Here is a 56,017-nt window from a genome sequence, read left to right on the forward strand (position 1 = left end):
GTGAAACTCCGGTACTCACGCGGTTTCTTCCAGTTCAACGACCCCACGTCGTATCCTTTCGCTTTGAGCTTCCCGAGGTTCTGGATGTTGTCTCGGATACGCTCGACAGCTTTCTGGAGAACGGTCGAGTAGACCAGTTTGAGGGCGGTCCACCAGCCTTTGAGCGCCGGGAGCGTGTCTCGGACCATCCAGACGCGCTGGCGGAGCGTGCCCGCGTCTTCGGGTATCTGGTCAAACTCGTTGAGAGCGTGGTTGTACAGTTGTCGCACGGTGTTTCGTTGCCAGTCCATCGCTTCGCGTTGCTCCGTGGTGGGGAACAAACGGAAGNGTGTCTGTAAGGCGTGCGGGCGCTGTATCCCCTCCCTACTCGCTCCCTTCGGTCGCTCCTTGAGGAAGGGGGCTTAGCGCCCTCTCTTTCAGCTAAAATCGCGGCACTGGATCCGACCGAGCGGGGGCGTTGTTATAGTTGGCTTGTTCTACCAGCAGTCCACGAGGAACTCACTCCCCGTAGAACAGATACGAAAACGCCAGAAACGCCAGCACCGACCCGACGAAGAACGCCAACAGCCCCATCGTTCCGCCTGTCTGAGACCCGACGAACTCGACCACACTCTTTTCAGCCATACAACATTTCTCCCGGCGGCGGACAAAAATCTCGTGGTGACTCCGAGCTTGATATGGTGTGACTGTTCGTCACCCCCTGCAACAACCACCAAAAAACGGCCGGGAACCGCTACTCAGGTCGAGACGGCATCGCAGGTCCAGCCGGGGTCGCTCCCCGTGCGCCGGATGAGGTCCGCGCGGCACGCCGGACAGTAGTCGGGGACCGTCGTTTCGCCCCGCGGGACATAGACGCCACCGCCGCATTCCACGCACGCATCGGCGACGACTGTCGTGCAGTCAGCACAGAGGTTGAAGTCGTCAACCGTGAGGTCGCGCAGCACTTCGAGCTTTTTGTCCAGGATGTACTCGTCGATAACCGCCTGACAGCTGTGGCACGGCTTCATAGCGATACAGCGTGACAATTGAGACCATGGAACATATACTTGTCGTCGTAGGTGTCTCTTGTCGCGGAATGTCAGTCGGGGCGGAGGCTCACCGATGCCGGATATGCCACGGTTGCACGCGAGCGACCCTAGCGCGGCCGGTGTGAACGTGTTTCACAGAAATCATAAGTTGGATGGTGACGAATTTCGTTTGCTGCTGTCAGAGGCACATCAGGGCGACGAGCGGAATCATTCGCCCTCTATCCATCTATTCTCTCGGCTATCGATTCGAGCCGGCGGTACCGAGAATCGACCGTCTGAGCGGCTTCCGAGGTCCGGACAAGACCTCAACTCCGCGTTCCCGCGTCGGTTGGACTGTCCCCGTACATCTCAGCGAGCAGCGCGTCCGTCGCCCGGTGGGCCCCCACGAGAACGACCACGCTCGCGACGATAGTCGCGACCGACTGCGGCGTCGAGAGCAGGCCGAGCGAGACGATGAGCGTCGTCGCGCAGGCCGGCGGGTGGACCGCGTCGAGTTCGACCATCCCCCAGCCCGTCGCGGCGACCGAGACCGCCCCGCTCGTGACGAGGCGCAGCGTGTCCGTCGACGCGGCCGAGAGCGACGGGTCGAGCGTCACGCCGGGGGCGATGAGCGCGTAGGCCGCGAAGCCGACGACGGCACCGACGGCGTGGCCGCCGACGATGCGAGACGAGCGGGAGCGCCCGCCGCGACGGCGGAAGGCGAGGACGAACGCCGTGGGGCCGAGGCTCGGAAAGACGAACGGCTCGCCGGTCGCCCACGCGATGCCGCCGAGTGCGGCGACGAGCAGGCCGGCGGAGAGTCCCGTTTCGAGACCGCGTCGAGACATGTGACACGCTCTGTCGACGCGGCGTGAAAACGGTGTCTAACTCTGGACGAATCGAACCGGTACCGTGAGACTCGCCGACAGATACCGCGTGCTCCGCACGCCCACGTTGAAGTGCGGCCGCGACGACGGACGAGATATGTGCGGAGCCGCGTTTCTCGAAGGCGACCGCGTCGAACTCAGAACCGTCGAGTCGGAGCACGTCGAGTTCCTCCACGAGACGGTCAACGACCCGCGGGTTCGGCGGGGAATCGCCGCCACCGACCCGGTGACGCGGGCGACAGAGCGCGAGTGGGTCGAGTCGCGCGGCGACGGCGACGACATCAACTTCGTCGTCGCGGTCGACGGCGACCCAGTCGGGACTATCGGACTCAAGCCGCCGAACGTCGTCACCGGCGCGGCCGAGGTCGGCTATCTCGTCGCGCCCGACCACTGGGGCAACGGCTACGCGACAGACGCGCTGCGGACGCTCTGCGGCTACGCCTTCGGCGAGCGCCGACTCAACAAACTGTACGCGAACGCCTACGAGACGAACCCGGCGTCGACCCGCGTGCTGGAGAAAGCCGGCTTCGAACGCGAGGGCGTCCACCGGGAACAGGGATTCGTCGACGGCGACCACGTCGACGTGCTTCGATACGGTCGGCTCGCCGACGAGTGGCGAGACGAAGAGAACGTCGGCGACGCCGAACGCGAGTCCGGGAGCGACGCCGACGGGTGGATATAGCCTAAATCCAGCCCTCTTGGGCGAGGAGTTCGCCGTTGAGGACGGACGCACCGGCCGCGCCGCGAATCGTGTTGTGCGCGAGGCAGTTGTACTTCACGCCGCGCTCGGTGGCCTGGATGCCGCCCGCGGAAATCTGCATGCCGTCGCCGCGCTCGCGGTCGAGGCGGGGCTGCGGGCGGAAGTTGTCCTCGAAGACGTGGATGAGCTGTTCGGGCGCGCTCGGGAGGTCGACGCCGGGGTACTCGCGCATCGCGGCCGCGACGTCCTCGGGGGAGGCGTCGTCGGCGAGGTCGGCGAAGACGCTCTCGAGGTGGCCGTCGAGCGTCGGGATGCGGTTACACGAGGCGTTGACCTCCGCGCCGTGGAGCGCGACTTCCGCGCCGTCGAACGAGCCCAGAAGCTTGCGGGACTCCGTCTCCATCTTCTCTTCTTCGCCGCCGATGTGCGGGATGGCGTTGTCGATTATCTCCATCGAGGTGACGCCGTCGTAGCCCGCGCCGGAGACCGCCTGCAGGGTCGTGACGTCGACGCGTTCGAGGCCGAACTGGTCGAGCGCGGCGAGCGTCGGGACCATCGTGATGGTCGAGCAGTTCGGGTTCTTCACGAGCGCGCCGTCCCAGCCGCGCTCGTCGCGCTGGACCTCGATGAGGTCGAGGTGCTCCGGATTGATCTCCGGAATCGTGAGCGGCACGTCGGGTGCCATGCGGTCGTTCGAGGAGTTCGAAGAGACGACGTAGCCCGCCTCGAGGAACTCGGGTTCGACCTCGGCGGCGACCGACGACGGGAGCGACGAAAACAGGAGGTCGATGTCGTCGGGCACGTCCGCGGGGTCGGTGCTGCCGACTTCCATCGCGGCCACGTCGTCCGGGATGGGAGTGTTGACGCGCCACTTCGCGGCCTCGTCGTATCGCTTGCCCGCGCTCGACTCGCTCGCGGTCAGCGCCGCGAGTTCGAACGTCGGGTGGTCTTCGAGGAGTTGGATGAATCGCTGTCCGACTGCGCCGGTTGCACCGAGGATGCCGACTCGTACTGCCATTACCCGTGTCGTAGTGTGGCACACGCATAAGGCCGTTTGGATTTGAACCAGTATTCGCGGCGTATAGTGCCAGAGAAGTGTAATCTCGGCCGTTCCTTCATGGTCGAACACGTAAATCGTCGTCTGTCGAAGCGGGCACCGACGTGCGTTGGTAAAACCGATAGAATAACGTGCGGTTCCCTGAAAGACTACCGCAAATGTTCAGCAAGGTTCTCGTCGCCAACCGAGGCGAGATCGCGGTGCGCGTCATGCGCGCCTGCGAGGAGTTAGGAGTCCGGACCGTCGCCGTCTACAGCGAGGCGGACAAACACGGCGGGCACGTGCGGTACGCCGACGAGGCGTACAACATCGGTCCCGCCCGCGCGGCCGATTCCTACCTCGACCACGAGTCGGTCATCGAGGCCGCACGGAAGGCCGACGCCGACGCCATCCACCCCGGCTACGGCTTCCTCGCGGAGAACGCCGCGTTCGCCCGGAAGGTCGAGGAGTCCGAGTTCAAGTGGGTCGGCCCGTCGGCCGACGCGATGGAGCGCCTCGGCGAGAAGACGAAGGCCCGCGCGCTCATGCAGGACGCCGACGTGCCGGTCGTCCCCGGCACGACCGAGCCCGCCGACTCCGCCGACGACGTCAAGGCCGTCGCCGACGAGTTCGGCTACCCGGTCGCCATCAAGGCCGAAGGCGGCGGCGGCGGCCGCGGCCTGAAGGTCGTCCACTCCGCGGACGAGGTCGACGAGCAGTTCGAGACGGCAAAGCGCGAGGGCGAGGCGTACTTCGACAACGCCTCCGTCTACGTCGAGAAGTACCTCGAAGCGCCGCGCCACATCGAGGTGCAAATTCTCGCCGACGAGCACGGCAACGTCCGCCACCTCGGCGAGCGCGACTGCTCGCTCCAGCGCCGCCACCAGAAGGTCATCGAGGAGGCCCCGTCGCCCGCGCTCTCCGACGACCTGCGCGAGCGCATCGGCGAGGCCGCCCGCCGCGGCGTTCGCGCCGCCGACTACACCAACGCCGGCACCGTGGAGTTCCTCGTCGAGGATAGCGAGTTCTACTTCATGGAGGTCAACACGCGCATCCAGGTCGAACACACCGTCACCGAGGAAGTGACTGGCCTCGACGTGGTGAAGTGGCAACTGCGCGTCGCCGCCGGCGAGGAACTCGACTTCTCGCAGGACGACGTGGAAATCGAGGGTCACTCGATGGAGTTCCGCATCAACGCGGAGGCCCCCGAAAAGGAGTTCGCGCCCGCGACGGGCACGCTCGCGACCTACGACCCGCCGGGCGGTATCGGCGTCCGCATGGACGACGCCGTCCGTCAGGGCGACGAAATCGGCGGCGACTACGACTCGATGATCGCCAAGCTCATCGTCACCGCCTCGGACCGCGAGGAGGTCCTCGCCCGCGCCGAGCGCGCGCTCGCCGAGTTCGACATCGAGGGACTCCGCACGGTCATCCCGTTCCACCGCCTCATGCTCACCGACGAGGCGTTCCGCGAGGGGAGCCACACGACGAAGTACCTCGACGAGGTGCTCGACCCCGACCGCATCCAGGCCGCCGTCGAGCGCTGGTCGCCCGAGGCCGTCGCCGACGATGACGACGACGACGAGGTCACGGAACGCACCTTCACCGTCGAGGTAAACGGCAAGCGCTTCGAGGTCAGCCTCGAAGAGCGCGGCGCGCCCGCCATCCCGGTCGGTAACGCGTCCGCGGGCAAATCCAACTCCTCCGGCCCGCGCAAGCGCCGCGACGACGGCGGAAGCGACGACTCCCAGCAGATTATCGAGGGCGACGGCGAGTCCGTCACCGCCGAGATGCAGGGGACCATCCTCTCTGTCGAAGTCGAGGAGGGCGACGAGGTCGAACCCGGCGACACCGTCTGCATCCTCGAAGCCATGAAGATGGAAAACGACGTGGTCGCCGAGCGCGGCGGCACCGTCTCGCAGGTCCTCGTCTCCGAGGGCGACAGCGTCGACATGGGCGACGTGCTGCTCGTCCTCGAATAGTCCCGAGACCTCGGGACCGACGTCCGAACCGCGAACCTCTTTTCCCGTGCGCCGGTATCCACCCGCATGAGCGACACGCGACGCGCCCTCCTCGACGCACTCGCCGAGGGTCCCGTCTCCGGGCCCGACCTCGCCGACCGACTGGGCGTCTCCCGCGCCGCCGTCTGGAAGCACGTCGAGTCACTCCGCGACGAGGGGTTCGGCGTCGAGAGCGCCGGCGACGGCTACGTCGTCACCGACGTGCCGGAGTACGGCGGCCCGGCAATCGAGTACGGCCTCGGCGTCGACTACGACGTTGAGTTCCACGAGACGCTCGACTCCTCGAACGTCCGTGCCCGCGAGCTCGCCGCCGAGGGCGCGAGCGACGTGGTCGTCGTCGCCCGCAAGCAGACCGCCAGCCGGGGAAGAAAGAACCGCGAGTGGTCCGCGCCCGACGGCGGCGTCTGGATGAGCCTGCTCGTGCGTCCCGACGAACCGCCGGCATACGCCCCGCTGTACACGCTGGCGATGGCCGTCGCCGTCTGCGACGCGGCGCGCGAGGCCGGGGTGGGCGCGAGCATCAAGTGGCCGAACGACGTTATCGTGAGCGAAGCGAACGGTAACTCATCTGACTCTGACGAGTCAGATGTAGTTGCCACGAGCGAAGCGAGTGGCAGTTCGTCTGCGAATGCAGACGGTGTTTCCGCGAACGAAGTGAGCGGTAGCTCACCGAGTCACGTCGGTGGCGTTTCCGCGAGCGAAGCGAGTGGTGGTTCGAAGGACTCCGACACGCCCGCCGACCGCGGCTACCGAAAGCTCTGCGGCATCCTCACCGAGATGGAAGGCGAGGCCGACCGCGTCTCGTGGCTCGTCATCGGCCCCGGAATCAACGTCAACCTCGACCCCGCGGACCTCCCCGAAGGCGCGACGAGCGTCGCCGCCGAGGCCGGCCCCGTCGAGCGCCGCGTGTTCGTCCAGCGGGTGCTCGAACGATTCGACGAACTACGCGGCGACCTCGACGCCGTCCTGCCGGCGTGGCGCGAGCGGGCGGACACGCTCGGCAGGCGGGTCCGCGTCCACACCGCGAACGGCGTCATCAAGGGGGAGGCGGTCGATATCGAACACCCCGGCACGCTCGTCGTTCGAACCGACGAGGGCGAAAAACGAGTCCACGCCGGTGACTGCGAACACCTGCGCCCGGCCGACGGCGGGCGCTGAAACCGCGACCGAACCCGCGCACCGCCGGTCGGCTAGTTCACTAGCCCGCTATTCTCCGCCGTCCGCCGTCGCCGTCGAGTCGGCGACCGCGTCCGCCTCGGCGGGCGACTCGGGCGCGGCGTCGTCCGGTACCTCGACGGCGAACTCGTCCGCGTCGTCGCCACCGCCTTCGATGCGGACGGTCAGGACGGGGACTTTCGACGCCCGGACGACCTTTTCCGCGACCGACCCGAGGAGGAGGCGGTCGATACCGCCGCGCCCGTGGGTCCCCATCACGATGAGGTCGCACCCGCCGCGCTCGGCGAACTCGACGATTTCCCGGCTCGGCGTCCCTTCGAGGACGTGCGTCTCGACGGGGACGCCCTGCGACTCGGCCGCGCGCTCGACCTGGTCGAGCGCCGACTCGGCGTCGGCGCGCAGCATGTCGTCGAGCCCCTCCCACGACGATTCCATCGGGAGCCCCGCGAAGCTCCCGGCGTTCACCACGTACACCCCGTGGAGTTCCGCATCGTGGACGGCCGCTAACGCCGCCGCGTGGACCGCGACGCGCTCGGAGCCGGCGGAGCCGTCGATGGGAACGATGATTCGGTCGTACAACACCATGACACTTGATAACATTTTCTCGGGGTCGGTAATAACCCTTTGCTACGGGAGGAGTACTGCGAGAATAGGTCGGCTCCACGGGAGTTCTGGGCCGCTTCGGTCGGAAGCCGAAGGCGGGGGCGTCGCCCGAACTCAGAGGTACACGTCTTTCACGTCCGCCTGCCCGGCGCGGCGGACGACGGCGCGGACCACATCCTCGACGCCCGCGAGGTTGTCCGTGTCGCCGTCGAGGACCAGCAGCTTGGCGTCGCGGCCCTCCTCGACGAGACCGTAGTTCAGCCCGGCGATGTCGGCCCCGTTGACGGTCGCCATGCGGAGGACCTCGGCGGCAGAAACGTCCGCCAGCTTGGAGGTGAACTCCATCTCGCGGAACATCGAGGGGCTGTTGAGCATCACGTTGTCCGTGCCGAGCGCGACGGTGGTGCGGTCGACCAGTTCGCGAATCGGCGCGACGCCCGCGTCGGTGACGAGGTTCGACCGCGGGCAGATGACGACCGGAATCTCGCTGTCCTCGACGCGTTCGAGGTGGAGCGCCTCGGGGTGGACCATGTGGACGAGGAAGTCCGGTTCGAGGTCCAACGCGGCGTTGATGTCGTGGGCGTCGCGCTCGCCCGCGTGGATGCCGAACAGCTTTCCGGCGGCCGCGGTCGCGTTCCGGAGCGCGCCGAACTCGCCGTCCCGCGCGCCCGACGCGCCGAAGCCGTCGGCGACTGCCATCGCGTCGGCCGTCTCGCGCCCGAAGACGACCGCCTCGATGTCGCGGCCGTCGAGCGCCCGCCGGATGACGTCGACGCCCTCGACGCCGCCCTCGCGGAACTCCAGACAGGCCGCGGTGCCGCCGGCCTCCATCATCCGGAGCGACCGGTGCATCGCGGCGGCTTTCTCCTCGGTGCTCGCGGCCCGGAGGAGTCGGTGTTTCAGGCCGTCCGGCGGTGCGACGAGGTCGTCGAGCGACAGTCCCTCGCCGGCCTCCTTGGCGATGGAGTCGCCGAGGTGGGTGTGGGCGTTGACGAACGCGGGCAAGATGATGTCCGTCGAATCCGTCGCCGTCTCCTCGATTGCGGTTATCGTGCCGTCTTCGACGACGACCCGCCCCTCGACCGGGTCGAAGTCGCGGCCGCGGAGTATCGTACCCTCGAGTTGCATCGCTCTCGAATGCGTCTCGGCGGTGCTTGAACCTCCCGTCTCGGGACGGCGGCTACTCGAACTCGTCGAGCGTCGCGTTGAGGCCGCTTCTGACCTCGGCGACGAGCGCGCCGTCGACGTCGAGGCCGAGCACGTCCGCGGCAGCGCGGCCGACGCGCTCCGTCTCCTCGCGCGGGGCGTAGACGCCGAGTCGCCACTGCTGTTCCTGTGCGGTCCGAAGCGCCTGCACGAGCGGCGATTCGCGCTCTAACTGCCGAATCTCGCCGTTGACCATCACCCGCGACGACGACTCGGTCATCGACGGGCGCGAGGGCACGTCGAGGATGACCGACTCGGGCGACACGTCGGCGGCGTCGGCGATGTCCCGCTCGAACGTCGCGAGCGCGTCGTGCCCGGCGTCGATAATCGAGTCGGGGACGTTCGGTAACTCCGCCCAGACGGCCCGCTTGTAGAGGTCGCGGGTGGCCAGTCGCTCGGCGAAGGCGCTCGTCGAGTCGGTGAGTTTGAGCGCGACGAGCAGGTCGGGGTCGTCCATCCGCCGAAGCTCCTCGGCGTCGATGTCCGGCTCGGCGAGCAGTCGCTCCGACGCGCGCCGGAGCATCGCCTTCGAGATGCGCGCGACGTGGTGCTGGTAGACGGTCGGGTTCATGAGCGCCCGAGCGAGGAGGAGCGACTCGGCGGTCTGGACGTTCCCCTCCGCGAGGACCAACTCGCCGTCGACGAACGTCAGTTCCCGAATCAGGCGCTCGTGGTCGATGGTGCCGTAGGGAACGCCGGTGTGGTGGGCGTCGCGGACGAGGTAATCCATCCGGTCGACGTCCAACTCACCGGAGACCAACTGGCCGAACTCGCCGTCGCCCTCGACTAAGGCGGCGACGCGCTCGGGGTCCAGTCCCTCGTCCTCAAGCGTCTCGCCGACGGTCCCGCGGGCGACGAGCTCCTCCACGTCGTCGTGGTACTTGCCGGTGTGGCGGTGGGTCACGTCCTCGATGTTGTGGCTGTAGGGCCCGTGGCCCACGTCGTGGAGGAGCGCCGCGGCCTCGACGTGGGCGGCGGCGTCGCCCTCGATGCCGAGGTGCGAGAGGGCGCGGGAGGCGAGGTGGTAGACGCCGAGGCTGTGTTCGAACCGCGTGTGGTTCGCGGAGGGGTAGACCAGTTGGACGGTTCCCAACTGCTTGATGCGCCGGAGCCGCTGCATCTCCGGCGTATCGAGGAGGGCTTCGGCCGCGCCCTCGACCTCGATGTGGTCGTGGACGCTGTCCTTGATGGTCGTCATTGTGGGTGAATCGGCCGCCATCGGTGAAAAAGGGTCGGACGACCGTGTGTCTCCGGCTTTCCCCGCGCCTCAGACCGGGGTCGTCACGCGAACCGGAAGTCCGAGCACGTCCACGGCGGCCGCGGCCACTTCGTCGCGGACCGCCTCGGGCGCGTAGACGCCGAGTCGCCACTGCGTCCGCTCGGCCGACCGGAGCGCGCCCACGAGTTCCGAGGCGTCTTCGAGCCGCCGGACGACGCCGTTGACGACGACGCGCGACCGGGACTCCTTGATTCGCGGCCGCGACGGGGCGTCCACGATAACCGACTCGGGCGACACGTCGGCGGCGTCGGCGATGTCCCGCTCGGCCGCCCGCGTCGCCTCGAAGTCGAGTTCGACCACGTCGGTCGGCACGGCGTCGATGGGGGCCCAGACGGCCCGCTTGTAGAGGTCGCGGCGCTCGATTCGGCGGCCGAGGTCGGGCACGCGCTCGCCGAGGGCGACGAGCAGGTCGTGGTCGGCCATCCGGACGAACGCCTCGATTGGCACGCCGTCGTCGACGAGGCGCTCGGAGGCGCGTTCGAGCATCGCGCCCGCGATGCGGGAGACGTGGTGGCGGTAGACGGTCGCGTTCATCAGCGCCCGGGCGAGAAGCAGGGATTCGGCGGTCTGGACGTTCCCCTCGGCCAACACGAGTTCGCCGTCCCGGTACCGGAGTTCGCGGACGAGGCGGCCGTGGTCGATGGTACCGTAGGGGACGCCCGTGTGGTGGGCGTCGCGCACGAGGTAGTCCATCCGGTCCACGTCCAACTCGCCGGAGACCAACTGTCCGAGACCGCCCGCGCCGTCGACCATGTCGGCGACGCGCTCGGGGTCGAGGCCGTGGTCGGTCAGGACCTCGCCGACCTCGGTCCCGTCGAGCAAGTGGTGAATCTCGTCGTGGTCGCGCCCGGTGCGCCGGCGGATGAGGTCCTCGGTCTGGTGCCCGTAGGGGCCGTGGCCCACGTCGTGGAGGAGGGCGGCGGCGCGGACGTGGGCGGCGCGGTCGCCGTCGACGCCGAGATGCGAGAGGGCGCGGGAGGCGAGGTGATAGACGCCGAGGCTGTGTTCGAACCGCGTGTGGCTCGCGGAGGGGTAGACGAGCCGGACCGTCGAGAGCTGTTTGATGTGTCGAAGCCGCTGGAAGGCGGGCGTATCGACGAGTTCGGCGGCCACGGGGTCGAGCGAGATGTAGTCGTGGACGCTGTCCTTGACGGCGGTCATAACGGGTGTTGCACGAGAGGAGTCAAATAGCCGAGCATTCGGGTCGTCGCGAGGAGGTTGTGGTCGCCCGTCCGACCGCCGGTGCCGCCCGTCTCACCGCTCGGGGAACTGCCCGACGACCTGTTCCGCGGTCGCGTCGGCGACGACGCCGACGAGGTGGGCGCGATAGGCGGGTCGGCTGACGACCCCGGTCCCGGCGCTCTCGACCGACGCTTCGACCGACCCCGCGAGGTCGGGGCCGTCTGTCGACTCGAAGACGAGCGCGTCGCCCGACAGCGCCGCGTCGACGTGTCTCTCGTGACCGCCCGCGTCGAACGCCGCGCGCCACGCCACCGACCCCGAAGGAGCGACCGGGTTCCAGCGCGAGTCCCACTCGTCCACGACGACGACCACGACCGGACCCTCAGCGTCTTCGTCGCGGATGTCGGTCGGTTCGAGCGTCACGCCCCGCTCCGCGAACGACTCGACGAGTGCCGCCGTCAGGTCGTCGCGAACGGCCTCCGGCGCGTCGACCACGAGGGTCCCGTCGGTAATCGGCGGGAGCGAATCGAGGTTCGTCCCGCCTGACGCGGCGGTCGCGGCGGCCGTCGTCTCGTAGTTCGCCGCCTCGAAATCGAGCGCGAGCAGGCCGCCGGAGACGACCGCGACGACGAGAATGAGCGCGACCACAACCGCGGTTCGAGGGGACAATTCCATGGGGTGTATTCGTCTCGCGGCGGCGATAGCCGTTCTGTGACGCGTGTTGTCTGTAGTCCGTCCCGTCGAACGGTGATGGCGGTGGTTCGACCGCCCACAAACCGTTTCACTCGGGGGCGACGAGACACCGATATGAGCCTCCGCTCGGCCCTCGGAAGCGCCATCGGCTACGCCCTCCTCGGCCTCGCGTGTCTCTTCGTGGCCTTCGCGGGCTACTGGGCTGCCATGAGCGCACTGACCGGCGTGACCGCCGGGCGCGTGATGTTCGTCATGTCCGGCCTCGGGGCGGCGCTGATAACCGGCTTCTCGGGCTACTTCGTCAGGAAGGCGGTCGCCGGACAGGTGATGCCGTCGGAGTTCGACGTGTCGGTGGCCTATCGCGGCAGTCGCTGAGGAGGACTTCGTCGGTCTGCGCGACTTATCGACATCCACCGGCGACCGGCCGGCGTCTCCGGTGAAGGAACTTTCAAACGGACACTCGCCCTACGGCGCATCATGGTTACCTTCCTCGCCGGGGGTACGGGCACCCCCAAACTCCTCGACGGGGCCGCCGGGGTGTTCGACCCCGCCGAGACGACCGTCGTCGCCAACACCGGCGACGACGTGGAACTCGGCGGTCACCTCGTCTGTCCCGACGTGGACACCGTCCTCTTCGCCGGCGGCGGCGTCCTCGACACCGACCGCTGGTGGGGCGTCGCCGGCGACACCACCGCGACCGACGACGAACTCCACCGGCTCGCCGACGCGGCCGGCCTCGAACCCGGCCCGCGCTATCTCCCCGAATCGGCCCAGACCGCCGGCCGCGACATCGCCCGCTGGCGGCGCTTCTCCGGCGTCGCAGAGTTCATGGAAATTGGCGACCGCGACCGCGCGGTCCACATCACCCGAACCTCGCTTCTCGACGAAGGAGACACGCTGACCGAGGTCACAGAAACCCTCGCCGAGGCGTTCGACCTCGACGTGTCGCTCCTCCCGATGAGCGACGACCCCGTGGCGACGCTGATTCACACCGACGAGGGGACGATGCACTTCCAGGAGTACTGGGTCCACCGCCGGGCCGACCCCGCCGTCCGCGACGTGGAGTTCCGCGGCGCTGCCGACGCGACCGTCACCGACGACGTCGCCGACGCCCTCGCGGACCCCGTCGTCGTCGGTCCCTCGAACCCAATCACGAGCATCGGACCGATGCTCGCCATCGACGGCTTCGCGGACGCCCTCGCCGACACGCCCGTCGTCGCCGTCTCGCCGTTCGTCGAGGACACCGTGTTCTCCGGCCCCGCCGCCGACCTCATGGAGGGCGTCGGCTACGACCCCTCGACCGCGGGCGTCGCCGAGGCCTACCCCTTCGCCGACGCGTTCGTCCTCGACGCGGACGACGGCACCGACCTCGACCGCCCGGTGGGTAGAACCGACACCCGAATCGACGGCCCGGAAGACGCCGAGCGCGTCGCCCGCGCCGTCGCCGAGGCGCTCGCGGAGGTGTCGTGATGTTCGAACCGCGGGTCGCCGTCGCGAGCCTCAGCGGCGAGTCAGACGCCTCGTGGGCGGACGCTGCGGCACCCCACGTCGGCGCGGCGTTCCTCGGCGGCGTCGCGCTCGACGACGCCTCGCAGGCGGCGGCTCGCGAACTCGTCGCCCGCGGGCGCTCGGAGTTCCTCGCCGACGACCCGGTCGCCTTCGTCTCCGACCAACTCGCTTCCCTCGCCGGATTCGACGGCGAGGACCGCTTCGCCGCGGTCAACGTCAGAGCGACCTCGTCGGCCCCGATTCGGGAGGTTGCGGCCGTCTGCGCCGACCGCAGTGCGGGCGTGGAGATAAACGCCCACTGCCGACAGGACGAACTCTGCGCCGTCGGCTGCGGCGAGACGCTCCTGCGCGACACCGACCGACTGGCCGCGTACGTCGCCGCGGCCGCCGAGTCGGGCGCGCCGGTCGGCGCGAAAGTCCGCGCCGAAATCGACGGCGTTGACCTCCCGAGCCTCGCGGTCGCGCTCGCCGACGCCGGGGCCGACTGGCTCCACGTCGACGCGATGGACTCCGAGGCCGCGGTTGCCGACGTGGCCGCCGCCGCGCCCGAACTCTTCCTCGTCGCCAACAACGGCGTCCGCGACCGCGAGACGGCGACCGAGTACCTCGATTACGGGGCCGACGCGGTGAGCGTCGGGCGGCCGAGCGACAACCCGGCAGTCCTCCGCCGGGTCCGAACCGCCGTGGACGACTGGTTCGGTGGCCGCGAGGACGCGGCCGAGTCGGGCGACGAGAGCGGGGTGTCCGCCTGATGGCCGCGCCCGTCTCCGACCGCGGGTTCGGCCCCGCGCGACACGCCGAACTCGCGCTCCTGCTCGAAGTCGCCGGCACGCCCAAACCGGGGAACGTCGACCGCCGCCGCGACCTCTCGGACCTGCACTTCGAGCACTTCCTGACGGGCGCGGTCGGCTCCGCGGCCGGCCTCGAACTCGCCGCGTCGGGCGCGCCCGTCGGCGAGGCGTTCGAGGAGGCGGTCGCCGGCATGAGCCGACAGGGCGGCGGGAACACGCAGTTCGGCTGTCTCCTGCTTCTCGCCCCGCTCGTCCGGGCCGCGGCCGACGACGACCGAGACCTCTCGCCCGCCGGGGCGGCCGACGTGGTCGAGTCGACCACCGTCGCCGACGCGGTCGACTTCTACCGGGCTTTCGAACACGTCGACGTGGCCGTCGGCGACGTGCCCGAGGACGCCCCCGACCTCGACGTTCGGCGCGGCGGCCACGCGGCTGCCGCGCTCCGGGACCGCGATTTCACGCTCTACGACGTGATGGACCTCAGCGCCGAGCGCGACGCCAACGCCCGCGAGTGGACCGGCGGCTTCGCCCGCACGTTCCGCGCGGCCGAGGCCGTCCTCGCGGACGACGGCCCCGTCACCGACCGCGTCGCTCGCGCGTTTCTCGACCTGCTCGCGGAGGAACCAGACACGCTCGTCGCGACGAACCACGGCGAGGCCGTCGCCCGCGACGTGATGGACCGCGCGGCCGCGGTCTCGGACCTCGCCGAGGCCGAGGAACTGGCCGACGAGTTCGTCGCCGAGGGAATCAACCCCGGCACGACCGCCGACATCGTCTGCGCGGCGACGTTCGTCGCGCTGGAGCGGGGGGTCCCGCTGTGAGCGACGACGAGACGACAGACGCGGGGCGTCGCGTCGGCGACCGCGACGGCGACGACTGGCCCGTCGAACTCCGCGGCGTCACCGAGACGGTCGTCGCCACGCTCGGGCCGAACGACCGGTGGAACTTCGCGGCGCTCGGCGTCCACGCACCGGAGACCGACGGCGACCCCCCTGCCAGCACGCCCTCGCCGCCGCCCGCCACCGCCACGACGTGGGGAAACACTCGAACCCGTCGGAACTTCCACCGACAGGGGGGCGGCGTCGTCCAGTTCGTCTCCGACCCGCGGGCGTTCGTCGAGGCCGCGATGACTATCTACGAGCGTGACTCGCCGCTCCTCGACTCGGCCGACGCGTGGGTCGAAGTCGAGGCGACTGCGGTCGATTCCGGCCAAGACGGCGGGACCGAATGGGAGGAATGGGAACTCCGGCCCGTCGATGCCGCGGTCGAGCAGCGCCGACCGTTCACTATCAATCGGGGCTTCGGCGCGGTCATCGACGCGACGGTGGCGGCCTCGCGCCTCGACGTGCCCGCCTTCGACACCGACGCCCTGCTGGATCGGCTCGCGTACTTCGCCGAGACGGTCGAGAAATGCGGCGGGGAAAGAGAGCGCGAGGCGTTCGCGCGAATCGACGAGTTGACGGGCTGGCGCGAGCGGGCGGCCGCGAGACGGAACGAATCGTTTTAGTGTTCGTCCGGGGAATCTTCCGACATGGCAATCAAGCCCAAGTACGTCAAGCAGCTTGGTAACATCCTGCTGGAGCGATACCCGCAGGCGTTCAACACGGACTTCGAGACGAACAAGGACAGCGTCGAAGAACTGACCACGGTCGAGTCGAAGGGCGTCCGCAACCGCATCGCCGGCTATATCACGCGCAAGAAGGGCGGCCAGGGCGCGTAAGTTCGAGTCAGTCGATTCTCTCTGCGAACACATCTTCTCCAGCCCGCGCGGAGCGGCTGCGCCGGTCCGCGCGCGGCCCGTGACGCCCGCACGACGGTCCCCAGTAATCGATTCCCGTACAAACTGCTCCCCACCGCTCCCCATCGCTTTCGACCGGTCCGGAGGAAGCGTTTAGTCCGCCCTCCCGCGATGCACCGACATGCGCATCATCGGTCACCGCGGCTGTCCCGCCCTCGCGCCGGAAAACACGCTCGCCGCCTTCGAAGCGGCCGCGGCGCGACTCGACTGGGTCGAACTCGACGTCCGACGCTGCGGCTCCGGCGAACTCGTCGTCTTCCACGACGAGACGCTCGACCGCCTGACCGGTGCGACCGGTCGCGTCGCCGACACGAGTCTCACGGACCTACAGGAACTCACAATCGGTGACTCAGACGAGTCGATTCCGACGCTCGCCGCGGTGTTCGACGCCCTGCCGGACCGCGTCGCGGTCAACGTCGAACTGAAGGTGGCCGGCCTCGCCGACGACCTCGCCGCCGTCGTCGGCGACGCGGGAAACGAAGTGCTCGTCTCGTCGTTCGACCCGGTCGCACTCCGCGAGGTGCGCGAGACGACCGCGCTCCCGCTCGCCTTCCTCTTCGCGGCCGACTGGGCGGAGTCGCTGTCGGTCGCCGCCGACGTCGACTGCGCGGCCGTCCACCCGCACTACGACCTGCTCTCGTCGGCGCGGGTGGACGAGGCGCACGACCGAGGCTTCGAGGTCAACGCGTGGACGGTCCCCGACCGCGAGGTCACGCGACGACTCCGGGAGTACGGCGTCGACGGCGTCGTCGTCGACGACCCGGCACTCGCGGTGTGAACTACCGACCATCGACTGCCGGCTACTGACCGCCGGCTACCGAGATCGAGTCCGAGCGTCGCCGCGAAACGCCTGAAACGCCGTCTGGTCCCGTTTCACACCGAGCGCGAGCGAGACCAGGGCGGCGACGATGCAGACCCCGACCGCGACAGTCGGGAAGACGCTATCGGGAATGTAGCCGTTCGCCATTCCGAGTTCGACGCAGGTCCCGGCGAAGACGGCGGCGAGCGCCGCGGAGACGAAGTCGAGCTCGCCCTCGTCGGCGTAGTGTGCGGCGACCGCGACGGCGGCGAACCCGGCGAGGCCGGCGTTGAGAAACAGCCAGACGAGCGCGGTTTGGACCATGTCGGGCGAACTGATGTCGGGAGAAAATGTAAGCGTTCTGGAGTGAATTTGCGGACGCCCCGACTCAGAACCGGTCGACGCGGCCCGAGGCGGCCCACGCGTCGGTCGGCGCGCCGGAGGGGACGCGACGGCCGCAGCCGGTGACCGATTCGAGGCGGCCGGCGTAGCGCCAGCGCTCCTCGTTCCACGTCTCCTCGCCGTCCGCTGCGGCCGCGGCGGCCGCGGCGACCGACTGGTCGTGGAGGTGCGCGCCGACGGCGGCGGCGATGGCCGCGGCCTCCTCGGCGTCGGCGTCGTCCGGAATCGACAGCCCCGACAGCAGCTCCCCGCTCATAGCGGGATATTGCCGTGTTTCTTGTCGGGTTGGGACTTGCGCTTGGAGTTCAGCATCCGGAGGTCCGAGATGAGGCGCTCGCGGGTCTCGCCGGGTTCGATGACGTCGTCGATGAAGCCGCGGTCCGCAGCGGTGTAGGGGTTGGCGAACTCCTCGCGGTACTCCTCGATGAGTTCGTCGCGGCGGGCGTCGGGGTCGTCCGCGGCGTCGAGTTCGTCGCGGTAGAGGATGTTGACCGCGCCCTGCGGGCCCATCACGGCGATTTCGGCGGTCGGCCACGCGTAGTTCACGTCCGCGCCGAGGTGCTTCGAGGCCATCACGTCGTACGCGCCGCCGTAGGCCTTGCGCGTGATGACGGTCATGAGCGGCACCGTCGCCTCGGAGTAGGCGTACAGGAGCTTCGCGCCGTGGCGGATGATGCCGTTGTGCTCTTGGTCCGTGCCGGGCAGGAAGCCGGGCACGTCCACGAAGGTGAGGATGGGAATGTTGAACGAGTCGCAAAAGCGGATGAAGCGCGCGCCCTTCTCGGAGGCCTCGATGTCGAGGGTGCCGGCGTTCACGCGGGGCTGGTTGGCGACGATGCCGACCGAGCGGCCGTCGAGGCGGCCGAAGCCGACGACGATGTTCTTGGCGAAGTCCTCCTGGACGCCGAAGAACGAGCCCTCGTCGAGGACGCCGTCGAGCACGTCGTGGATGTCGTAGGGCTTGCGGGGCTGGTCGGGGACGACCTCGGCGAGGTCGTCGTCGACGCGTTCGGGGTCGTCCCACGGCTCGACGCGCGGGGGGTCTTCGACGTTGTTCTGCGGGAGGTACGAAAGCAGGTGGCGGATGTCGTCGAGCGCCTGCTCTTCGGTGTCGGTGGCGAAGTGGGCGACCCCGCTTGTCGAGGTGTGCGTCGTCGCGCCGCCGAGTTCGTCGAAGGTGACCTCCTCGCCCGTGACCGTCTTGATGACGTCCGGGCCGGTGATGAACATGTGGCTCGTGTCGCGGACCATGAACGTGAAGTCCGTCAGCGCGGGGGAGTACACCGCGCCACCCGCGCAGGGGCCCATGATGGCCGAAATCTGCGGGATAACGCCGGACGCCTCGGTGTTGCGGCGGAAGATTTCGCCGAAGCCGCCGAGCGACTGAACGCCCTCCTGAATCCGCGCGCCGGCGGAGTCGTTGAGACCGACGACGGGTGCGCCGACCTCCATCGCCTTGTCCATCACCTTACAGACCTTCTCGGCGAACACCTCGCCGAGCGAGCCGCCGAAGACGGTGAAGTCGTGGGCGAAGACGAAGACGGTCCGGCCGTCGACCTCGCCGTAGCCGGTGATGACGCCGTCGCCGGGCAGTTTCGTCTCCTCCATCCCGAACTTGTGGTTGCGGTGGGTCCGGAACTGGTCGAACTCGCGGAAGGTGCCGTCGTCGAGGAAGTAGTCGATGCGCTCGCGGGCGGTCATCTTGCCCTTGTCGTGCTGGGAGGCGATTCGGTCCTCGCCGCCGCCCTTCAGGGCTTCCTCGCGCTTCTCGCGGAGTTCGTCGATCCGGTCTTCCATCGTCATGCCAGACCACCTTCGCTCATTGGAGCAACGGTCCGCAGTCCTCGGTCAAAGGAGTTCCGCAATCCGGCAACCCTTACTTCGACAGTTGTCGAAGAATAGGTGGAACAATCATCATGGTTAGCGACGCGAACGCGAAGTACTCCCCGCGGTCGGGTCGGTCGAAAACGGAGCAAACAGAGCAGTCGGAGTCGAGTCAGCGCGCCGAACGCGGCGGGGAGAGCCCCACTCAGACGACTGAGTTGGGCTGTCGCAGGCCCAAGAAGGCGGCGGCGGACGCGACGACGGCGACGCCGACGGTCGGCCAGAAGCCGATGGTCGTGTCCACGCCGAAGTGCGTGAGGAGCGTGAAGACGAGGAACAGCGGGAGGACGACGCCGACGGCGAAGAGCCACGGCGTGCCGAGAGGCTTCGAGAACTCGCCCGCGCCGGCGGAGAACTCCTCGAGCGCCTCGCGGCCCATGACCCAGCCGACGAACAGGAGGAACGCGGCGAGGCCGGCGGTCAGGAGGACGTTCACGAGCGGTCCGGCGACGAAGCCGAAGATGCCCGGATTGAACGCGCAGACGGTGCCGGTGACGGCGACGAGCGCGGTCATCCCGGTGACGGCGCGCCTTCGCGAGACGCCGTACTCGTCGACGAGGAACGCGACGGGGATCTCGAGCATGCTGATGGAACTCGATAGCGCCGCGAGCGTCACGACGGCGAAGAACGCGGTGGCGATGAGCGTCCCCGCGGGGAGCTGCGAGAACGCCCCCGCGAGGCCGACGAACAGTGCGCCCGGTCCGGTCCCGGTCTCGGTCGGGTTGACGCCCTGCGAGAACAGGAGCGGGAAGACGACGAGACCCGTGATGACGCCGACGCTCGTGTTGAGGACGGCGATGGCGCTGCCGTCGAAGGGAAGCGAGCGGTCCTCGTCGAGATACGAGGAGTACGTTATCATCGTGCCCGCGCCGAGCGAGAGCGTAAACAGCGCCTGTCCGGCGGCGGGGCCGAGGATGGCGAAGAAGTTCTCGGTGATGACCGAGGGGTCGAAGCGGAGGAAGAAGGCGTAACCGGCGGCCGCGTTAGGCTGGGTCGCGGCCCAGGCGGCGAGACCGGCGAGCAGGACGAGCACGGCGGGCATCATGATTTTCGTGCCGAGTTCGATGCCCTTGCGGACGCCCGCGAAGACGATGAGCGCGGTCAGTCCGAGAAACAGGAGGTGATAGAGCGCCGCGTCGACGCCGGCGGAGACGCCGCCGAAGTACTGGCCCGGATTCGTGAAGTACGCGGGGCTGCCGCCGACGACCGCGGCCCCGCTTTCGAGGAGATACCGGATAATCCACCCGCCGACGACGCTGTAGAACGAGAGCAGCGAGATGCCGGTGACGACCGAGAACGCACCGACGACGCCCCACGTTTTCGACCCCGAGAGGTCCCGGAGCGCGCCGACCGGCGACTTCTTCGCCCGGCGACCGATGACGAACTCGCCGAGCAGACCGGGGACGCCGACGAGGAGGACGATGCCGAGATACACGACGAGGAACGCGCTGCCGCCGTTTTCGGCGGTCTGCCACGGGAATCGCCAGATGTTCCCGAGGCCGACCGCGCTGCCGACGGCCGCGAGGATGAACCCGAGCCGTGTTGCCCATGTTTCTCGTGTCATTGACACCCATTGCCAGTCCACCGGTAAAAGGACTTTCGAACCAACGATACGTCATCGGAGAAATTTAACGGTTTTGAGTAGTCTACGCGTGAAAATCGCCGTCGAATAGTCGAGAAAAACGCACCGCTACCGACGATTCCTAGGCGCGATGAAAGCGGGACCGGTCGCCGCCTCAGAGGGGCGGAACGATGGCCGGGCTCTCGCCGAGGAACAGCGTCTGGAGCCCGAGGGCGAGCGTCGCCACGACGGCGACGATAACGAGCGTGCGGACCAGCCAGAGCCACGTCAGGCCGACGCCGTCACCGAGTCCGCTGCCCTTCATTAGCTCGTCGATGGCGGGCGCGCCGTAGACCCACGCCGCGAAGACGAGGATGCCGAGGACCGAAAGCGGGAGCAGCAGTTTGTAGGCGAGCGTGTCGAACCAGCCGAGCCACGCGGTGTCGATGGCCGACGGGACGCCGAGCAGGAAGATGGCGCCGCCGAGGCCGACGGCCATCTGCGGACGGGAGACGTCGTAGTTGTCGATGGCCCACGAGACGACGACTTCGAGGAGGCTAATCGCAGACGAGAGCGCCGCGATGAGCACGACCACGAAGAAGACGAGGCCGATTATCTGGCCGCCGGGGATGTCGCCGAACGCGCCGGCGACGCTGATGAACACCGCGCCCGCGCCGCTCGTGTTGGGGTCGATTCCCTGAGCGAACAGGAGCGGGAGGACGACAAGACCGGCGAGGATGCCGACGAAACTGTTCAGGAAGACGATGGTGATACCGTCGCCGAACAGGCTCTGGTCGCCGTCGATGTAGGAGGCGTAGGTTATCATCGCGCCCATGCCGAGCGACAGCGAGAAGAACGCCTGCCCGACCGCGAAGGGGACGATGTCGGCGAAGTTCTCTGCGAGCGCGTTGAAGTCGGGCGAGAGGAAGTACGCGTAGCCCGCGGACGCGCCGGGGAGCGTGAAGGCAAAGGCCGCGAGCACGCCGAGGATGACGACGATGCTCGGAACCATCAGTTTCGTCGCCTTCTCGATGCCGTCTTCGATGCCGGCGGCGACGATGCCGACGACGAGCGCCATGAACACGGCGTGGAGCGCGAGCGCGTCCATCCCGGCGGACACCTGGCCGAAGTACTCGGCCGGGGCGGCGAAGTACGCGCCGGTCAGGCTGCCGCCGATGTACCGGAGGACCCAGCCGCCGACGACGCTGTAGTACGACAGAATCCAGAAGCCGGTGAACAGGCCGATAGCGCCGACGACGCGCCACTCCTTGTAGCCGAGCTTTTCGAAGGCGTTGATCGTGTTCAGGTTGGTCTTGCGTCCGATGACGAACTCGGCGAGGATGGCCGGGAGGCCGATGCCGAGCGCCGCGATGATGTAGACGATCAGGAAGGAGGCACCGCCGAACTGAGCGGTCTTGAACGGGAACTGCCAGATGTTCCCGAGGCCGACCGCGCTGCCGACGGCCGCGAGGATGAACCCTGCCCTGGTTGCCCACGTTTCACGTTCGGTCATGTCTATCACCCTGTTGCCGATGTGGGTGTGATAAATGACGCGGTATGCCGTCGCATATCGGAGCGAAAATCAACATAATTCTCCAACCAACTATAGTATGTGGCACGTTCGTCCGAATTTAGACCTCGATTAGCCTCATTTTTCTAACGAGTGTCGTGTTCGTGAATCCCTTGCGCACCGCGTAAAAATTCGTGCGCACCACAACGAATGTTATGTCTCCTCGTGGCGAATGGTGCCACGAAATAGGGCAATCAGGCCTCGCCGTACACCGGGACGGCCGCGCCGCTCGTCACGGGGGTCGCGTCCGAACAGAGCGCGAGGACGGTCCGGGCGATTTCCTCGGGTTTCACCCACTTCTCGAAGTCGGCGTCGGCCATCATCTCGCGGTTCATCGGCGTGTCGATGACGCTCGGCATGACTGCGTTCGCGCGCACGACGCCGCGGTTCTCCTCGGCGATGGTCTCCGTGAGTAGACGGACGCCCGCCTTCGACGCCCGGTAGACGCCGTCGCCCTCGCCACCCTCCAGCGACGAGCGAGCCGAGACGCTCACGACGGACCCCTCGGTCTCCCGGAGGTGCGGAATCACGTGTTTCGACGCGAGGAACATCGTCTTGAGGTTTACGTCGAACAGGAAGTCGAACGTGTCCGCCTCCGTCTCGTCGATTGGCGTCCCGCCCCGCCACGTCCCGGCGATGTTGGCGAGGTGGTCGAGGCGGCCGAAGTCGGAGGCGACCTCGCCGACGACGCGCGCCACGTCGTCCTCGTCGGTGAAATCACCCTCGTAGAATCGGACACCCTCGGACTCGAAAAAGCCGTCCTCGTCGTCGGGTTCGACCACGTCCGCGGCCGCGACCGACGCGCCCGCCTCGTGGAACGCGCGAGCGATTGCGCCGCCGAGCGCGCCGCTCGCGCCGGTCACGAGAGCCACGGTTCCGTCGAAATCGAATGTCACGTCCATGCGCGTGCAATAGGTGCGCACGGGACATAATTCGGTCGCGGCTGTGTGCTCACCGGCGACCGGCCGCGTCCTCACCCCTCCGCGTCGCCCTCAGGGCGTGATGACCAGTTTGCCGAGGAAACTGTCTTCCATGACGGCGCGGTGGGCCTCGGCGGCCTCGTCGAGGTCGTAGGTCCGCGCTACGTCGATTTCGAACTCGCCCGCGCCCATCTGGCCGGCGAGTTCGCGCAGGGGAGCCGACAGGTCGGGCGTGTTGAACATGCTCATCATCGTGAGCGAGAGGTCCTTGCCGCGGGCCGACGACGACAGGTCGAAGCCGACTTCCGGGTCGTTCTCGCCGATGCCGACGACGCGACCGCCGTGGGCGGCCACGTCGGCGTCGAACTGGAGGTAGTCGTCGAGCCGGTGGTCGAGCGTCAGGTCCACGCCGTCGCCCGTCGCCGCGTCAACGACGGCGTCGGCGAGGTCGTCGCGGGCGTAGTCGAGAACCACGTCCGCGCCGAGTTCGGCCACGCGGCCGTGGTAGTCGGGCGCGGCGGTGGCGACGACGCGAGCGCCGGACGCGGCGGCGAGCTGGACCGCAGCGTGACCGACGCCGCCGGACCCACCGTGAATCAGGACCGTGTCGCCGAGTTGCATCCCGCCGTGGTCGACGAGGGCGCGCCACGCCGTGACGCCGGCGACGCCCGCGCCACCGGCCGCGACGAGGTCCACGTCGTCCGAGAGGACCGCGAGCCGGTCGGTTGGGACGGCCGCGAACTCGGCGTAGCCGCCGTAGTGGTCCTTGCCGATGCCGGTGCCGACGACGTGGTCGCCCTCGGCGAAGCCGGTGACGTCGGCCCCGACCGCCGCGACCGTTCCGGCCACGTCGACGCCGGGAATCATCGGCATCGCGAAGGGCTGGTACGAGCCCTCGCGGAAGTACGTGTCGACGGGGTTGACGCCCGCGGCCGCGACTTCGACGAGGACCTCGTCCGCCGCCGGGTCGGGGGTGTCGATGTCGTCTACCTGAAGCACGTCGCGTCCGCCGTGGTCGTGGAATCTGACAGCGCGCATGCCGAACGATGGGGTCGGACGGGTGATAAATTCGGACGACTCGGAGCGAATCGCAGCGGTTCGATTGGCGGCCGCACCGACCGTTATCTCGGCGGCGAGTAAACGCCCTGCGGCAATTCTCTCGGTCGTGCCTGAACGGAGATGAATGGGATTTAAGCGCGTGCCTTTCCCTCCCACGCATGGTAATGAAGCTTCACGAATACCAGGCGAAGGATATCTTCGCAGAGGCTGGGATTCCGGTGCCAGAGTCCCGTCTCGCGTCGTCGGTAGAGGAGGTCATGGAGGCGGTCGAGGAGATCGGATACCCCGCCGCCATCAAGGCGCAGGTACACGTCGGTGGGCGTGGCAAGGCCGGTGGCATCAAAATCGCCATGGACGAAGACGAAGCTCGACAGGCCGCAGAGGACATCCTCGGGATGGACCTCAAGGGCTACACGGTCGACCGGGTGCTCGTCGAGGCCGGCGTCGACTTCGAAAACGAACTGTACGTCGGTATCACGATGGACCGCAGCGAGGGCAAGCCCGTCGCGATGGTCTCGACGGAAGGCGGCGTCAACATCGAGGAAGTCGCGGAGGAGAACCCGGACGCAATCGCCCGCGAGCACATCGACCCCGCGTTCGGCCTGCACCCCTATCAGGCCCGCAAGGTCGTCTTCGAGGCGGGCATCCCCCGTGACGTCGCATTCGACGTCGCCTCGTTCCTCACGACGCTGTACGACCTCTACGATTCGAACGACGCTTCGGACATCGAAATCAACCCCGTCATGATTACGTCCGACCGCGACATCGTCGCCGCGGACGCCGTCATGAACATCGACGACGACGCCCTGTTCCGTCACGAGGACCTCGCGGCGATGGAAGAGGACGCCTACGAGAACGACCTCGAAGCCAAGGCCGGCGAGTACGGCTTCGACTACGTCCGTCTCTCGGGTAACGTCGGCATCATCGGCAACGGCGCCGGTCTCGTCATGACGACGCTCGACCTCGTGGACTACTTCGGCGGCGAGCCCGCCAACTTCCTCGACATCGGCGGCGGCGCGAAGGCCGAGCGCGTGGCGAACGCGCTGGACATGGTCTTCTCCGACGAGAACGTCGACTCCGTCGTGTTCAACATCTTCGGCGGCATCACCCGCGGCGACGAGGTCGCCAAGGGTATCAACGAGGCCCTGGAGAGCTTCGACAAGATTCCCAAGCCGGTCGTCGTCCGCCTCGCGGGCACGAACGCCGAGGAGGGCATGGAGATTCTGAACACGGACCTCGTACAGGTCGAAGGGACGCTGGAGGACGCTGTCCAGCGTGCCGTCAAGAACGCACAGGAGGTCTCCCAATGAGCATTTTCGTCGACGACGACACGCGAGTAGTTGTACAGGGTATCACCGGTGGGGAAGGTAAGTTCCACACCCGGCAGATGGTGGAGTACGGCACGAACGTCGTCGCCGGGACCTCCCCCGGTAAGGGCGGTCAGGACGTCGACGGCATCCCCGTCTACGACACCGTCGAAGAGGCAGTCGACGAGGAAGACGCCAACGCATCCGTCGTGTTCGTCCCGCCGGCGTTCGCCGGCGACGCCATCTTCGAGGCGCTCGACACGGACCTCGACCTCGTCGTCGCCATCACCGAGGGCGTCCCGACGCAGGACATGGCCAAGGTCAACAAGCGCCTGTCGGAGACCGACACGCGCCTCATCGGTCCCAACTGCCCGGGTATCATCACGCCCGGCGAGGCCAAACTCGGCATCCTCCCCGGCAACATCTTCGAGGAGGGTAACGTCGGTCTCGTCTCCCGCTCCGGCACGCTCACCTACCAGGTCGTCTCGAACCTGACCGAGCGTGGCATCGGCCAGACCACCGCCATCGGCATCGGCGGCGACCCCATCATCGGCACGTCGTTCGTCGACGCCCTCGAAGCGTTCGAGAACGACCCCGACACCCACGCCGTCGTCATGTGCGGCGAAATCGGCGGCGAGGACGAAGAGCAGGCCGCGAAGTACATCGCGGAGAACATGGACACGCCGGTCGCCGGCTTCATCGCGGGCCGCACGGCACCGCCGGGCAAGCGCATGGGTCACGCCGGCGCTATCGTCTCCGGTTCGGGCACGGGCACCGCGGAGTCCAAGATTTCCGCCCTCAACGACGCGGGCGTCCCCGTCGGCGACACCCCCAACGAAGTCGCCGACCACATCGAAGACTTCCTCTAACCCCGCTCGAACGCGGTTTTTCGGTTCTCGTCGATTCTTTTTCGCGCCCTATCGCAACGTCGCGCCGCACATTCCACAGCGTCCGCCGTCGGCCGCGTTCGGCACGCCGCACTCCCGGCAGACCGCCGTCCGCCGTCGCGATTTCTCCCGTGCGGACCGCAGGAACGCCGTCGGGTCGACCGCCGTCCCGGTCGGCCCGCCGCCCTCGTCGACCCTGTCGAGGACGCGCTCGACGAGGTCGTCCTCGCGCATGGCGTCGAGCAGTCTGACGAACCCGACGAACAGGAGCGACGGCGCGACGATACAGAAGCCCGCCACGAGCAGGCGGAACTCGGTTTCCATGTGGTTTGCTAGCGCCCGACAGGCGTATGGTTGACGCTCGTGTCGCCCGCGAGCACTCGCGCACGCCGTCTCCGTCGACTAGATTATCTAGATTGATATTCAAGTGCGCGGATTTATGCACCGCATTCCGGTCGGTACGGTAATGGCCGAGAATCTCGTTTTGGAAGCCGAATCACGGCTTCCTGATGCGATTACGGAGAGCTACACGCGGCGGCTCGTCGCCGCGATGCTGCTCGTTTCAGTCCTCGTCGCCGGCGTCGGAGTCGTCCAGTATCAACAGACGGCATCCACGATAGACGAGGACGCCCGCGCCGACCTCCTCACCGAGGCCGAACGCGAGGCCCTGCAGGTGAACACGTGGTTCGACGAGCGGACCCGCCTCGCGACCATCGTCGCCGACGACCCCTCGGCCGGGAGCACTCTCGACGGGCGGTCCTCGGCGACCCTGACGGCCGCAAAAGAGGACATGCCCGCCGACGTGGCCGCGCTCCACTTCGTCGACATCGAGACGACGACCGTCCTCGGCTCGTCCGAGGAGGGCGCGGTCGGGACGACGCTGTTCGAAAGCGGGTCGCTTCCGCTCCCCGCGAGCGCCGACCTCTCGGACGACGGCGTCGAGCGGACCACCGTCTACGTCGAAGACGGCGTCGCCTACATGGGTTTCGTCGCGCCGCTTCCGTCCATCGAGCCCCGCGCAATCGTCCTCGTCGCCGAGGCGTCCTCGCTCGGGACCGCGCTCGACGGCAACCACATCGACGGCGGTTTCACCCAACTCGTCACGAGCGACGGAACCGTCCTCTACGACGGCGGCGGCGGCCAGTCGAACGTCGCCTACCCCGCCGCCGAGGCGTCCGAACTCGACGCTGCCTTCGCCGGCGAGACGGGGGTCAGCCGCCTCGCTCCCGTCGAGGGCTTCGTCTCCTCGCCGCACGTCGTCGCGCACGTCCCCGTCTCCGGCGGCGTGCTCCTCCTGCACGCGCCGGCCAGTAGCGTCTTCGCGCTCTCCCGGAGCGTCGGCCTCCAGATTGCGACGCTGCTCGCGCTTTCGATGTTCGGCTTCGTCGCCTTCGCGCTCATCGTCCGCGGGAACACCGCGCTCCCGCTCGTCGACCTCGCGTCGACCGTCTCCGCGCTCCGCGACGGCGACCTCGACGTGGAGCTCGAAACCGACCGGCGAGACGAGTTCGGGCAGGTCGTCCGCGGCGTCGACAACCTCCGCGACGACCTCCGCGACCAGCGCGCAGACGCCCGCGCCTACAGCGAGGCGATGACCCGCGCGGCCGACGGCGACCTCCGCGTCCGCCTCCCGACCGACTCCGAGAGCCGCGACATGGCGACGGTCGCCGCCGCGTACAACGAGATGATGGACGACATCGAACGGACCGTCGGCACGGTCAAGACCTTCGGCGAGGACGTGGCGACGCTCGCCGACCGCGTGGCCGACCGCGCCGACGACGTGTCCGCCGCGAGCGAGGAGGTGTCCGCGTCGGTCCAGCAGATTTCCGAGGGCGCGAGCGAGCAGACCGACAGCCTCGTCGCCGCCGCCGACGAGATAAACGACCTCTCCGCGTCCATCCAGCAGATTGCCTCGTCGGCCGACGAACTCGTCCGGCTCACCGAAGAGGCCGAGGCGCGCTCGCTCGACGGCCAGACCGCCGCCACCGACGCCCTCGACGATATCGACGCCGTGCGCGCCGAGACGGAGGCGACCGTCAGCGAGGTTCACGAACTCGACGACCGGCTCGCCCAAATCGAGGACATCGTCGAGGTCATCACCGACATCGCGGAACAGACCGACATCCTCGCGCTCAACGCGAACATCGAGGCCGCCCGCGCGGGCGAGGCCGGCGAGGGCTTCGCCGTCGTCTCCAACGAGGTCAAACAGCTCGCACAGGAGACCAAGTCGTCGGCGGGCGACATCGAGTCGCTCGTCGCCGAAATCGAGACCCAGCGCGACGCCGTCGTCTCCCGCATCGAACGCATGCGGGCGCAGGTCGAAGAGAGCGCGACCTCGGTCGACGAGGCGCTTTCGTCTTTCGACGGTATCGTCGAGCGCGTCGAGGAGACGACCGCGAGCGTCCACGAGATTTCGGACGCGACGGGCAGTCAGGCCGACTCCTCCCAAGAGGTGCTCTCGATGACCGACGAAATCGCAGGAATCTCCGAGGAGACCGCCGCGGAGGCCGAGAACGTCTCCGCGACCGCACAAGAACAGAGCGCCGCGCTCGTCGACGTCAACGGCGACGTGCGCGAGCTCTCGTCGCACGTGAGCCACCTCGACGACCTCCTCGACGCCTTCGAGGTCGACGACGTGGGCGAGGTCTCGTCGACCATCGACGACGTGCTCGGCGACACGGCCGCCGGCTCCGGCGCGAGCACCGACCCGACCCAGTCGCGCGCTGCATCGGACTCCCACCACGAGCGAGAACCCTCGCCTGCGGACGACTAACATGCGCGTCGACGAAATCATGACCGAGGAGGTGGCGACCGTCGGACTGGGATCGAGCGTCGCCGATTGCGCGCGAACCATGCTCCGCGAGGGCGCGGGAAGCGTCGTCGTGATGGCCGACGGCGGCCCCGCGGGCATCGTCACCGAGTCGGACGCGCTCCGTGCCGGCGTGGCGAGCGGCAAGCCCCTCGCCGCGGTCCCGGCCCGCGCGGTCATGTCGAACCCAATCAAGTGGGTCCGACCGGACTCGACCACGCGCGTGGCCGCCGAGAAGATGCGCGACCAACGGGTGAAGAAACTCGTCGTCGTCGACGGCGCGGAGATGGTCGGCATCGTGACCGCGACGGACATCGCCCTCCACCTCTCGGACGTGGCCCGCGGGGTGGGCCAGATGATAGAACTCAAGGACAAGTGGGAGTCGGACCGCCGGTTCCGCTGACCGCCGCCTCGACGCATCGACACGTCGACTGCTACCACCCGACCGATTCTCGGCGAAGCGTTGATAACGACGTCTCGCCTCTAGTCTCGACGAGTGTACGACCGTCTCGCGTCGATTCGTCCCCGCGTCCGGTCCGGCCTCGAACGAGCGTTCGCGGCGGACCACACCCCTCACGAGGTCGCCGCCAGCTTCGCGTTCGGCGTCTTCTTTGTGGCCATGCCGACCGCAGGGACCGCCCTCGCGCTGTTCGCCCTCATCGCCTACTTCGTCGAGCGGGCGAGCCGACTCGCGCTCGTCGCCACGCTCGTCGTCTTCAATCCGCCCGTCAAGTGGGCGGTCTACGGCGCGAGCTTCTGGCTCGGCTCGCACCTGCTCGGCCCGGTTCCGGGGGCGTCCGTCGCCGACGTGTCGCTCAGCGCCGGTCTCGACCTCCTCTTCCGACAGCTCCTCGGCAACACGATTCTCGCCGTCGCCCTCGCCGTCGTCGGCTACGCGGTGGCGCTCCAACTGGCGCGCCTGCACCACCGACGACAGCGGTCGGAGACGCCGACCCGCGGCACGGACGCCCGGAACGACGACGCCCGGTCCGACGTGTCGTCGTGACGCTACCGCTGTGACCGTTCTTCTCTGCCCTCTTCGAACGCCCGGAGCGACTGGATGAGTTTGTATCCGAGGTAGACGACCGCGAGCGGGATGAGGAGCAACAGCGCCAAGATGACGAGTTCGGGACCGCCGGGGATTTGCAGGAGGGTCATGGGCGGGATTCGCGGGCGGCAGACATAGTGGTTGGGTGGGTGGGATGTCGAAATACATAGGGAGGGGTCGCTAGACGTGATTCACGCTCGCTTCGCTCGCGTGTACCTCACTCGCTCACTGCGTCGCTCGCTGGTTCAAATCTGCCCGTGACACGATTGCACGCGACTCGCGGCACCGAGCACACGCTACGCGGTGCTCGGGAGGCAACTCGTCGCGAGAAAGTAGTGGGTTGGGGCAGATTTGAACTGCCGGCCTCCTCCATGTCAAGGAGGTGTCATAACCAGACTAGACCACCAACCCGGTGTGTTGCGAACATCGCCGAACGCCGAAACGCGGGAAGAGGAGTGGGTTGGGGCAGATTTGAACTGCCGGCCTCCTCCATGTCAAGGAGGTGTCATAACCAGACTAGACCACCAACCCGGTTACGGTGCTTCCCGCGCCCGTTCGGACGCATCTCTCCGTTGTCCGGGGTTACAATTTAAGCTTTCGAATCGGACTACGTGCGGCGATTCGGGTCACAGCGCGCTCCCACCGTTCGAGGCGGGCGATTCGCTCCGAGTCCCGACCGTCGGAGCCGGCGATTTTCGCCAGCCCGACACGCTTAAGCCGATGTACTGATTTGTACATCATAACCCGAAGAAGTACATCGGTGATTACCAATGCAGGATTATATCGAACGTGTGACCGGCGGTGCGGACCTGACTGTCGAGGAGGCGCGCGACGCCGCGCGGGCGGTCTTCGAGGACGCGACCGAGGCGCAAATCGGCGCGCTCCTCGCCGCGCTCCGGGCGAAAGGCGAGACCGAGGCCGAAATCGCGGGGTTCGCACAGGGGATGCGCGACGCCGCCTTGACCATCGACCCCGACCGCGGCCCGCTCGTCGACACCTGCGGCACCGGCGGCGACGACTACAACACCATCAACGTCTCGACCACGAGCGCGCTCGTCGCGGCCGGCGCGGGCGCGGCGGGGGCCAAGCACGGCAACTACTCCGTCTCTTCGTCTTCTGGGAGCGCCGACGTGCTGGAGGTCGCCGGCGTGAACGTCGAGGCCGAACCCGAGTCCGTCGAGGCGTGCATCGAAGACAACGGCGTCGGCTTCATGCTCGCGCCCGTGTTCCACCCCGCGATGAAGGCCGTCATCGGCCCGCGGAAGGAGCTCGGCATGCGGACCATCTTCAACGTCCTCGGCCCGCTGACGAACCCCGCCGGGGCCGACGCGCAGGTCCTCGGCGTCTACGACTCCGACCTCGTCCCCGTCATCGCCGAGTCGCTGTCGCACATGCCCGTCGAGCGCGCCCTCGTCGTCCACGGCTCCGGCATGGACGAAATCGCGCTCCACGACGCGACCACGGTCGCCGAAATCGACGGCGACGAGATTACCGAGTACACCCTCACGCCCGCCGACCTCGGCCTCGAACAGGCCCCCATCGAGGCGGTTGCCGGCGGCACTCCGCAGGAGAACGCCGACGACCTCGAAGGCATCCTCACCGGCGACGTGACCGGTCCCAAGCGCGACCTCATCCTCGCCAACGCCGGCGCGGCCGTCTACGTCGCCGACCTCGCGGACTCCCTGGAGGAGGGCGTCGAGGTCGCCCGCGACGCCATCGAGTCCGGTGCCGCGAAAGCCAAACTCGACGCGCTCCGGGAGGCGTGAGATGACCCGCGTCAAAGTGTGCGGCGTCACCGACGAAGCCGACCTCGAAGCGGTCGACGCGGCCGGTGCCGACGCGGTCGGTGCCATCTGCGACGTGCCCGTGGACACGCCCCGCGAGATTCCTCGCGAGCGCGCCCGCGAGCTGTTCGCCGCCGCGCCGCCGTTCCTCACGACCGTCCTCGTGACGATGCCCGACTCCATCGACCACGCCCGCGACCTCGCCCGCGAGGTCCAACCCGATGTACTCCAACTCCACGGCGACTTCGCGGCCGACCACCTCGACTCGCTCCGCGCGACGGGCGTCCGCGTCGTCCCCGTCGTCGATGCCATCGACCTCGACCGCGCGCGCGCCCTCGCGCCTGTGGTGGACGCCATCCTCGTCGACACGCCCTCCGCGTCCGGCGCGGGCGGCACCGGCGAGACCCACGACTGGGACGCCTCGCGCGAACTCGTCGAGGCGGTCGACGTGCCCGTGGTTCTCGCGGGCGGCCTGACCCCCGACAACGTCGCCGAGGCGGTTCGGACGGTCGAACCCTACGGCGTCGACGTCGCGAGCGGCGTCGAGGCCGCCGGCGGCGTGAAGGACCACGACGCGGTCCGCGCGTTCGTCGCCGCGGCGAAGGCGGCCCGCGGGGAGTCCGGCGACCACGAGGAGGTCGTCGCGTGACGGCTCCCGACACCGACCGCGACGAGTTCGTCGACCTCGTCGGCGACGCGGACGAACCGGTCGTGACCCACCTCGTGACCGACCTCGACGTGTCCGTGGACCCGCTGGCCGCGTACACGACGCTCGCCGACCGCAGCGACTACGGCTTCCTCTTGGAGAGCGCCGAAAAGGTCTCCTCCAGCAACCCGCAGGGCGCGTTCTCCGCGCCCGCGACGGTCGCCGACTCGCACGCGCGCTTCTCGTTCGTGGGCTACGACCCCGAGGCTGTCGTGACGGTCGGTCCCGGCGGCGTGGACGTGACCGACCTCGGCGGTCCCGCCGCCGAGTTCGTCGGCGCGGGCGACGGCGACGTACTCGATTCCCTGCGCGGCGCGCTCCCCGACCTCCCGCGCGTCAACTTCCCCGAGACGGACCGCCAGACGCTCACCGGCGGTCTGGTCGGCTTCCTCGCCTACGAGGCCGTCTACGACCTCTGGCTCGACGAGGTCGGCCGCGAGCGCCCCGACACCGACGACCCGGACGCCGAGTTCGTCCTCACGACCCGGACGCTCTCGTTCGACCACCGCGAGGACGCCGTCCGCCTCGTCTGTACGCCCGTCGTCTCGCCCGACGACGACCCCGGCGAAGTCTACGACGGCGTCGTCGCCGAGGCCGAACGCGTCGCCGAGAAGCTCCGGGCGGCTGACGACCCCTCTCCCGGCGGCTTCGAGCGGACCGGCGAGGAGGCCGGCTCACGCGAGGACTACGAGGCCGCGGTCAGGAAGACGAAAGACCACGTCCGCGACGGCGACATCTATCAGGGCGTCATCTCGCGCACCCGGAAGCTCCACGGACAGGTCGACCCCGTCGGCCTGTACGCTTCGCTGCGCGAGGTGAACCCCTCGCCGTACATGTACCTGCTCCGGCACGGCGACCGGCGCGTCGTCGGCGCGAGCCCCGAGACGCTCGTCTCGGTCAGGGGCGACCGCGTCGTCGTCAACCCCATCGCGGGGACGTGCCAGCGCGGCTCCGGCCCGGTCGAGGACCGCCGCCTCGCCGGTGAACTCCTCGCGGACGGAAAGGAGCGCGCAGAGCACACGATGCTCGTCGACCTCGGCCGCAACGACGTGCGCCGGGTCTCGACGCCCGGCAGCGTCCGCGTCGAGGACTTCATGAGCATCATCAAGTACAGCCACGTCCAGCACATCGAATCGACCGTCTCGGGGACGCTCGACCCCGACTCGGACGCCTTCGACGCCACGAGAGCGACGTTCCCCGCGGGGACGCTCACCGGCGCGCCGAAGGTCCGCGCGATGGAGATTATCGACGACCTCGAAGACGAGCCCCGGGGCGTCTACGGCGGCGGCGTCGGCTACTACTCGTGGACCGGCGACGCCGACATGGCCATCGTCATCCGGACCGCGACGGTCGAATCCGACGGCTCGGAAGACACCATCACCGTCCGCGCGGGAGCCGGCATCGTCGCCGACTCCGACCCGACCTCGGAGTACGAGGAGACGGAACAGAAGATGGGCGGGGTGCTCGACGCCGTCCGCCGCATCGAGTACGGGACCGAGGAGGTGTCGCAATGATTCGACTCGTCGTCGTCGACAACTTCGACTCCTTCACGTACAACCTCGTGGAGTACTTCTCCGAGCAGACCGTCGAGGGCGAACCGCTCGACATCGAGGTACGCAAGAACACCGCGTCGCTCGACGAGATACGCGACCTCGACCCCGACGCCATCGTCATCTCGCCGGGGCCGGGCCACCCGAAGAACGACCGCGACGTGGGCGTGACGAACGACGTGCTCACGGAGCTTTCGACCGAGATTCCGACCCTCGGCGTCTGTCTCGGCCTCGAAGCCGCGGTGTACGCCTACGGCGGGACCATCGGCCACGCGCCGGAGCCGATTCACGGCAAGGCGTTCCCGGTCGACCACGACGGCGAGGGCGTCTTCGCCGGCCTCGAAGACGGCTTTCCGGCCGGCCGCTACCACTCGCTCGTCGCCACCGAGGTCCCCGACTGCTTCGACGTCTCGGCGACGACCGACCACGACGGCGCGGCGCTCGTGATGGGCGTCCGCCACCGCGAGTACCCCATCGAGTGCGTCCAGTTCCACCCGGAAAGCGTGCTCACGGGGTCGGGACACGGCGTCGTCAGAAACTTTCTCACGGCGGTCGCCGGCCTCGACGTGGCCTGAGTCGGAGCAGACACGCCGAGGTGCGGGCGCGGTTTTGCCGTTCTCTTCCCCCGATGGCCGTGCAGCCACCTCAGAGGACGTTGATGCCAAAGAACGAAAGCAGCAGCAGCGCCCCGACGACGATGGCGGCGATAGTGACCAGTCGCCACGCGACTTTGAGGAACAGTCGCCCGACGAGGATGACGACGGCGACGGCCACGAGCACCACGAGCATCTGACCGAGCGGCCCGGAGAGCAGGCCGCCGAGCTGTAACGGTGTGAGCGCGAGGGGAGTCAGTACCATACCCCGATATGACTCCCGTAGAGCGGATAAGCTTGTGGGCGGTCTCGTCTCGCGGTTCCGGTGCGATTCCGCCGTCGAAACGACCGATTTCGGCACCCCTGAGCGGTTGGCTGATTTGAACGTACGAATTCTGATACTTATCTGAATGTCGACTGTCCGGCCTCCCTTTATATCCTCTCCGGTGATGCGGCACTGTTCACCATGTGACCGATTCAGACGGCTCGTCTCCCCCCTCACGTTCTACTGGATATAGCCGTTACGTCTGCCGATTTTCTCCGCCGAGATTTCACTTCCGCTCCGCTCTAACTACGGTTATGTGGCTTCCGTCCGTTCTATGAATCCGTGCACTTCGGACCCGGTCGTCGGCCGCCGACGTAATTGCACTAATTATGATACGTTCGGCGGTGGAACCTCCGAGTTCGAAGCCCTTAACCAACCACGCAACACACACCAATATCGTCACCAATGAGCGGAATTTCCGGACACTATCGACGCGACCTCGCCCGAACGCGGCTCGGGCGGGAGGAACAGTAAGATGAGCGACGCGAACCTCTCGACGGACGAAATCGTGCTTCCGGTCAAGCGGACCGAAGGCGAGACCCTCGAAGAGCGGATGACGGGCAACGCCTACAACAATATTCTCCCCGCCCGTTACCTCCGCAAGGACGCCGACGGCGACCTCGTCGAGACGCAGGAGGACCTGTTCCCCCGCGTCGCGAAGAACATCGCGCTCGCCGAGGCCGTCTTCGAGGCCGAACAGCGCGACATCGAAATCACGGTCACTCCCGACCTCATCAAGCCGGACCATCCGCGCCGCGACGAACTCGCCGAGGAGGTCTTCGGCAAGGGCGTCACGGCCGACGACGACGAGGCCGAGACGACGCTTTCGGTCTACAACGTCAACAAGTTCGCCTACGACACCCTCGTCTCCGAACTTCCGGAGGGCGTCCGCGAGGTCGTCGTCGAGAAGCGCGAGACGTTCGAAGAGATGATGGGACAGCTCTCGTTCATGCCGAACTCGCCGACGCTCATGAACGCCGGCGACGAACTCCAGCAGCTTTCCGCCTGTTTCGTCGACTCCCCCGGCGACGACATCACGGATATCCACCAGACGGCCAAGGAGGCCGCCGAGGTGTTCCAGTCCGGCGGCGGCATGGGCTACGCCTTCTGGAAGCTCCGCCCCTACGGCGACGCGGTCGGTTCGACCGGCGGCATCGCCTCCGGACCCATCACGTTCATGCGGACGTTCGACCAGATGTGCGAGACCATCGCACAGGGCGGCGCGCGCCGCGGCGCGCAGATGGGCGTCATGCGCGTCAGCCACCCCGACGTCATCCAGTTCCTCCACGCGAAGAACAAGGACGTCTCGCTCGCGCACACGCTCCGCCTGAACGACCCCGACGACTTCACCCACACCAAGTTCGTCGACGCGCTCGACGAGGCGCGCGAACTCATCGACGAGGACGGTCGCGTCCCCAAGCACCTCCGTAACGCCGTCGAAGGCCACCTCTCGAACTTCAATATCTCGGTCGGTATCACCGACGGCTTCATGGAGGCGCTGTACAACGACGAGGAGTTCGTCTTCACGAACCCCCGCACCGAAGAGCCGCACGTCGCCACGCCCCAGACGAAGGAAATCTACGACATGTTCGGTCTCGGCGAGCACGTCGAGGTCGGCGAGGTCCTCTCGGTCCCCGCGAAGAAACTCTGGAACCAGATCATCGAGGGCGCGTGGGAGAACGGCGAACCCGGCGTCGTCTACCTCGAACGCGCGAACAAGCAGCACTCCTTCGACGTCGAAAAGCACCCCGACCACCGCATCCTCGCGACCAACCCCTGCGGCGAACAGCCGCTCGAGGAGTACGAGGCGTGTAACCTCGGACACATCAACCTCTCGACGCTCGTCGCGGAGGACTCGCCCGACTGGCGCGTCTGGTACGACGCCCACGGCGACGAGTACGACTCGCTTGAGGCCGCGACGGACGCCTTCCTAGAAGATGCCGTCGACTGGGAGGAGTTCGACCACCGCATCGAAAACGGCACGCGCTTCCTCGAAAACGTCGTCACGATGTCGGACTTCCCGGTCGAGAAGATCGAACAGAAGGTCCGCGAACTCCGCAAAATCGGGCTCGGTATCATGGGGCTCGCCCAGATGTACATCCAACTCGGCGTCCGCTACGGCTCCGACGAGGGCAACGAAATCGCCCAACAGCTCATGACCCACATCAACCACGGGTCCAAGCGGGCGTCCCACGAACTCGCCGAAGAACGCGGCCCGTTCGAGGCGTGGGAGGACTCGAAGTACGCGAACCCGACCGAGTACCGCGAGTGGTTCGAACACCACACCGGCGAGTCCGCCGACGATTGGGAAGACGGCTACCCCATCCGCAACCACAACACGACGACCATCGCCCCGACGGGCACCACGTCGATGGTGTCGAACACCACCGGCGGCTGTGAGCCCATCTACAACGTCGCCTACTACAAGAACGTCTCCGACGACGTGCAGGGCGACGAGATGCTCGTCGAGTTCGACGACTACTTCCTCCGCGTGCTGGAGGCCAACGACATCGACGTCGAGGCCGTCAAGCGCGAGGCCCAAGAGCAGATGGCCAACAACGAGTTCGACGGCGTCTCCTCGCTGTCGACCGTCCCGGACGCCATCTCCGAACTGTTCGTCGTGACCTCCGACCTCGCGGGCATCGAGCACGCGGGCGTCCAGTGCGCCCTCCAGAGTGGCGTCGACTCCGCTATCTCGAAGACCTGTAACTTCCCGAACAGCGCGTCGAAGGAGGACATGGACGAGGTCTACCGCTACATCTACGACCACGGCGGCAAGGGCGTCACCGTCTACCGCGACGGCACCCGCTCGAAGCAGGTGCTCACCACGCGCGCGAAGAACACCGAGTTCTCCGACGACGAAGAGGCCGCCGAGGCCATCGTCTCGCAGATTCGCGACGTGTTCGGCGACGTGGAGGCGTTCCTCGAATCCGAGGAGGTTTCGGACCTCATCGGGAGCGAACTCGAACTCGCCTTCGCCGATTCGCCGAGCGACGTCGGTAAGAAGCGCCCCCGTCCGGACGTGCTGTACGGTGTTACCCAGCGCATCGACACCGGCTACGGGAAGCTATACGTCAACATCAACGAGGACGAACACGGCGAGCCGTTCGAGCTGTTCGCCAACATCGGTAACTCCGGCGGCTTCACCGCGTCCTTCACCGAGGCGCTCGCCAAGACCGTCTCCACGTCCCTCCGCTCGGGCGTCGACCCCGAGGAGATTGCGAACGAACTGAAGGGTATCCGGAGCCCGAAGGTCGCCTGGGACAAAGGCGAGCAGATTAACTCCATCCCGGACGCCATCGGCACCGCGATGCGCCGGTATCTCGACGGCGACATCGACAAGGGCTACCCGCAACAGCAGAACCTGACCGAGGTCGAAGCCGAGGCCGCCGCGGCCGAGGACACGGACACCGACGGCGGCGTCGCTGTCGACGAGAGCCCCGGTGGCAGTTCCGACGCCGTTGCGGACCTGCTCGCGGCGGGCGAGAGCCCCGAGTGTCCCGAGTGCGGTGAGATGGACCTCTACTACTCCGAAGGCTGTAAGACCTGCCAGAACTGCGGCTGGTCCGAGTGCTGAACGCGAGACGGTAACTCGCCACCGTCGCTGTCTCGTCCGTCACTCGATTTCCGCTCTTTTCTTTTGCGCTCCCCGACCTCACGAGCCTGTACTATCCAGTCTCGCTGGCGTGTTCGACACGAAGGTCTCGTCGAGGCCGACGGGAGAGACACGCCGATAGCGGACTCTGTCGCTCGCCCAATAACCCTCTCTGCTCGGGAACAGCCATCGCTCCCTTCTGCTGGACCACCCGTCGACGACGGGAGAGATGTGGTGAAATAGAGTGCGACTGTGGAGCCCGCGGTCGTATCGCTCCTGTGATTCCACGCTGTTCGAGACGGGGTGTATCGGACGACGACACGAGAGACGCACTCGCTCGACCGTTAACCTCGACTGCGTAGTACGGTACGTCGTGAACTGCGGGCGCGTCGGCCCACGTAGTCGGTCACGACTGCCATCGGTCTCGGCTCACTCACGGCGGTCGACCGGCCATCGCCCGATGCAATTCGTTCTCATACGTCGCCAACGGAACGCGAAGACCGGCCTTCGACGAACCCAAACCACGCACAGCGACTGGAAGGACAAGGACCACCTCGGTACGACCGCGCGTCTCGGTTCTGTATCGTCGTCTGGTCGTCAAGCGGAGTCGTCGCTCATAGCTTTCTGACTTCGAGGTCTGCACGTCGCGACGCTACTCGCCGTTTGAGTGCGTGACGACTGTCGACGCGAGTGCTGCGGCTGTCGGGTCAGCGTCGAAAGAAAGGAAAAACGCCGGGAAGATCCCGGTGGTTAGCTGTCGTTAGTTGTCGCGGCGGACCGCGAGGAGCGCAGCGGCGACGAGCGCGACGAGGGCGACAACGACACCGAAGCCGGGCGTCTGGGACGACGTGGTGGTCGTCTCGTCAGCCGTCGTGGTGGCGGCGGTGGTCGTCGTAGCCGCAGTCGTGGTCGTCGTGTCTGCGGTCGTCGTGGTGTCAGCCGTCGTCGTGGTGTCCTCAGCCGTCGTGGTGGACGAGTCTACGGACTCAACGACGTTACCGTCGACTTCCTCGTTCGGTGCGACGCCACCGCGGGCCGTCACCGTGAAGGTGTCGCCGACGCTCTGCTCGGAGAAGTCGAAGCTACCCGAGAGCGAGCCGTTTGCCTGGACGTAGACCGTAGCGGTCTTCAGGAAGCGCGGCTGCGTGTCACCGTCGGACTCAACGCGGAGCGTGAGTTCCGTACCGGGCGCGACGTTCGAGGAACCAGAGATCATCTGGTCCGCAGCGTTCGTCACGTTGATCGGGTCGGAGAGCGTGTGCTCGGCTTCGACGTGCTCGTAGGAGTCAGTCGCCGTGGAGTCCTCGTCAACGAGTGCGAGGCCACTGACGTCGTCTTCCTCGACCATCTCGAACTGGACATCGAACGCGTCATCGTCGTCGATGGGCGTGATGTCGCTCTCGCTCTGGTCGAGAACCTCTCCGTCGTCGTCGGTGTCACGGTAAGCCGTGATCTGGTCCGAGTCGAACGCGACGAAGTACGTGTCGTTATCGCCGTCGGCAATGACCGAGGCGTTAGAGACGTTGATGATCTTCGGGTCGCGGTTCGGATCGGGGTTCGTCTGGTTGATCGTCAGACGGTAGGCGTCGTTGTACCCGTTACCAGCCGCGAAGAAGTTCGGGGTCTCGTCGTCCTGAGCGCCGACTGCGCCCTCGAGGCCGGAGGCCTCGATCTGGACGATGACCTGGTCGCCGAAGGCTATCTGGCTGTCCTCGGTGATGTTGCCGTTCTCGAGCGCTTCAGTGACGTCGTCGAGGTCACCGAGCGTCTCGCCGGACGGGGCGGTCCACGTGCGGACCGCGGAGACGCCGCCTTCCTCGAGGACGAGGGTCGCGACGTTCTGGCCGTCACCGACCGAGGCACCCGGCTCGACGGAGAGATCGTAGTCGCCCGCGTCGATGAGGTTGCTCGTGGCGAGGCCGACGCCCGTTGCGCCGTCGCTGCCGGTCAGAATCTCGTCGTCGTCGTCTTCAACGTCGAAGACCTGACTGACGGACGTGTCGTTCGATTCGTAGGAGTTCCACAGAACGACGACTTCGCCGTCGTCGTTACCGTCTTCGACGGTGACGTTCGCGGAGTAACCTTCGTCGTCGCTACCGATGGTGACCGTTGCCGTGTCGGTGTTTTCGAGGGTCACCGGGATGGCAACGACGTCACCGCGCTGGTCGGTGATGACGGATTCGCTGAAGTCTGCGCGACCGTCACCGGCCTTTTCGACGGTGATCGTGTCGGATTCGAGCGTGATGCCCGTGTTGAGGTCCGTCGCAACGACCGTGTAGTCGTCAGCGTCGGTCTCAGCGACATCGAAGTCGAAGTCAGCCTCACCCTGACCGTCAAGGGAGACGTTCTGCGTCGCGTACGTGTCGTCGCTGGAGTCGACGAGCTCAACGCGGACGGGGCGGCTGGAATCACGTGCCGAGACCGTACCCGAGACGTCATCGTCGGTCGTGACGTTCAGGTCGTCGATGTCAACTGCGAAGTTGAGGCTGCGGACCGTGAGGTTGATCGTCGTGGAGCCAGCGACCGTGATGTCGTACGTACCGGTCTCGAGACCGGACGTGTCGAGCACGTAGACCGTACTGTTCTCGCCCGTCGAACGCTGGACGAAGTAGTCGTCGGTCGCGTCTTCCGTCCCTTCGACGGTAACGTCGGTGTTCACACCGGACGTGCTCGCGTTGATAGCGAGCTTCTCACCGACGTAGGCGCTCTCCGTGGTGGCGGACTCGCTGAACGTCTGAGCCGCGAAGAAGACATCCTTCTCACCGTCGTTGGTGAGCGTCGAACCGTCCTCACCGGACACGATGTCGTCGGAGAGTTCGACGGTGATGTCGTTCGAGCGGATCACGTTGTTGACCGAGATGACGACCGTGCCGTTCGTGGTCTGGCCGACGGAGTAGGCCGAGCTCGCAAGCTCGTCACCGTCGTCAGCGACCGTGAAGTTGTCAGTCGTCAGACTGGCGGAGTCAACATTGTGAGAGAACGGTACCTCGATGACGGCGTTTCCGCCGTCGACGTAGTGAACGGCGCCTCCGCGGTAGCGGAAGTCACCGTCTGCCGCAGCAGCACTACCCGTAAACGCGATGGACCCGGCGAAAACCGAGAAGACCATCAGCGCAGCGAGAAGAACCGCGCGGATTTGCTTATTGCGTGTCATTGTTGGTGGATGTTGCAGTCGGGGACATCGTTTTCGTCGACCCTCGGACGGAACCAAGCCGGGCAGAACCCGGGCCGAGGCGAGGTACTCACAGATGCCTCCGTGGGCAGGGGTACAGTTTGCTCTGTTGACCGTTCGCGGTAAATACTTTGTGTGATTGGACGGTCTCTGAAACGTTACCAATCGTGTCACTCAGGCCTCGAAACCCGATTCTACCCCACAAAGCATATGTGCGTCTGTTGAAAATACATCTATCGCGTGCGCACGCCACCTTGGGTAGGAACGACGTCCCCGGTTCGCCGGGGACGGACTCGTTCTCAGTAACTAATCGTCGAGCGTCGGCTGTCGAACGAAGCCACTCGATATCGGTACTCCGCGCAGATTCGAAGAGGGGCCCGCGACCACAGGTGTACGCACCTCGCACTGCACCAACGCGTACGTGCGAGAGATACTGCTAGTTCTCATCGTACGGTTATCCTCGCCAGCCGACAACCTCACCGAGTAGTCCAAAAAGAACGACCGAGAACGTGTCAGAAATTCTTCGGACCTGTTCGACGACGGAGTGCCATTATCCCCTTAAACGACATATAAACACTATATTAATGCCCGAATTGTTTCGAGAAACCATCCATTAATCTGGCACGTACATTTAAGTTACCCCGGGGATACGAGTCGGTTGGACACACCGCGACGGGTGCCGGGCAGGGATGACGGTTGCGCAGCGATGAACGCGTGCGCACCGGCGTCTTCGGCGAGCGATACCGTCCCGGGTGTCGGACACAACGCATGCAACTCAAACATCTCTTCACGGAAGACCGTGCAGTCAGTCCCGTCATCGGGGTTATCCTGATGGTGGCGATTACAGTTATCCTCGCGGCCGTTATCGGTACTTTTGTCCTTGGTCTCGGCGATCAAGTGAGCGAGACGTCCCCGCAGGCGAGCTTTAGTTTCGATTACGACGGGTCTAGTGCGCTGACGATTACCCACGAGAGCGGTGAGCAGATTCCGGCGAATCAGGTCACTGTGACGGGGGACTTCAACGACTCTGGTAGTGCTTGGACTGCACTTGGTGGCTCAGACCCAATCACAGCAGGTGGCTCCGCAGTTGTAAACGACTCTAGTGGGTTCAGCGACGGAGACACCATCCGCGTCGTCTGGACCTCCGAAAGTGGAAGTAGTTCCTCCACGCTTCAAAAGTGGACCTACAACGGATAGATGAATTTCAAGCAACTCCTCGCTGAGGACGACGCGGTATCACCGGTTATCGGTGTTATCCTCATGGTCGCGATTACCGTTATCCTCGCGGCCGTCATCGGCACGTTCGTCCTCGGTCTCGGCGACCAGGTTGGCGATACTGCTCCGCAGGCCAGCTTCAGCTTCGACTATCAGGACGAGTCGTCACTAGATAACCTCACCGTCACCCACGACAGCGGGACAGCAATCGACGCTGAAAACGTCAACCTGACCGCCGATACGTCGTTCCAAACGGTTGCATCAGACGGCAGCCTCGGCACATCTGAAACTACCCAGTCCTTCGCAGACATGGGCGTCTCTGACGACGTGACAGCCGGAACGTCCGTCCAAGTCGGTAACAACGATTTCAACAGCGCAACGTTCCGCATCGTCTGGACCTCCGAGAGTGGCAGTAACTCCGCCACGCTCCAGAAGTGGTCCGGCCCCGACGCCTAAAGGCGACACAACCTTCGCGGCAACGTTTTCTTCGAACCGACTGACCACGTAGCGTTGCGACTGGCACGACACGGAAGGCATCGCTATCACGGCTGTGGCGAACGAAACGTGCTCTCACGAGAAAAGACGGTTTTAGTCAGTACGACGGGCGAGTGCCGGACTCAGACCGGCCGGCCGCCCTCGGACGTGCCGACCAGCCACGTCCCGAGCGTGAGCGCGCCGGCACCGACGGCGAGCGCGTAGGACATCACCTGTGCGGCGTTCGGCAGCATTCCCGGCAGCATCGTGAGCGTCCCGACGATCATCAGCGCCATCCCGATGACGGCCTTCTTCGAACTGAGCAGTCCCATGTCCGTCTCTCCGGAAGCGTCCGATATGGAACTTGCGCTTTTGCTTCGCCGGTTACTCGTAGTCTCGCTCCCCGGCGGGGACGACTACGTCGAGCCAGTTCTCCTCGGGGGGAAGCGGACACTCGAAGGTGTCGGTGAACGCGCAGAACGGGTTGTACGCGAGGTTGAAGTCCACGACGACTTCGTCCAACTCGTCGAGGGGCGCGTCGGGCGTGAGTTCCATGTACCGACCGCCGTTGTAGGTCTGCTGACCCGTCGTCTTGTCGCGGAAGGGAACGAACAGTGTCGGCGAGTCGTCGTGTTCCTGACGATACGCGCTGAGGGCGAGTTCCGCGTCGCGGAGTTCGAAGTGGAACGTGGCGACGCGGAGATACCGGACCTCGCCGTCGGTCGAGGTGTCCATCGCCACCGGCTCGGGGTCGTCGTGCGTCTCGACCGACGCGGTCACCCGGTAGTCGGGGTCGGGGTCGAAGTAATCGAGGCCGTCGAAGTCGTCCCGTTCTTCGGGCGGAATCGGCGACTGGGGATGCGACCCGAAGAAGTCGTCTTTCTCCTCGCGCTTCGCCCGGAGTTCGGAGACGTAGGCGTCGGCGTCAAACGCGTCGGCGGTCATACGCGGCGATACCCACCGGCGACACCTACACCTGACGGTTCGGGGGCGCTTCCGAAGCTGTTACGCGGACAGGTGACGCTTGGCGGCAGAGATGCGTTTGAACTGCTCGTTCGTGAGTTCGATGTCTGCGGCCACGACGTTCTCGCCGAGCTGGTCGACGGTTCGTGCCCCGATAATCGGCGCGGTGACCTGCGGGTGGTGCATGAGCCACGCGAGGCTGACCTGTGCGGGCGACGCACCGACCGCCTCGGCGACCTCCTCGATAACCTCGAGCGCGTCGAAGTTCGACGGCGTGAGGTAGGAGTCGGCGAACCGCTGGTCGTTCGCCGCGCGAGAGTCCGCAGGCGGGCGCTCGTCGCGGGCGTATTTCCCCGTGAGAAAGCCGCCAGCCAGCGGCGACCACGGGACGACGCCGATGTCGTAGTCGGCGCACATGTCGAGGTAGTTTCCCTCTATCTCGCGGTTGACGGCGTTGTACCGCGGCTGGGCGACTTTGAACGGTTCGTAGCCGCGCTTGTCGGCGAGTTCGTTCGCCTTGACGACTTTCCAGGCGTTGGGTTCGAGCGTCGAGGTGCCGAGGTAGTTCACCTTCCCGTCGCGCACGAACCCGTCGAGCGTCCGCATGAACTCGTCGACCGGCGTCTCGTCGTCCCATCGGTGGATGTACAGCAGGTCGACGTAGTCGGTGCCGAGTCGGTCGAGGATGCGGTCCATCTGACGGCGGAGGTGTTTCCGGTTGAGCCCGCGGCCGTTGGCGTCTTCGCGCGTGGGCCAGAAAATCTTGGACGCGACGACGAAGTCCTCGCGGTCGCGCGCTTCGAGCCACTCGCCGATGTACGTCTCGCTCGCGCCGTCGCCGTACATGTCGGCGGTGTCGATGAAGTTCCCGCCGGCGGCGGCGTAAGCGTTGAGCAACTCGTGGGCGCGGTCGCGGCCGACCTCGACCTCGCCGTCGTCGGCCTGTCGACCGAACCGCCACGTCCCGAACGCGAGTTCGGAGACCGTCGTTCCGGTCCGTCCTAGTGGAACCATCGCGAGCGACATACCGAACCCGAAGACCGGACCGCGGTAAAGCCACCCGATTCCCGATGGTCGAAGATGAGAAACGTGAGGCCGTGGCAGGTCGGCGCATCGAGCGTCTGAGGAGCGATCGAGAACCTCGATGGAGGCGCGTGGCGGGCGCTCGCGAGGCCGAGAAATGGAGAGCGGGAAGTGGAGGAGCGGGAAGTGGAGGAGCGGGAAGTGGAGGGAGAACACCGCGTCTGTTTGATTCGCCGTGTCCGGCAACGCACGCACGATTACGAACAGGCGTGTCGGCGCAGGCGTATCGGTGCGACCGGGAGACTACGACCGGGCGTAGTTGTGCCCGAGCACGAGCGCGAGCGCGTTGAGCGCGAGAAGCGCTCCGAAGACGGTGAACTCGCCCGCTTCGAGGCCGCCGAAGAGCAAGGGAACATACAGGAACGGGAGGGCGACCGCGGCCCAGAAACCGACGAACCGGAGCGGTGCGGCGACGAGTTCGAAGCCGAGGCGGAGCGGTTGCTCTTCCGTTACGACGTCGCGGAGTTGGGAGAGGCGTTCGCGGGGGACCGTGGATGGGGAGTTCGACATTGGTTGGGGGGCACCTACGACTACATCATGGAGTGGAGGGGTCATAATTACGTGCGAGAATTCCATTCGTTTCATACTCGTTTACTGGTGACTATTCGATAAATGTGAAGTTTCATAGAGTTACGAGCGGCGCCCTAACACTTCATAACCGCCTCTAATTCTTTTATTCGCACAACAGTCAGGCGTTCTTGAATAGTCGCAGAACCCTGAATTTCCACGGGGGTCGACCGAACGGATTCGAACCTCGGTGCGCTCGGTGGCCCCCCGCGTGGACCGTCGAGCGGGCGACGTTTCGACCGGCAGCGTCCGCAGGGAGCAGGGATTTAGCCCGCCGGGACGACTGTCGATGCGATGCCAGAGCTCAATCGCGTCGCAAAGCGCATGTACAACATCCACCCGAACGCCATGCACCTCACCGTCGGCGAGGAGATAGACGGCACGTTCACGCTGGAGAGCGCGGAGTTCTTCCAGACGGACTTTCAGGCCGAGGGCCGACGCGACGGCGACGACGCAGTCTACCGGTTTGCGACGACTGAGGACAACGACGCTGTCGTCGTCGGTCAACAGCGACCCGGTGAAAACGGGTGGAGGATGGTCGGCGAAGTGGACTCAGTCGAGCGGGCGGACGCGTAGCCGCGCTTTCAGTCGGTCGCGCGGACGCCGTCGCCGAACCGATAGCGGAGTTCGCGTCGAATCGCCCCGCGCTTCAGAAGGAGGAACCCGAGAAAGATGAGCGCGAACCCGCCGACCGTCGACGGGGTCGGAACTTCGCTCAGGAACGCCCACCCCGAAAGCGCCGCGAAGACGGGCGCGACGTACGAGACGAGGTTGATTTCGATGGGGCCGAGGCGGTCGAGCAGGTCGAAGTAGATGAGGAAGCCGAGCGCGCTCGCCGCGAGCGAGAGGTACCCGAGCGCGGCGACGGACTGGACGTTGAAGACGACCGAGCCGAGGCGCTCGCCGAGCGCGACGGACGCGACGTGCATCAGTCCCGCCCCGAGGAGCATCGACCACGCCTCCATCGTCTCGATGGACAGTTCCGAGTCGACTCGGCGGGTCAGCACCGACCCGAGGGCGAAAGCGGCGGCCGCGCCGAAGATGAGGAGCTTCGCGACCGTGCCGCCGGCGAGGAGGTTGCTCGGGTCGAGCCCCGAGAGCACCGCGACGCCGACGAGGCCGAGGAGGAGGCCGACGACGCCGAGCGCGGTGAGCCGCTCGCTCGGGAGCAGGAGCCGCGCGAATCCAGTGGTGAGCACCGGGCTGAGGCTCACGATGACCGCGGCGGCGGCGCTCGTCACGCCCGGGTCGGTTTCGCCGATGAACAAGAGCGCGTGGTAGGCGGCGATGAGGAAGACCGCGCCGATGGCGACTTCCGTCCACTCGGCCCTGCCGCGCGGAAGCGGCGAGTCGGTGGCGTACAGCGCGTAGGCGAGCATCACTACCCCCGCCACGTCGTACCGGAGGGCGGCGAAAAGCACCGGCGGAAAGAACTCGAGTCCGGCTTTGATAGCCATGAACGCGGACCCCCAGACGGCGGCGAGGACGACGAACAGACCGAGGTTTCGGTACCGTGTCACAGCGATGGTGCGCCCGGTGGGGGCCTGAACGTTTCGTTACGGGGTGGTTTCGCCGGTGCCGCGGGGCGAGAACTGCCCACCGCCCACCGCCCACCGCCAGCACACTGGTCGGTCGCCCGTCGGGTCTCAGTCGTCGGCCTCAGCGGTCGCGCCAGCGTTCGTCTCGATGACGGTCACCTCGTCGGAGCCCTCGTAGAGGTGACACGCCGCGGGATGCGGCGCGTCGCCGACGGCGGGGCGGCGCGTCTCACAGGGACTCTCGAAGCGTTCCCGAAGCGTCTCGCTGGCGCTGTCGGCCTCGCCCTCGGCGAGGTGGCCGAGCGCCGTGTCGACGACGCCCGCGACCTCGCCGCGGAGTTCGGCGTCGACGTGTCGCGCGCGGGCCTCCTCGATGAACGCTTCCGTGTCCGCTCGGTCGGGGTCGGCGGCGTCCCAGATGTGGTCCGGGTTGACGTCGCCGACCGCCAGCGCGTCGCGGAGGTCCATCAGGGCGCGGTAGGAACCCTGCTCAATGTCGAGGTCGTCCGGGGGGATGACCTGCGGGCACCGCGTCCGGAAGCGACAGCCCGACGGCGGGTTTCGCGGCGACGGCACGTCGCCCGACAGCGCCTCGACCCGCCGGCCGTGTTCGGTCGTGGAGGGTCGGGGAACGCTCTCCAACAGCGCCTTCGTGTATGGGTGTTTCGGCGACTCGAACAGCTCGTCGGTCGGACCAAGTTCGACCACGTTGCCGAGGTACATCACGGCGACGCGGTCGCAGATATGGCGGACGACCGAGAGGTCGTGGGCGATGAACAGGTACGTCAGCCCGAACTCCGCTTGGAGGTCGTCGAGCAGGTTCAACACCTGCGCCTGGACGGATACGTCGAGCGCCGACACCGGCTCGTCGAGCACGATGAAGTCCGGTTCGAGCGCGAGCGCCCGGGCGATGCCGATGCGCTGGCGCTGGCCGCCGGAGAACTCGTGGGGGTAGCGGTCGAGGTGGTTCGCCGAGAGGCCGACCCGCTCCAACAGGTCGGCGACCTTGTCGCGCCGCCACTCGCGTTTCGACTCGGTCTCGGTGGTCTCCGGAATCCCGTGAATCTTCAGCGGTTCGGCGACGATGTCGCCGACGGTCATCCGCGGGTCGAGGCTCGAAAACGGGTCTTGGAAGACGATTTGCGCGTCCCTGCGGAACGCCTTGAGTTCGTCGTCGTCCATCTCGAAGACGTTCGTCCCGTCGAAGGTGACCGTGCCGCCGGTCGCCTCGCGCAGTCGGAGCAGCGTCTCGCCGGTCGTGGACTTTCCGCACCCGGACTCGCCGACGAGGCCGAGCGTCTCGCCGCGTTCGACCTCGAAGGAGATGCCGTCGACGGCCTTGACGCTCGTCGGGTCGCGCCCGAGGAGGCTGTCGACGAACGAGTCCTGCTCGAAGTAGTACTTCTGGAGGTCCCGAACCGCGAGGAGCGGCTCAGTCATCGGCGCTCACCTCTCGGTCGACCGCGTCGGCCGAATCGACGGCGTCCGCGGGGTCGTACTCCTGTTCGGCGAGGACGCACCGGACGCTGTGTCGGCCGTCCAGTTCGTACTCGGGGATGCGGGTCAGACAGTCGGTCATGGCTTTGGGGCACCGGTCGGCGAAGTAACACGCGTCGGGCATCTCCGAGTCGAGCAGGCTCGGGACGTTGCCCGAGATAGGTTCGAGGCGACCCGAGGGGTCGTCCACGTCCGGAATCGACCCCAACAGCCCCTGCGTGTACGGGTGGACGGGGTTCTCGAAGATATCGGCGAGCGGGCCGCGCTCGACGACCTCGCCGGCGTACATGACGCCGACGCGGTCGCACATCCGGGCGATGACGCCCAAGTCGTGGGTGATCATCAGGATGCTCATCCCCTCCTGTTCCTGCAGGTCGCGCAGCAGGTTGAGAATCTGTGCCTGGATGGTCACGTCTAGTGCCGTCGTCGGTTCGTCGGCGATGAGGATGTCCGGTTCGCCGGCGAGCGCCTGGGCGATCATCGCCCGCTGGAGCATCCCACCCGAGAACTGGTGGGGGTACTCGTCGGCGCGGTCCTCGGGGTCGGGGATGCCGACCTGGTCGAGCAGTTCGACCGCGCGGTCCATGCTCTCGTCGTCGACGTAGCTCTTCGAGGGGAGAAGCGAGTCCACGAGGAGCGAACCGAGACCGTAACCCTGCGTCCGCGAGCGCGTGCTTCGCGGGTTCGAACGGGCGCGCCGCTGGACCTCGACCGCCTCGGCTATCTGCTCGCCGACGGTTATCGAGGGGTTAAAACTGCTCATCGGGTCCTGAAACACCATGCTGAACGACGGGCCGCGGAGCGACCTGCGGACGCCCTTCGGGAGCCGGCGGATGTCCACGAGGTCGCCGTCGACGGCCTCGGGTTTCGACCCGCGGAACTCGTCGGCGAGGTCGGCGTTGCGGTACCAGATCTCGCCTTGGGTCACGCGGCCGGGCGACTCGATGAGGTCGATGACCGAGAGCGCGGTCACGGACTTTCCGGAGCCGGACTCGCCGACGATGCCGAATATCTCGCCGTCTTCGACGTCGAACGAGACGCTCTCGACCGCGTTGACCTGCCCCTCCTCGGTGAAAAACCGGGTGGAGAGGTCGCGGACGCTGAGAATCGTGTCGGCCATCTCAGACGCCCCCCTCCCCTTCGATACCGGGGTCGAGCGCGTCTCTGAGCCAGTCGCCGACGAGGTTCAGCCCGATGACCGTCACCACGATGGCGAGGCCGGGCATCGTCGAAATCCACCACGCGGTGGACTGGTACTGCCGGCCGAGGGCGATGTCGAAGCCCCACGACACGTCGGCCCCGGAGAAGCCGAGGAACGACAGCGCCGATTCGAGCAGGATGATGGCGGCAACCTGAATCGTCGCCAACACGAGGATGGGCGTGATGGCGTTGGGGAGGACGTGTCTGAGCATCGTCCGCCCGTCGCTCGCGCCGAGGGCCTTCGCGGCCTTCACGTACTCCTCTTCGCGGATGGAGAGCGCCTCGCCGCGGGCGACGCGGGCGAACCACACCCAGTTGACGAGCGCGACGACGACGATGACCGTCCCCGGGAGGACGACCGTTTCGGGCATGCCCGTCGGTAACCCGACCGCCGAGCGGAACGCCGGGGCGAGCCCGGTGGCGACGAAGGGGTCGGGGATGGGCGCTTGGGCCTGCCCCCAGACGCCGACGAGGGCGATCGCGAGGACGAGCGAGGGGAACGCGAGCATGATGTCCGCGCTCCGCATCAGCACGTCGTCCACGCGACCGCGGTAGAACCCCGCTGACAGCCCGACGAGGACGCCGATGAGCGCCGCGAGCGACGTGCCGAACAACCCGACGAGGATGGACGTTCTCGCGCCGTAGATGATGCGCGAGAGGATGTCCCGCCCGTTGCCGTCGGTGCCGAGCGGATGGGCGGCCGTCGCGTTCGTGTAGACGGTCTGCGTCTCGGTGACGACCTGGCCGTCCTCGATGACGACGCTCCCGTCTTCCATCTTCGTCACCTCTTTCGTCTCTTTGGTGCTGAAGCCGAGCGGTGGCTGTCGGGAGTTATCGAGATTCTGTTGAGACGGGCTATACGGGGAGATAAACGGGGCGAAGACGGCCATCGCCACCATGAGGACGACGACGATGATGCCGAGCTTCGCGAGGAGACTCCGTCTGAGTTCCCGACGAAGGTTTCTGCGTGTGCGTTCCGATATCATAGAGCGTTAATCGTAGGCCACCTGCGGGTTGACGTAGGCGTACAGGGCGTCGACGAGGATGTTCACGAGGACGAACCCGACCGCGACGACGATGAGCGAGCCCTGTAAGACCGGCCAGTCGCGGGCGTTGATGCTGTTGATGATGAGCGTCCCGAGCCCCGGCCACGCGAAGACGGCCTCCGTGATGACGGCCCCGCCGATGAGGGTGCCGAGTTGGAGACCGATGACGGTGATGACCGGGATGAGCGTGTTCCGAAGCGCGTGCTTGTAGCGAACCAGCGTCTCCGGGAGCCCCTTCGCCCGCGACGCGCGGACGTAAGTCTGTCCGAGCTGGTCGAGCATCCCGCTGCGGGTGAGTCGCGTGATGAGCGCGGTGAAGTAGGTCCCGAGCGTAATTGCTGGCAGTGTGATGTGCCACAGCCACGTCACGAAGCCGCGTATCGCCGCGCCCGCCTCACCGCCGGCGAGGAGCATCGCGATGCCGTCGAGGCCGATGGGGCGCTGGCTCGTCGGGAACAGGTTCAGCTGGACCGCGAGCACGAGGATGAGCATCACCCCGAGCCAGAAGTTGGGCGTGCTGATGCCGACCAGTGAGAACACGGTCGCGCCGTAGTCCGCGGGCTGGTGACGCCGCGTGGCCGACAAGACGCCGAGCGGAATCGCGATGACGACGGCGACGACGGTCGCCGCGATGGCGAGTTCCAGCGTCGCCGGGAGCTTCGCGACGACGCGCGCCGCGACCGGCGTTCGGGTCACGAGCGACAGGCCGAGGTCGCCGAACGGGATGCCCGAGACGAACTCCCAGTACTGCACGTACAAGGGCTCGTTCAGCCCGAGTTCGGCGATGACCTGCGCCCTGACCTCCGGGTCGACGTCGGGCGGTAACAGCACGTTCGCCGGGTCCCCCGGCGAGATGAACCGGAGGCCGAAGACGACCGTGATGACCCCCCAGATGACGAACAGCCCCTGGAGCGAGCGTTTGATGAGGAACCTCGACAGCGACATCGACTACTGCTGGCTCATCGCGTACGCGTCGATGCGCTCGTCGGAGCGGGCCTCCCAGGCGATGGCGTCGTTGACGCCGTAGACGCTGTACTGCTGGTTCAGGAATATCCACGGGCACTGCTCGTGGGCCATCGCGTTCGCCTCCTGGAGGGTCGCCTCGCGCTCCTCGCCGGACTGGTTGCCGGCTTGTTCGAGTAGTGCGTCGAACTCCTCGTTTTGCCACGTCGTGAGCGTCCCGTCGGAGGCGAGAAGCGCCTCCATGACGAGGCCGCCGTCGAACGTCGCCTCGCCCCAGCCGATGAGGAACCACGGCGGGCGGGCCTCGATACTGCCCGCGAGCAGTTCGTCCACGAGCGAGCCGAAGTCGCGCTGGCGGACCGTCGCCGTGACGTTCGGTAGCTCGTCGATGTAGCCCGCGACCGCCTGCGCGATTTCGAGGTCCTTCAGGTAGCGGCCGACCGGCGTGTTGAGTTCGATCTCCGCGCCGGCGTAGCCGGACTCTTCGACCAACTGCTCTGCCTGGTCCGGGTCGTACGGGTACGGGTCGAGGTCGGGGTTGTGGCCGACGAACTCGGGGAGCGTCGGCTGGCCCGTCTGCGCGCCGAAGCCGCCGAGGACGTTCTGGACGATGCTCTCGAGGTCGATGGCGTAGTTCATCGCCTGCCGGAACTCGACCGAATCGAACGGTTCGACGTCGTAGCGCATCCCGTTGTAGATGATGCGGGTCGACGGGGCCGCGGCGACGCGCGCGTTGTCGGAGTTGGTGACGCGCTGGACCTCCTGCGGCGGGACGTTGACGATGAGGTCGGTCTCGCCCTGCAGGAGTTGGTTGACGCGAGTGCTGGCCTCGGACGCCGCGCGGAAGGTGAGGGTATCGACCGCCGCGGGCTCCTGCCAGTAGTCCTCGTACGCCGTGAGGACGACCTCCTCGTCTTCGGTGTACGAATCGAGTTGGAACGGCCCGGTGCCGTTCATGTTCTGGCCGATGTACGCCTTGTCGTTGTCCTCGACCCACGACTGCTGCATCACGTCGAGGTAGGTTGCGAACTCGGAGAACACGATGGGGTTGAGCGAGGAGTTGTTGACCTTGACTGCGTTCTCGCCCTCGATGACTTCCGCGCCGGCGACGCCGGCGAGTTGGTCGCTCTGCGGACTGGCGAAGCCCACCTCCTCGTCGACGACGCGGTTGATGCTGTACGCGACGTCTTCGGGGGTGAGTTCGTCGCCGTTGTGGAACGTGACGTCCTCGCGGAGGTCGAATCGGACCGCATTCTCCCCGTCGATGCGCTCGTAGTTCGTCCCCAGCGCGGTCTGAATCGACCCCGCCGCGTCGCGGGTCAGGACGCCCTCGTACGCGTGGAGGACGACGATGTCCGTCGTCGTCTCGCGGTGGTCGTGGGGGTCGAGGCCGGAGGGCATCTGGCCCTGCGTGATGGTCACGTCGAACAAACCGCTGTCCTCGGTCGTCGTCGTTTCGGTGGTCTCGGTCTCCTCGCCGCCGGTCGTCGTCGTTTCGGTGGTCTCGGTCTCCTCGCCGCCGCCACCGGAGCAGCCCGCGAGCGCCGCCGACGCCGCCGCGCCGCCTGCCAACTTAATGTACGACCGCCGACTAATGTGTGAATTGGTATCAGCCATCGAAGGTAGATTGCGTCGGTCGTTCTTATATCCATTGCCTGTGATTCGGCCCCCGCATAGCGTTCTGCCCATATATTGTGCACAGTTATGCTCCCGAGTCATCACCCCCCGAACACGGGGTACGTTTATTAGGGACTATCGCCGAACGATTCGTATGGCCGTGACCGGCCGTCCCACACTTCGGGACTTGTTCGACGAGTCGCCGACGCCCCACATCGCACACCCGCCGCGCACGCACCAACGACACTTCTACGTCGCGACGGACGGGTCGTACCGCCCGAACGGCGGCGGACTCGGTGCGGTGATAGAGACCCGCGACGGCGAGCGAGTCGCCCGTATCGCGCTCCCAGACGTGCCGCCGGACAACAACGTCTCGGAGTATCGCGCGCTCCATCTCGGATTGGACGTGCTCGCCAATCGCGCGCCGCCGGGCGCTCGCGTCGGCGTCCTCGTCGACCACGACGACCTCGCCGCGAACGTCAACAACGCGGTGCTCGCCGGCGACCATCCCGACTGGAAGTCGCCGAAGCGCATCGTCGTCCCCGCCGGCAGCGAACACCACTGGCGGGGGATTCAGGCCCGCATCGCCGGGTTCGAAGAGCTTCGCGCCGCGCGAATCGATAGCCGCGAGAACCCCGCGCACCCGCTGGCGAACGCGCCGGGGGAGTACGAACACGTCAACCGGCGGCCCGACCGCTGCGTGCTCCCCGACCCGCCGGAGTTCGAGGCGGACTCCGGCACGGACGTGAGCTATCTCCCGCCCTCGCGGTTCGAGGGACGCGCGAGCGACTGAGCGCAAGGCGTCGACGACGACCCGTTCGCCCCGCCCATCCGGTGGGCCGCCGAGCGCGAGCGGTCCCACCCGTCTCGCCCTACCGTCGCCCTGCCGACTGCCGGTCACTTCATCGTCAAAAAGTTGACAACGCGGAGCGACGACGCTATCGCATGGACTCCGCGGAGACCGTCGACGCGTTCGACCCCCGGCGACGCGGGCTCTCGCCGCTCGGCGCGGCCGCGAGACGCCACGCACGCCGACTCGCCGCCATCGGCCTCTTGACGGCCGGTTTCGTCTTCGCCGCCGTCCGGGACCCCGGAACCCTGTCACCGGCCGCCAGCGTCTCACCGACCGCCGGTGTTTCGACGGATGTCGTTACCGCCGGCGACCCGACCTTGCTCGTTCGCCTCGAACTGGGCGTGCTCGCCGGCCTCCTCGCCGCCGGCGCCTCGCTCGTGTTTCTCGCCGACCGCGACCCCGCAGTCGATATCCGCGCCGCGTGGGGCTGGTTCGCGCTCGCCGCCGCGGGGTTCCTCGTCGGAACCGCCGCCGCGCGTCAGGTCGCGCCCGCGCTCTTCGACCTCTTGGTCGAATGGGGCCGCGTGGCCGCCGGCTCGCGCCAGTCGGCGCTCGAACTCGAACTGTTCTTCCCGGCCGCGGTCGGCGGCGGCGCGGCCGTCGCCCCGCTCTTGCTCGGATTACGCCGCGCCGGCGCGCTCTCTCGTCGACTCGCCGGTGGGACGAGAGGGCTGTCGCTCCTCTGTCTCGTCGCCTTCGCCGCGTGCTTCTCGCCGCCGGATTCGGCGACGTTCGCGCTCTACGCGGCCCCGTCGGCGCTCGGGCTGGGCGTCGCCGTCGCGTGGGTCGAGTTCGGGTGAACGACTCGCCGAAAAAGCAGAACCGAGGTCGTCAGTTACTCTTCTTCTTGCGCGTCCACGACTGCCGTCGCCGCCAGATTGACGATGTCTTTGACTTCGTCGCCGCGCTGGAGGACGTGGACCGGCTTGTCCATGCCGACGAGCATCGGGCCGATTGCCTCCGCGCCNATGTCTTTGACTTCGTCGCCGCGCTGGAGGACGTGGACCGGCTTGTCCATGCCGACGAGCATCGGGCCGATTGCCTCCGCGCCGCCGAGGCGCTGGAGGAGCTTGTAACCGATGTTACCCGCTTCGAGGTTCGGGAACACGAGCAGGTTCGCGGGGTCGTCGAGCTCCGCGAAG

Annotated in this window: 55 protein-coding genes, 2 tRNA genes and 2 pseudogenes (2 of these 59 running past the window's edge); 25 read left to right on the forward strand and 34 right to left on the reverse strand. The window is 67.0% G+C overall.

The window, feature by feature from the left end; all coding sequences use genetic code 11:
- From C457_RS19745 to C457_RS13515, 4 genes and pseudogenes are all read right to left on the reverse strand, one after another.
- A pseudogene (locus tag C457_RS19745) lies at positions 1-290 on the reverse strand (RNA-guided endonuclease InsQ/TnpB family protein) (it extends 974 nt beyond the left edge of the window).
- Positions 291-498: 208 nt separating this feature from the next.
- Entirely contained in the window at positions 499-624 is a 126-nt protein-coding gene (locus tag C457_RS21060) for a hypothetical protein (RefSeq protein ID WP_275039362.1), read from the reverse strand.
- Positions 625-737: 113 nt separating this feature from the next.
- Positions 738-1,007 (reverse strand): DUF7571 family protein, encoded by a 270-nt coding sequence (locus C457_RS13510; protein ID WP_004042445.1) that lies wholly within the window; start codon positions 1,005-1,007, stop codon positions 738-740.
- Positions 1,008-1,333: 326 nt separating this feature from the next.
- Positions 1,334-1,855, reverse strand: coding sequence for an HPP family protein (locus C457_RS13515; protein ID WP_008095434.1), 522 nt, complete (start codon positions 1,853-1,855; stop codon positions 1,334-1,336).
- Positions 1,856-1,991: 136 nt separating this feature from the next.
- On the opposite strand from C457_RS13515, the gene C457_RS13520 reads away from it, so the two are divergent.
- Positions 1,992-2,576, forward strand: a complete 585-nt coding sequence (locus tag C457_RS13520; protein ID WP_049913608.1) for a GNAT family N-acetyltransferase — start codon at positions 1,992-1,994, stop codon at positions 2,574-2,576.
- Between the two features lies 1 nt (position 2,577).
- Here the strand turns inward: C457_RS13520 and asd are convergent, their stop codons facing one another.
- Positions 2,578-3,612 carry an aspartate-semialdehyde dehydrogenase gene (asd, locus tag C457_RS13525; protein WP_008095439.1) on the reverse strand — a complete coding sequence of 345 codons (1,035 nt, stop codon included), beginning with the start codon at positions 3,610-3,612 and terminating at the stop codon, positions 2,578-2,580.
- A gap of 197 nt (positions 3,613-3,809) precedes the next feature.
- Here asd and pccA point away from each other — a divergent pair, with 197 nt between their 5' ends.
- Both pccA and C457_RS13535 read left to right on the forward strand, forming a co-directional pair.
- Positions 3,810-5,612 carry a propionyl-CoA carboxylase biotin carboxylase/biotin-carboxyl carrier subunit gene (pccA, locus tag C457_RS13530; RefSeq protein ID WP_008095440.1) on the forward strand — a complete coding sequence of 601 codons (1,803 nt, stop codon included), beginning with the start codon at positions 3,810-3,812 and terminating at the stop codon, positions 5,610-5,612.
- 66 nt (positions 5,613-5,678) lie between these two features.
- Positions 5,679-6,809 (forward strand): bifunctional biotin--[acetyl-CoA-carboxylase] synthetase/biotin operon repressor, encoded by a 1,131-nt coding sequence (locus C457_RS13535; protein ID WP_008095441.1) that lies wholly within the window; start codon positions 5,679-5,681, stop codon positions 6,807-6,809.
- A 48-nt stretch (positions 6,810-6,857) separates the two neighbouring features.
- Here the strand turns inward: C457_RS13535 and C457_RS13540 are convergent, their stop codons facing one another.
- The 5 genes from C457_RS13540 to C457_RS13560 form a co-directional block, all read right to left on the reverse strand.
- Positions 6,858-7,412: a universal stress protein gene (locus C457_RS13540; protein ID WP_008095442.1), complete on the reverse strand. Its 555-nt coding sequence runs from the start codon at positions 7,410-7,412 to the stop codon at positions 6,858-6,860.
- 132 nt (positions 7,413-7,544) lie between these two features.
- A complete protein-coding gene (locus C457_RS13545) occupies positions 7,545-8,558 on the reverse strand; it encodes an amidohydrolase family protein (protein ID WP_008095443.1) in 1,014 nt (337 codons plus the stop codon).
- A 52-nt stretch (positions 8,559-8,610) separates the two neighbouring features.
- Positions 8,611-9,834 (reverse strand): HD domain-containing protein, encoded by a 1,224-nt coding sequence (locus tag C457_RS13550; protein ID WP_008095444.1) that lies wholly within the window; start codon positions 9,832-9,834, stop codon positions 8,611-8,613.
- A 69-nt stretch (positions 9,835-9,903) separates the two neighbouring features.
- The gene (locus C457_RS13555; protein ID WP_008095445.1) at positions 9,904-11,076 is read right to left on the reverse strand and encodes an HD domain-containing protein; all 1,173 of its coding nucleotides are present in this window, start codon (positions 11,074-11,076) and stop codon (positions 9,904-9,906) included.
- A 93-nt stretch (positions 11,077-11,169) separates the two neighbouring features.
- Positions 11,170-11,772 (reverse strand): hypothetical protein, encoded by a 603-nt coding sequence (locus C457_RS13560; protein ID WP_049913589.1) that lies wholly within the window; start codon positions 11,770-11,772, stop codon positions 11,170-11,172.
- 132 nt (positions 11,773-11,904) lie between these two features.
- Here C457_RS13560 and C457_RS13565 point away from each other — a divergent pair, with 132 nt between their 5' ends.
- From C457_RS13565 to C457_RS13595, 7 genes are all read left to right on the forward strand, one after another.
- Entirely contained in the window at positions 11,905-12,165 is a 261-nt protein-coding gene (locus tag C457_RS13565) for a hypothetical protein (protein WP_008095449.1), read from the forward strand.
- A gap of 102 nt (positions 12,166-12,267) precedes the next feature.
- Positions 12,268-13,260, forward strand: coding sequence for a 2-phospho-L-lactate transferase (cofD, locus tag C457_RS13570; RefSeq protein WP_008095451.1), 993 nt, complete (start codon positions 12,268-12,270; stop codon positions 13,258-13,260).
- Entirely contained in the window at positions 13,260-14,051 is a 792-nt protein-coding gene (locus tag C457_RS13575) for a tRNA-dihydrouridine synthase (protein ID WP_008095453.1), read from the forward strand. The genes cofD and C457_RS13575 overlap by 1 nt, the downstream gene beginning before the upstream one ends.
- Complete coding sequence (locus C457_RS13580; RefSeq protein WP_008095455.1) at positions 14,051-14,911, forward strand: triphosphoribosyl-dephospho-CoA synthase; 861 nt, start codon at positions 14,051-14,053, stop codon at positions 14,909-14,911. The genes C457_RS13575 and C457_RS13580 overlap by 1 nt, the downstream gene beginning before the upstream one ends.
- Positions 14,908-15,597 carry a DUF447 domain-containing protein gene (locus tag C457_RS13585; RefSeq protein ID WP_008095457.1) on the forward strand — a complete coding sequence of 230 codons (690 nt, stop codon included), beginning with the start codon at positions 14,908-14,910 and terminating at the stop codon, positions 15,595-15,597. Before C457_RS13580 ends, C457_RS13585 begins: the two co-directional genes overlap by 4 nt.
- A gap of 24 nt (positions 15,598-15,621) precedes the next feature.
- On the forward strand, positions 15,622-15,810 hold the full coding sequence (locus tag C457_RS13590) for a 30S ribosomal protein S17e (protein WP_004042417.1): 189 nt from the start codon (positions 15,622-15,624) through the stop codon (positions 15,808-15,810).
- Between the two features lie 199 nt (positions 15,811-16,009).
- Complete coding sequence (locus C457_RS13595) at positions 16,010-16,666, forward strand: glycerophosphodiester phosphodiesterase (protein ID WP_008095462.1); 657 nt, start codon at positions 16,010-16,012, stop codon at positions 16,664-16,666.
- A 36-nt stretch (positions 16,667-16,702) separates the two neighbouring features.
- Here C457_RS13595 and C457_RS13600 read toward each other — a convergent pair whose 3' ends face one another.
- The 7 genes from C457_RS13600 to C457_RS13630 form a co-directional block, all read right to left on the reverse strand.
- A complete protein-coding gene (locus tag C457_RS13600; protein ID WP_008095464.1) occupies positions 16,703-17,011 on the reverse strand; it encodes a hypothetical protein in 309 nt (102 codons plus the stop codon).
- Between the two features lie 64 nt (positions 17,012-17,075).
- Complete coding sequence (locus C457_RS13605; RefSeq protein ID WP_008095466.1) at positions 17,076-17,345, reverse strand: hypothetical protein; 270 nt, start codon at positions 17,343-17,345, stop codon at positions 17,076-17,078.
- Positions 17,342-18,886: an acyl-CoA carboxylase subunit beta gene (locus C457_RS13610; protein WP_004975110.1), complete on the reverse strand. Its 1,545-nt coding sequence runs from the start codon at positions 18,884-18,886 to the stop codon at positions 17,342-17,344. The genes C457_RS13605 and C457_RS13610 overlap by 4 nt, the downstream gene beginning before the upstream one ends.
- A 232-nt stretch (positions 18,887-19,118) precedes the next feature.
- On the reverse strand, positions 19,119-20,537 hold the full coding sequence (locus C457_RS13615) for a sodium-dependent transporter (RefSeq protein ID WP_008095469.1): 1,419 nt from the start codon (positions 20,535-20,537) through the stop codon (positions 19,119-19,121).
- A 172-nt stretch (positions 20,538-20,709) separates the two neighbouring features.
- On the reverse strand, positions 20,710-22,047 hold the full coding sequence (locus C457_RS13620; protein WP_008095471.1) for a sodium-dependent transporter: 1,338 nt from the start codon (positions 22,045-22,047) through the stop codon (positions 20,710-20,712).
- 251 nt (positions 22,048-22,298) lie between these two features.
- Positions 22,299-23,006, reverse strand: coding sequence for an SDR family oxidoreductase (locus C457_RS13625; protein ID WP_008095472.1), 708 nt, complete (start codon positions 23,004-23,006; stop codon positions 22,299-22,301).
- Positions 23,007-23,096: 90 nt separating this feature from the next.
- Positions 23,097-24,062 carry an NADPH:quinone reductase gene (locus C457_RS13630; RefSeq protein ID WP_008095473.1) on the reverse strand — a complete coding sequence of 322 codons (966 nt, stop codon included), beginning with the start codon at positions 24,060-24,062 and terminating at the stop codon, positions 23,097-23,099.
- Between the two features lie 185 nt (positions 24,063-24,247).
- Here C457_RS13630 and sucC point away from each other — a divergent pair, with 185 nt between their 5' ends.
- Complete coding sequence (gene sucC, locus C457_RS13635) at positions 24,248-25,393, forward strand: ADP-forming succinate--CoA ligase subunit beta (protein ID WP_008095474.1); 1,146 nt, start codon at positions 24,248-24,250, stop codon at positions 25,391-25,393.
- Complete coding sequence (sucD, locus tag C457_RS13640; protein WP_004062518.1) at positions 25,390-26,259, forward strand: succinate--CoA ligase subunit alpha; 870 nt, start codon at positions 25,390-25,392, stop codon at positions 26,257-26,259. The genes sucC and sucD overlap by 4 nt, the downstream gene beginning before the upstream one ends.
- 48 nt (positions 26,260-26,307) lie before the next feature.
- Here sucD and C457_RS13645 read toward each other — a convergent pair whose 3' ends face one another.
- A complete protein-coding gene (locus tag C457_RS13645) occupies positions 26,308-26,601 on the reverse strand; it encodes a hypothetical protein (protein ID WP_008095476.1) in 294 nt (97 codons plus the stop codon).
- A 142-nt stretch (positions 26,602-26,743) separates the two neighbouring features.
- On the opposite strand from C457_RS13645, the gene C457_RS13650 reads away from it, so the two are divergent.
- The 3 genes from C457_RS13650 to C457_RS13660 all read left to right on the forward strand — a co-directional run bounded on the left by C457_RS13650 (position 26,744) and on the right by C457_RS13660 (position 30,092).
- A complete protein-coding gene (locus tag C457_RS13650) occupies positions 26,744-29,050 on the forward strand; it encodes a methyl-accepting chemotaxis protein (protein WP_049913590.1) in 2,307 nt (768 codons plus the stop codon).
- Between the two features lies 1 nt (position 29,051).
- A complete protein-coding gene (locus C457_RS13655) occupies positions 29,052-29,489 on the forward strand; it encodes a CBS domain-containing protein (RefSeq protein ID WP_008095480.1) in 438 nt (145 codons plus the stop codon).
- Positions 29,490-29,582: 93 nt separating this feature from the next.
- Complete coding sequence (locus tag C457_RS13660; RefSeq protein ID WP_008095483.1) at positions 29,583-30,092, forward strand: DUF2062 domain-containing protein; 510 nt, start codon at positions 29,583-29,585, stop codon at positions 30,090-30,092.
- A gap of 2 nt (positions 30,093-30,094) precedes the next feature.
- Here C457_RS13660 and C457_RS20665 read toward each other — a convergent pair whose 3' ends face one another.
- From C457_RS20665 to C457_RS13670, 3 genes are all read right to left on the reverse strand, one after another.
- A complete protein-coding gene (locus C457_RS20665; protein ID WP_004975129.1) occupies positions 30,095-30,244 on the reverse strand; it encodes a hypothetical protein in 150 nt (49 codons plus the stop codon).
- A 226-nt stretch (positions 30,245-30,470) separates the two neighbouring features.
- A tRNA-Val gene (locus C457_RS13665) sits at positions 30,471-30,545 on the reverse strand.
- Positions 30,546-30,590: 45 nt separating this feature from the next.
- Positions 30,591-30,665: transfer RNA gene (locus C457_RS13670), tRNA-Val, on the reverse strand.
- Between the two features lie 239 nt (positions 30,666-30,904).
- Here C457_RS13670 and trpD point away from each other — a divergent pair.
- The 4 genes from trpD to trpG are packed head-to-tail and all read left to right on the forward strand — an operon-like array spanning position 30,905 to position 34,749.
- Complete coding sequence (gene trpD / locus C457_RS13675) at positions 30,905-31,900, forward strand: anthranilate phosphoribosyltransferase (protein ID WP_049913591.1); 996 nt, start codon at positions 30,905-30,907, stop codon at positions 31,898-31,900.
- A 1-nt stretch (position 31,901) separates the two neighbouring features.
- Positions 31,902-32,567 (forward strand): phosphoribosylanthranilate isomerase, encoded by a 666-nt coding sequence (gene trpF / locus C457_RS13680; RefSeq protein WP_008095489.1) that lies wholly within the window; start codon positions 31,902-31,904, stop codon positions 32,565-32,567.
- Complete coding sequence (trpE, locus tag C457_RS13685; protein WP_008095491.1) at positions 32,564-34,138, forward strand: anthranilate synthase component I; 1,575 nt, start codon at positions 32,564-32,566, stop codon at positions 34,136-34,138. Before trpF ends, trpE begins: the two co-directional genes overlap by 4 nt.
- Positions 34,135-34,749, forward strand: a complete 615-nt coding sequence (gene trpG, locus C457_RS13690) for an anthranilate synthase component II (protein WP_008095494.1) — start codon at positions 34,135-34,137, stop codon at positions 34,747-34,749. The genes trpE and trpG overlap by 4 nt, the downstream gene beginning before the upstream one ends.
- A 70-nt stretch (positions 34,750-34,819) precedes the next feature.
- Here trpG and C457_RS13695 read toward each other — a convergent pair whose 3' ends face one another.
- Complete coding sequence (locus C457_RS13695) at positions 34,820-35,032, reverse strand: hypothetical protein (protein ID WP_004975139.1); 213 nt, start codon at positions 35,030-35,032, stop codon at positions 34,820-34,822.
- 535 nt (positions 35,033-35,567) lie between these two features.
- Here C457_RS13695 and C457_RS13700 point away from each other — a divergent pair.
- Positions 35,568-38,669 (forward strand): adenosylcobalamin-dependent ribonucleoside-diphosphate reductase, encoded by a 3,102-nt coding sequence (locus tag C457_RS13700; RefSeq protein ID WP_008095496.1) that lies wholly within the window; start codon positions 35,568-35,570, stop codon positions 38,667-38,669.
- 778 nt (positions 38,670-39,447) lie between these two features.
- Here C457_RS13700 and C457_RS13705 read toward each other — a convergent pair.
- Positions 39,448-41,841: a DUF7827 domain-containing protein gene (locus tag C457_RS13705; protein WP_049913592.1), complete on the reverse strand. Its 2,394-nt coding sequence runs from the start codon at positions 41,839-41,841 to the stop codon at positions 39,448-39,450.
- A gap of 786 nt (positions 41,842-42,627) precedes the next feature.
- Here C457_RS13705 and C457_RS13710 point away from each other — a divergent pair.
- Both C457_RS13710 and C457_RS13715 read left to right on the forward strand, forming a co-directional pair.
- Complete coding sequence (locus C457_RS13710; RefSeq protein ID WP_008095501.1) at positions 42,628-43,056, forward strand: type IV pilin; 429 nt, start codon at positions 42,628-42,630, stop codon at positions 43,054-43,056.
- Positions 43,057-43,530 carry a type IV pilin gene (locus C457_RS13715; RefSeq protein ID WP_008095502.1) on the forward strand — a complete coding sequence of 158 codons (474 nt, stop codon included), beginning with the start codon at positions 43,057-43,059 and terminating at the stop codon, positions 43,528-43,530. It begins immediately after the preceding gene.
- Between the two features lie 161 nt (positions 43,531-43,691).
- Here the strand turns inward: C457_RS13715 and C457_RS13720 are convergent, their stop codons facing one another.
- The 4 genes from C457_RS13720 to C457_RS13735 all read right to left on the reverse strand — a co-directional run bounded on the left by C457_RS13720 (position 43,692) and on the right by C457_RS13735 (position 46,104).
- Positions 43,692-43,880: a hypothetical protein gene (locus C457_RS13720; RefSeq protein ID WP_008095503.1), complete on the reverse strand. Its 189-nt coding sequence runs from the start codon at positions 43,878-43,880 to the stop codon at positions 43,692-43,694.
- Positions 43,881-43,932: 52 nt separating this feature from the next.
- Positions 43,933-44,493 (reverse strand): DUF1684 domain-containing protein, encoded by a 561-nt coding sequence (locus C457_RS13725; protein ID WP_008095504.1) that lies wholly within the window; start codon positions 44,491-44,493, stop codon positions 43,933-43,935.
- 60 nt (positions 44,494-44,553) lie between these two features.
- Positions 44,554-45,537 (reverse strand): aldo/keto reductase, encoded by a 984-nt coding sequence (locus C457_RS13730; RefSeq protein ID WP_008095505.1) that lies wholly within the window; start codon positions 45,535-45,537, stop codon positions 44,554-44,556.
- A 300-nt stretch (positions 45,538-45,837) separates the two neighbouring features.
- Complete coding sequence (locus C457_RS13735) at positions 45,838-46,104, reverse strand: hypothetical protein (RefSeq protein WP_008095506.1); 267 nt, start codon at positions 46,102-46,104, stop codon at positions 45,838-45,840.
- Between the two features lie 351 nt (positions 46,105-46,455).
- Between C457_RS13735 and C457_RS13740 the strand changes: the two genes are divergently transcribed.
- Positions 46,456-46,737 carry a hypothetical protein gene (locus tag C457_RS13740; RefSeq protein ID WP_008095507.1) on the forward strand — a complete coding sequence of 94 codons (282 nt, stop codon included), beginning with the start codon at positions 46,456-46,458 and terminating at the stop codon, positions 46,735-46,737.
- Between the two features lie 8 nt (positions 46,738-46,745).
- Here the strand turns inward: C457_RS13740 and C457_RS13745 are convergent, their stop codons facing one another.
- The 6 genes from C457_RS13745 to C457_RS13770 all read right to left on the reverse strand — a co-directional run bounded on the left by C457_RS13745 (position 46,746) and on the right by C457_RS13770 (position 54,022).
- Positions 46,746-47,681: a DMT family transporter gene (locus C457_RS13745; RefSeq protein WP_004975175.1), complete on the reverse strand. Its 936-nt coding sequence runs from the start codon at positions 47,679-47,681 to the stop codon at positions 46,746-46,748.
- 126 nt (positions 47,682-47,807) lie between these two features.
- Entirely contained in the window at positions 47,808-49,139 is a 1,332-nt protein-coding gene (locus C457_RS13750) for an ABC transporter ATP-binding protein (RefSeq protein ID WP_008095508.1), read from the reverse strand.
- Positions 49,132-50,316: an ABC transporter ATP-binding protein gene (locus tag C457_RS13755; RefSeq protein WP_008095509.1), complete on the reverse strand. Its 1,185-nt coding sequence runs from the start codon at positions 50,314-50,316 to the stop codon at positions 49,132-49,134. Before C457_RS13755 ends, C457_RS13750 begins: the two co-directional genes overlap by 8 nt.
- Before the next feature lies 1 nt (position 50,317).
- A complete protein-coding gene (locus tag C457_RS13760; protein ID WP_008095510.1) occupies positions 50,318-51,382 on the reverse strand; it encodes an ABC transporter permease in 1,065 nt (354 codons plus the stop codon).
- A 6-nt stretch (positions 51,383-51,388) separates the two neighbouring features.
- Positions 51,389-52,387 (reverse strand): ABC transporter permease, encoded by a 999-nt coding sequence (locus C457_RS13765; protein WP_008095513.1) that lies wholly within the window; start codon positions 52,385-52,387, stop codon positions 51,389-51,391.
- Positions 52,388-52,390: 3 nt separating this feature from the next.
- A complete protein-coding gene (locus tag C457_RS13770; protein WP_049913593.1) occupies positions 52,391-54,022 on the reverse strand; it encodes an ABC transporter substrate-binding protein in 1,632 nt (543 codons plus the stop codon).
- A gap of 154 nt (positions 54,023-54,176) precedes the next feature.
- Here C457_RS13770 and C457_RS13775 point away from each other — a divergent pair, with 154 nt between their 5' ends.
- Together C457_RS13775 and C457_RS21105 are read left to right on the forward strand one after the other, a co-directional pair.
- Entirely contained in the window at positions 54,177-54,815 is a 639-nt protein-coding gene (locus tag C457_RS13775) for a hypothetical protein (protein ID WP_008095516.1), read from the forward strand.
- 152 nt (positions 54,816-54,967) lie between these two features.
- Positions 54,968-55,675, forward strand: a complete 708-nt coding sequence (locus C457_RS21105) for a hypothetical protein (RefSeq protein ID WP_008095518.1) — start codon at positions 54,968-54,970, stop codon at positions 55,673-55,675.
- Positions 55,676-55,710: 35 nt separating this feature from the next.
- Here C457_RS21105 and C457_RS13785 read toward each other — a convergent pair.
- Positions 55,711-56,017, reverse strand: a pseudogene (locus tag C457_RS13785) (NADP-dependent malic enzyme) (it continues 2,130 nt past the right edge of the window).

The sequence above is a fragment of the Haloferax prahovense DSM 18310 genome (assembly GCF_000336815.1).
Lineage (GTDB): Archaea > Halobacteriota > Halobacteria > Halobacteriales > Haloferacaceae > Haloferax > Haloferax prahovense.

Bases quoted from the DNA above. Each gene is read 5' to 3' on its own strand.
- C457_RS21060 (WP_275039362.1), bottom strand. From the start codon at position 624: ATGGCTGAAAAGAGTGTGGTCGAGTTCGTCGGGTCTCAGACAGGCGGA.
- C457_RS13510 (WP_004042445.1), bottom strand. From the start codon at position 1,007: ATGAAGCCGTGCCACAGCTGTCAGGCGGTTATCGACGAGTACATCCTG.
- C457_RS13515 (WP_008095434.1), bottom strand. From the start codon at position 1,855: ATGTCTCGACGCGGTCTCGAAACGGGACTCTCCGCCGGCCTGCTCGTC.
- C457_RS13520 (WP_049913608.1), top strand. From the start codon at position 1,992: ATGTGCGGAGCCGCGTTTCTCGAAGGCGACCGCGTCGAACTCAGAACC.
- asd (WP_008095439.1), bottom strand. From the start codon at position 3,612: ATGGCAGTACGAGTCGGCATCCTCGGTGCAACCGGCGCAGTCGGACAG.
- pccA (WP_008095440.1), top strand. From the start codon at position 3,810: ATGTTCAGCAAGGTTCTCGTCGCCAACCGAGGCGAGATCGCGGTGCGC.
- C457_RS13535 (WP_008095441.1), top strand. From the start codon at position 5,679: ATGAGCGACACGCGACGCGCCCTCCTCGACGCACTCGCCGAGGGTCCC.
- C457_RS13540 (WP_008095442.1), bottom strand. From the start codon at position 7,412: ATGGTGTTGTACGACCGAATCATCGTTCCCATCGACGGCTCCGCCGGC.
- C457_RS13545 (WP_008095443.1), bottom strand. From the start codon at position 8,558: ATGCAACTCGAGGGTACGATACTCCGCGGCCGCGACTTCGACCCGGTC.
- C457_RS13550 (WP_008095444.1), bottom strand. From the start codon at position 9,834: ATGACGACCATCAAGGACAGCGTCCACGACCACATCGAGGTCGAGGGC.
- C457_RS13555 (WP_008095445.1), bottom strand. From the start codon at position 11,076: ATGACCGCCGTCAAGGACAGCGTCCACGACTACATCTCGCTCGACCCC.
- C457_RS13560 (WP_049913589.1), bottom strand. From the start codon at position 11,772: ATGGAATTGTCCCCTCGAACCGCGGTTGTGGTCGCGCTCATTCTCGTC.
- C457_RS13565 (WP_008095449.1), top strand. From the start codon at position 11,905: ATGAGCCTCCGCTCGGCCCTCGGAAGCGCCATCGGCTACGCCCTCCTC.
- cofD (WP_008095451.1), top strand. From the start codon at position 12,268: ATGGTTACCTTCCTCGCCGGGGGTACGGGCACCCCCAAACTCCTCGAC.
- C457_RS13575 (WP_008095453.1), top strand. From the start codon at position 13,260: ATGTTCGAACCGCGGGTCGCCGTCGCGAGCCTCAGCGGCGAGTCAGAC.
- C457_RS13580 (WP_008095455.1), top strand. From the start codon at position 14,051: ATGGCCGCGCCCGTCTCCGACCGCGGGTTCGGCCCCGCGCGACACGCC.
- C457_RS13590 (WP_004042417.1), top strand. From the start codon at position 15,622: ATGGCAATCAAGCCCAAGTACGTCAAGCAGCTTGGTAACATCCTGCTG.
- C457_RS13595 (WP_008095462.1), top strand. From the start codon at position 16,010: ATGCGCATCATCGGTCACCGCGGCTGTCCCGCCCTCGCGCCGGAAAAC.
- C457_RS13600 (WP_008095464.1), bottom strand. From the start codon at position 17,011: ATGGTCCAAACCGCGCTCGTCTGGCTGTTTCTCAACGCCGGCCTCGCC.
- C457_RS13605 (WP_008095466.1), bottom strand. From the start codon at position 17,345: ATGAGCGGGGAGCTGCTGTCGGGGCTGTCGATTCCGGACGACGCCGAC.
- C457_RS13610 (WP_004975110.1), bottom strand. From the start codon at position 18,886: ATGGAAGACCGGATCGACGAACTCCGCGAGAAGCGCGAGGAAGCCCTG.
- C457_RS13615 (WP_008095469.1), bottom strand. From the start codon at position 20,537: ATGACACGAGAAACATGGGCAACACGGCTCGGGTTCATCCTCGCGGCC.
- C457_RS13620 (WP_008095471.1), bottom strand. From the start codon at position 22,047: ATGACCGAACGTGAAACGTGGGCAACCAGGGCAGGGTTCATCCTCGCG.
- C457_RS13625 (WP_008095472.1), bottom strand. From the start codon at position 23,006: ATGGACGTGACATTCGATTTCGACGGAACCGTGGCTCTCGTGACCGGC.
- C457_RS13630 (WP_008095473.1), bottom strand. From the start codon at position 24,062: ATGCGCGCTGTCAGATTCCACGACCACGGCGGACGCGACGTGCTTCAG.
- sucC (WP_008095474.1), top strand. From the start codon at position 24,248: ATGAAGCTTCACGAATACCAGGCGAAGGATATCTTCGCAGAGGCTGGG.
- sucD (WP_004062518.1), top strand. From the start codon at position 25,390: ATGAGCATTTTCGTCGACGACGACACGCGAGTAGTTGTACAGGGTATC.
- C457_RS13645 (WP_008095476.1), bottom strand. From the start codon at position 26,601: ATGGAAACCGAGTTCCGCCTGCTCGTGGCGGGCTTCTGTATCGTCGCG.
- C457_RS13650 (WP_049913590.1), top strand. From the start codon at position 26,744: ATGGCCGAGAATCTCGTTTTGGAAGCCGAATCACGGCTTCCTGATGCG.
- C457_RS13655 (WP_008095480.1), top strand. From the start codon at position 29,052: ATGCGCGTCGACGAAATCATGACCGAGGAGGTGGCGACCGTCGGACTG.
- C457_RS20665 (WP_004975129.1), bottom strand. From the start codon at position 30,244: ATGACCCTCCTGCAAATCCCCGGCGGTCCCGAACTCGTCATCTTGGCG.
- trpD (WP_049913591.1), top strand. From the start codon at position 30,905: ATGCAGGATTATATCGAACGTGTGACCGGCGGTGCGGACCTGACTGTC.
- trpF (WP_008095489.1), top strand. From the start codon at position 31,902: ATGACCCGCGTCAAAGTGTGCGGCGTCACCGACGAAGCCGACCTCGAA.
- trpG (WP_008095494.1), top strand. From the start codon at position 34,135: ATGATTCGACTCGTCGTCGTCGACAACTTCGACTCCTTCACGTACAAC.
- C457_RS13695 (WP_004975139.1), bottom strand. From the start codon at position 35,032: ATGGTACTGACTCCCCTCGCGCTCACACCGTTACAGCTCGGCGGCCTG.
- C457_RS13700 (WP_008095496.1), top strand. From the start codon at position 35,568: ATGAGCGACGCGAACCTCTCGACGGACGAAATCGTGCTTCCGGTCAAG.
- C457_RS13705 (WP_049913592.1), bottom strand. From the start codon at position 41,841: ATGACACGCAATAAGCAAATCCGCGCGGTTCTTCTCGCTGCGCTGATG.
- C457_RS13710 (WP_008095501.1), top strand. From the start codon at position 42,628: ATGCAACTCAAACATCTCTTCACGGAAGACCGTGCAGTCAGTCCCGTC.
- C457_RS13715 (WP_008095502.1), top strand. From the start codon at position 43,057: ATGAATTTCAAGCAACTCCTCGCTGAGGACGACGCGGTATCACCGGTT.
- C457_RS13720 (WP_008095503.1), bottom strand. From the start codon at position 43,880: ATGGGACTGCTCAGTTCGAAGAAGGCCGTCATCGGGATGGCGCTGATG.
- C457_RS13725 (WP_008095504.1), bottom strand. From the start codon at position 44,493: ATGACCGCCGACGCGTTTGACGCCGACGCCTACGTCTCCGAACTCCGG.
- C457_RS13730 (WP_008095505.1), bottom strand. From the start codon at position 45,537: ATGTCGCTCGCGATGGTTCCACTAGGACGGACCGGAACGACGGTCTCC.
- C457_RS13735 (WP_008095506.1), bottom strand. From the start codon at position 46,104: ATGTCGAACTCCCCATCCACGGTCCCCCGCGAACGCCTCTCCCAACTC.
- C457_RS13740 (WP_008095507.1), top strand. From the start codon at position 46,456: ATGCCAGAGCTCAATCGCGTCGCAAAGCGCATGTACAACATCCACCCG.
- C457_RS13750 (WP_008095508.1), bottom strand. From the start codon at position 49,139: ATGACTGAGCCGCTCCTCGCGGTTCGGGACCTCCAGAAGTACTACTTC.
- C457_RS13755 (WP_008095509.1), bottom strand. From the start codon at position 50,316: ATGGCCGACACGATTCTCAGCGTCCGCGACCTCTCCACCCGGTTTTTC.
- C457_RS13760 (WP_008095510.1), bottom strand. From the start codon at position 51,382: ATGATATCGGAACGCACACGCAGAAACCTTCGTCGGGAACTCAGACGG.
- C457_RS13765 (WP_008095513.1), bottom strand. From the start codon at position 52,387: ATGTCGCTGTCGAGGTTCCTCATCAAACGCTCGCTCCAGGGGCTGTTC.
- C457_RS13770 (WP_049913593.1), bottom strand. From the start codon at position 54,022: ATGGCTGATACCAATTCACACATTAGTCGGCGGTCGTACATTAAGTTG.
- C457_RS13775 (WP_008095516.1), top strand. From the start codon at position 54,177: ATGGCCGTGACCGGCCGTCCCACACTTCGGGACTTGTTCGACGAGTCG.
- C457_RS21105 (WP_008095518.1), top strand. From the start codon at position 54,968: ATGGACTCCGCGGAGACCGTCGACGCGTTCGACCCCCGGCGACGCGGG.